56 protein-coding genes (1 of these 56 cut by a window edge) are annotated in these 55,665 nt (G+C 70.8%); 36 read left to right on the top strand and 20 right to left on the bottom strand.

Annotation, left to right across the window (positions count from 1 at the left end):
* The 9 genes from AC07CM_RS13025 to AC07CM_RS12985 all read left to right on the top strand — a co-directional run.
* Nucleotides 1-963, top strand: the 3' portion of a protein-coding gene (locus AC07CM_RS13025) for a CpaF family protein (RefSeq protein ID WP_478876426.1). Its footprint begins 375 nt before the window's first position; the window shows 963 of its 1,338 coding nt (coding positions 376-1,338); the start codon falls outside the window, past its left edge; the stop codon is at nucleotides 961-963.
* Between the two features lie 8 nt (nucleotides 964-971).
* Complete coding sequence (locus AC07CM_RS13020; protein WP_478876425.1) at nucleotides 972-1,916, top strand: type II secretion system F family protein; 945 nt, start codon at nucleotides 972-974, stop codon at nucleotides 1,914-1,916.
* A gap of 13 nt (nucleotides 1,917-1,929) precedes the next feature.
* Entirely contained in the window at nucleotides 1,930-2,817 is an 888-nt protein-coding gene (locus tag AC07CM_RS13015) for a DUF5936 domain-containing protein (protein ID WP_478876424.1), read from the top strand.
* Nucleotides 2,818-2,833: 16 nt separating this feature from the next.
* Nucleotides 2,834-4,213 (top strand): sensor histidine kinase, encoded by a 1,380-nt coding sequence (locus AC07CM_RS13010; protein WP_478876446.1) that lies wholly within the window; start codon nucleotides 2,834-2,836, stop codon nucleotides 4,211-4,213.
* Nucleotides 4,214-4,226: 13 nt separating this feature from the next.
* A complete protein-coding gene (locus AC07CM_RS13005) occupies nucleotides 4,227-4,985 on the top strand; it encodes a response regulator (RefSeq protein WP_478876423.1) in 759 nt (252 codons plus the stop codon).
* A 113-nt stretch (nucleotides 4,986-5,098) separates the two neighbouring features.
* Nucleotides 5,099-5,284 carry a hypothetical protein gene (locus AC07CM_RS13000; protein WP_478876447.1) on the top strand — a complete coding sequence of 62 codons (186 nt, stop codon included), beginning with the start codon at nucleotides 5,099-5,101 and terminating at the stop codon, nucleotides 5,282-5,284.
* Nucleotides 5,281-5,862, top strand: a complete 582-nt coding sequence (locus AC07CM_RS12995) for a pilus assembly protein TadG-related protein (protein ID WP_478876445.1) — start codon at nucleotides 5,281-5,283, stop codon at nucleotides 5,860-5,862. The genes AC07CM_RS13000 and AC07CM_RS12995 overlap by 4 nt, the downstream gene beginning before the upstream one ends.
* A gap of 34 nt (nucleotides 5,863-5,896) precedes the next feature.
* Complete coding sequence (locus tag AC07CM_RS12990) at nucleotides 5,897-6,478, top strand: hypothetical protein (RefSeq protein WP_478876422.1); 582 nt, start codon at nucleotides 5,897-5,899, stop codon at nucleotides 6,476-6,478.
* Nucleotides 6,479-6,485: 7 nt separating this feature from the next.
* Nucleotides 6,486-7,109: an OmpA family protein gene (locus AC07CM_RS12985; protein WP_478876421.1), complete on the top strand. Its 624-nt coding sequence runs from the start codon at nucleotides 6,486-6,488 to the stop codon at nucleotides 7,107-7,109.
* A gap of 5 nt (nucleotides 7,110-7,114) precedes the next feature.
* On the opposite strand, the gene AC07CM_RS12980 is transcribed toward AC07CM_RS12985, so the two are convergent.
* Both AC07CM_RS12980 and AC07CM_RS12975 read right to left on the bottom strand, forming a co-directional pair.
* Nucleotides 7,115-7,528 carry a DUF3224 domain-containing protein gene (locus AC07CM_RS12980; protein ID WP_478876420.1) on the bottom strand — a complete coding sequence of 138 codons (414 nt, stop codon included), beginning with the start codon at nucleotides 7,526-7,528 and terminating at the stop codon, nucleotides 7,115-7,117.
* Between the two features lie 29 nt (nucleotides 7,529-7,557).
* On the bottom strand, nucleotides 7,558-7,929 hold the full coding sequence (locus AC07CM_RS12975; RefSeq protein ID WP_478876444.1) for a DUF192 domain-containing protein: 372 nt from the start codon (nucleotides 7,927-7,929) through the stop codon (nucleotides 7,558-7,560).
* Nucleotides 7,930-8,017: 88 nt separating this feature from the next.
* Between AC07CM_RS12975 and AC07CM_RS12970 the strand changes: the two genes are divergently transcribed.
* Both AC07CM_RS12970 and AC07CM_RS12965 read left to right on the top strand, forming a co-directional pair.
* Nucleotides 8,018-8,887, top strand: a complete 870-nt coding sequence (locus AC07CM_RS12970; RefSeq protein ID WP_478876419.1) for an LLM class flavin-dependent oxidoreductase — start codon at nucleotides 8,018-8,020, stop codon at nucleotides 8,885-8,887.
* A 40-nt stretch (nucleotides 8,888-8,927) separates the two neighbouring features.
* Complete coding sequence (locus tag AC07CM_RS12965; RefSeq protein ID WP_478876418.1) at nucleotides 8,928-9,416, top strand: GNAT family N-acetyltransferase; 489 nt, start codon at nucleotides 8,928-8,930, stop codon at nucleotides 9,414-9,416.
* Here the strand turns inward: AC07CM_RS12965 and AC07CM_RS12960 are convergent.
* Entirely contained in the window at nucleotides 9,406-9,927 is a 522-nt protein-coding gene (locus AC07CM_RS12960; RefSeq protein WP_478876417.1) for a DinB family protein, read from the bottom strand. The genes AC07CM_RS12965 and AC07CM_RS12960 overlap by 11 nt on opposite strands.
* 52 nt (nucleotides 9,928-9,979) lie before the next feature.
* Between AC07CM_RS12960 and AC07CM_RS12955 the strand changes: the two genes are divergently transcribed.
* From AC07CM_RS12955 to AC07CM_RS12935, 5 genes are all read left to right on the top strand, one after another.
* Entirely contained in the window at nucleotides 9,980-10,765 is a 786-nt protein-coding gene (locus AC07CM_RS12955) for a class I SAM-dependent methyltransferase (RefSeq protein WP_478876416.1), read from the top strand.
* A gap of 640 nt (nucleotides 10,766-11,405) precedes the next feature.
* Nucleotides 11,406-12,179: an isoprenyl transferase gene (locus tag AC07CM_RS12950; protein WP_478876415.1), complete on the top strand. Its 774-nt coding sequence runs from the start codon at nucleotides 11,406-11,408 to the stop codon at nucleotides 12,177-12,179.
* A gap of 396 nt (nucleotides 12,180-12,575) precedes the next feature.
* On the top strand, nucleotides 12,576-13,901 hold the full coding sequence (locus AC07CM_RS12945; RefSeq protein WP_478876414.1) for a PhoH family protein: 1,326 nt from the start codon (nucleotides 12,576-12,578) through the stop codon (nucleotides 13,899-13,901).
* 424 nt (nucleotides 13,902-14,325) lie between these two features.
* Entirely contained in the window at nucleotides 14,326-15,018 is a 693-nt protein-coding gene (locus AC07CM_RS12940) for an aggregation-promoting factor C-terminal-like domain-containing protein (RefSeq protein ID WP_478876413.1), read from the top strand.
* A 138-nt stretch (nucleotides 15,019-15,156) separates the two neighbouring features.
* The gene (locus AC07CM_RS12935) at nucleotides 15,157-16,512 is read left to right on the top strand and encodes an AI-2E family transporter (RefSeq protein ID WP_478876412.1); all 1,356 of its coding nucleotides are present in this window, start codon (nucleotides 15,157-15,159) and stop codon (nucleotides 16,510-16,512) included.
* Between the two features lie 27 nt (nucleotides 16,513-16,539).
* Here AC07CM_RS12935 and AC07CM_RS12930 read toward each other — a convergent pair whose 3' ends face one another.
* A complete protein-coding gene (locus tag AC07CM_RS12930; RefSeq protein ID WP_478876411.1) occupies nucleotides 16,540-17,073 on the bottom strand; it encodes an alkyl hydroperoxide reductase in 534 nt (177 codons plus the stop codon).
* Between the two features lie 3 nt (nucleotides 17,074-17,076).
* Nucleotides 17,077-17,631, bottom strand: a complete 555-nt coding sequence (locus AC07CM_RS12925) for a peroxiredoxin (RefSeq protein ID WP_478876410.1) — start codon at nucleotides 17,629-17,631, stop codon at nucleotides 17,077-17,079.
* A gap of 134 nt (nucleotides 17,632-17,765) precedes the next feature.
* Between AC07CM_RS12925 and AC07CM_RS12920 the strand changes: the two genes are divergently transcribed.
* The 4 genes from AC07CM_RS12920 (at nucleotide 17,766) to AC07CM_RS12905 (ending at nucleotide 20,703) form a co-directional block, all read left to right on the top strand.
* The gene (locus AC07CM_RS12920) at nucleotides 17,766-18,755 is read left to right on the top strand and encodes a LysR substrate-binding domain-containing protein (protein ID WP_478876409.1); all 990 of its coding nucleotides are present in this window, start codon (nucleotides 17,766-17,768) and stop codon (nucleotides 18,753-18,755) included.
* Nucleotides 18,756-18,908: 153 nt separating this feature from the next.
* Entirely contained in the window at nucleotides 18,909-19,826 is a 918-nt protein-coding gene (locus tag AC07CM_RS12915) for a MarR family transcriptional regulator (protein WP_478876408.1), read from the top strand.
* Between the two features lie 57 nt (nucleotides 19,827-19,883).
* The gene (locus tag AC07CM_RS12910; protein ID WP_478876407.1) at nucleotides 19,884-20,270 is read left to right on the top strand and encodes a roadblock/LC7 domain-containing protein; all 387 of its coding nucleotides are present in this window, start codon (nucleotides 19,884-19,886) and stop codon (nucleotides 20,268-20,270) included.
* A 4-nt stretch (nucleotides 20,271-20,274) separates the two neighbouring features.
* A complete protein-coding gene (locus AC07CM_RS12905; protein WP_478876406.1) occupies nucleotides 20,275-20,703 on the top strand; it encodes a hypothetical protein in 429 nt (142 codons plus the stop codon).
* A 55-nt stretch (nucleotides 20,704-20,758) separates the two neighbouring features.
* Here AC07CM_RS12905 and AC07CM_RS12900 read toward each other — a convergent pair whose 3' ends face one another.
* The 5 genes from AC07CM_RS12900 to AC07CM_RS12880 form a co-directional block, all read right to left on the bottom strand.
* Nucleotides 20,759-23,110 (bottom strand): ABC transporter permease, encoded by a 2,352-nt coding sequence (locus AC07CM_RS12900; RefSeq protein WP_478876405.1) that lies wholly within the window; start codon nucleotides 23,108-23,110, stop codon nucleotides 20,759-20,761.
* Nucleotides 23,107-23,796 (bottom strand): ABC transporter ATP-binding protein, encoded by a 690-nt coding sequence (locus AC07CM_RS12895; protein WP_478876404.1) that lies wholly within the window; start codon nucleotides 23,794-23,796, stop codon nucleotides 23,107-23,109. Before AC07CM_RS12895 ends, AC07CM_RS12900 begins: the two co-directional genes overlap by 4 nt.
* Nucleotides 23,793-24,317: a PadR family transcriptional regulator gene (locus AC07CM_RS12890; protein ID WP_478876403.1), complete on the bottom strand. Its 525-nt coding sequence runs from the start codon at nucleotides 24,315-24,317 to the stop codon at nucleotides 23,793-23,795. The genes AC07CM_RS12895 and AC07CM_RS12890 overlap by 4 nt, the downstream gene beginning before the upstream one ends.
* Before the next feature lie 93 nt (nucleotides 24,318-24,410).
* Nucleotides 24,411-24,647: a type II toxin-antitoxin system antitoxin gene (locus AC07CM_RS12885; RefSeq protein ID WP_468236549.1), complete on the bottom strand. Its 237-nt coding sequence runs from the start codon at nucleotides 24,645-24,647 to the stop codon at nucleotides 24,411-24,413.
* On the bottom strand, nucleotides 24,644-25,579 hold the full coding sequence (locus AC07CM_RS12880; protein ID WP_478876402.1) for an SPFH domain-containing protein: 936 nt from the start codon (nucleotides 25,577-25,579) through the stop codon (nucleotides 24,644-24,646). The genes AC07CM_RS12885 and AC07CM_RS12880 overlap by 4 nt, the downstream gene beginning before the upstream one ends.
* Nucleotides 25,580-25,806: 227 nt before the next feature.
* Between AC07CM_RS12880 and AC07CM_RS12875 the strand changes: the two genes are divergently transcribed.
* On the top strand, nucleotides 25,807-28,155 hold the full coding sequence (locus tag AC07CM_RS12875; protein WP_478876401.1) for a transglycosylase domain-containing protein: 2,349 nt from the start codon (nucleotides 25,807-25,809) through the stop codon (nucleotides 28,153-28,155).
* A 69-nt stretch (nucleotides 28,156-28,224) separates the two neighbouring features.
* Here AC07CM_RS12875 and AC07CM_RS12870 read toward each other — a convergent pair whose 3' ends face one another.
* From AC07CM_RS12870 to AC07CM_RS12860, 3 genes are all read right to left on the bottom strand, one after another.
* Nucleotides 28,225-30,312: a SpoIIE family protein phosphatase gene (locus AC07CM_RS12870; protein ID WP_478876400.1), complete on the bottom strand. Its 2,088-nt coding sequence runs from the start codon at nucleotides 30,310-30,312 to the stop codon at nucleotides 28,225-28,227.
* Between the two features lie 310 nt (nucleotides 30,313-30,622).
* Nucleotides 30,623-31,312, bottom strand: a complete 690-nt coding sequence (fomD, locus tag AC07CM_RS12865; protein ID WP_478876399.1) for a cytidylyl-2-hydroxypropylphosphonate hydrolase — start codon at nucleotides 31,310-31,312, stop codon at nucleotides 30,623-30,625.
* A 72-nt stretch (nucleotides 31,313-31,384) separates the two neighbouring features.
* Nucleotides 31,385-32,788 carry a class II fumarate hydratase gene (locus tag AC07CM_RS12860; RefSeq protein WP_478876398.1) on the bottom strand — a complete coding sequence of 468 codons (1,404 nt, stop codon included), beginning with the start codon at nucleotides 32,786-32,788 and terminating at the stop codon, nucleotides 31,385-31,387.
* A gap of 149 nt (nucleotides 32,789-32,937) precedes the next feature.
* On the opposite strand from AC07CM_RS12860, the gene AC07CM_RS12855 reads away from it, so the two are divergent.
* A complete protein-coding gene (locus tag AC07CM_RS12855) occupies nucleotides 32,938-33,405 on the top strand; it encodes a peptidase inhibitor family I36 protein (protein ID WP_478876397.1) in 468 nt (155 codons plus the stop codon).
* Nucleotides 33,406-33,533: 128 nt separating this feature from the next.
* Complete coding sequence (locus tag AC07CM_RS12850) at nucleotides 33,534-34,409, top strand: hypothetical protein (protein ID WP_478876396.1); 876 nt, start codon at nucleotides 33,534-33,536, stop codon at nucleotides 34,407-34,409.
* 115 nt (nucleotides 34,410-34,524) lie between these two features.
* Here the strand turns inward: AC07CM_RS12850 and AC07CM_RS12845 are convergent, their stop codons facing one another.
* Nucleotides 34,525-36,195, bottom strand: a complete 1,671-nt coding sequence (locus AC07CM_RS12845; RefSeq protein WP_478876395.1) for a fumarate hydratase — start codon at nucleotides 36,193-36,195, stop codon at nucleotides 34,525-34,527.
* A gap of 178 nt (nucleotides 36,196-36,373) precedes the next feature.
* Here AC07CM_RS12845 and AC07CM_RS12840 point away from each other — a divergent pair, with 178 nt between their 5' ends.
* Both AC07CM_RS12840 and AC07CM_RS12835 read left to right on the top strand, forming a co-directional pair.
* Nucleotides 36,374-37,075, top strand: a complete 702-nt coding sequence (locus tag AC07CM_RS12840; protein ID WP_478876394.1) for a DUF1707 SHOCT-like domain-containing protein — start codon at nucleotides 36,374-36,376, stop codon at nucleotides 37,073-37,075.
* A 174-nt stretch (nucleotides 37,076-37,249) separates the two neighbouring features.
* Nucleotides 37,250-37,624, top strand: coding sequence for a WhiB family transcriptional regulator (locus AC07CM_RS12835; protein WP_478876393.1), 375 nt, complete (start codon nucleotides 37,250-37,252; stop codon nucleotides 37,622-37,624).
* Between the two features lie 153 nt (nucleotides 37,625-37,777).
* Here the strand turns inward: AC07CM_RS12835 and glpX are convergent, their stop codons facing one another.
* The gene (glpX, locus tag AC07CM_RS12830; RefSeq protein WP_478876392.1) at nucleotides 37,778-38,812 is read right to left on the bottom strand and encodes a class II fructose-bisphosphatase; all 1,035 of its coding nucleotides are present in this window, start codon (nucleotides 38,810-38,812) and stop codon (nucleotides 37,778-37,780) included.
* Between the two features lie 128 nt (nucleotides 38,813-38,940).
* On the opposite strand from glpX, the gene AC07CM_RS12825 reads away from it, so the two are divergent.
* On the top strand, nucleotides 38,941-39,465 hold the full coding sequence (locus tag AC07CM_RS12825; RefSeq protein ID WP_478876391.1) for a DUF4245 domain-containing protein: 525 nt from the start codon (nucleotides 38,941-38,943) through the stop codon (nucleotides 39,463-39,465).
* A 70-nt stretch (nucleotides 39,466-39,535) separates the two neighbouring features.
* On the opposite strand, the gene AC07CM_RS12820 is transcribed toward AC07CM_RS12825, so the two are convergent.
* The 3 genes from AC07CM_RS12820 to xseA all read right to left on the bottom strand — a co-directional run bounded on the left by AC07CM_RS12820 (nucleotide 39,536) and on the right by xseA (nucleotide 41,706).
* Nucleotides 39,536-40,126, bottom strand: a complete 591-nt coding sequence (locus AC07CM_RS12820) for a malonic semialdehyde reductase (RefSeq protein WP_478876390.1) — start codon at nucleotides 40,124-40,126, stop codon at nucleotides 39,536-39,538.
* A 136-nt stretch (nucleotides 40,127-40,262) separates the two neighbouring features.
* The gene (locus tag AC07CM_RS12815; protein WP_478876389.1) at nucleotides 40,263-40,487 is read right to left on the bottom strand and encodes an exodeoxyribonuclease VII small subunit; all 225 of its coding nucleotides are present in this window, start codon (nucleotides 40,485-40,487) and stop codon (nucleotides 40,263-40,265) included.
* Between the two features lie 10 nt (nucleotides 40,488-40,497).
* A complete protein-coding gene (gene xseA, locus AC07CM_RS12810) occupies nucleotides 40,498-41,706 on the bottom strand; it encodes an exodeoxyribonuclease VII large subunit (RefSeq protein ID WP_478876388.1) in 1,209 nt (402 codons plus the stop codon).
* A gap of 161 nt (nucleotides 41,707-41,867) precedes the next feature.
* Between xseA and AC07CM_RS12805 the strand changes: the two genes are divergently transcribed.
* Nucleotides 41,868-42,893 carry a 4-hydroxy-3-methylbut-2-enyl diphosphate reductase gene (locus tag AC07CM_RS12805; protein WP_478876387.1) on the top strand — a complete coding sequence of 342 codons (1,026 nt, stop codon included), beginning with the start codon at nucleotides 41,868-41,870 and terminating at the stop codon, nucleotides 42,891-42,893.
* Between the two features lie 65 nt (nucleotides 42,894-42,958).
* Complete coding sequence (gene ppgK / locus AC07CM_RS12800; RefSeq protein WP_478876386.1) at nucleotides 42,959-43,711, top strand: polyphosphate--glucose phosphotransferase; 753 nt, start codon at nucleotides 42,959-42,961, stop codon at nucleotides 43,709-43,711.
* Between the two features lie 11 nt (nucleotides 43,712-43,722).
* Here ppgK and AC07CM_RS12795 read toward each other — a convergent pair whose 3' ends face one another.
* Nucleotides 43,723-44,265, bottom strand: a complete 543-nt coding sequence (locus AC07CM_RS12795; protein ID WP_478876385.1) for a DUF6542 domain-containing protein — start codon at nucleotides 44,263-44,265, stop codon at nucleotides 43,723-43,725.
* A 182-nt stretch (nucleotides 44,266-44,447) separates the two neighbouring features.
* Here AC07CM_RS12795 and ychF point away from each other — a divergent pair, with 182 nt between their 5' ends.
* Both ychF and AC07CM_RS12785 read left to right on the top strand, forming a co-directional pair.
* Nucleotides 44,448-45,536 (top strand): redox-regulated ATPase YchF, encoded by a 1,089-nt coding sequence (ychF, locus tag AC07CM_RS12790; RefSeq protein WP_478876384.1) that lies wholly within the window; start codon nucleotides 44,448-44,450, stop codon nucleotides 45,534-45,536.
* Between the two features lie 458 nt (nucleotides 45,537-45,994).
* Nucleotides 45,995-47,413, top strand: a complete 1,419-nt coding sequence (locus AC07CM_RS12785) for an ATP-binding protein (RefSeq protein WP_478876383.1) — start codon at nucleotides 45,995-45,997, stop codon at nucleotides 47,411-47,413.
* Nucleotides 47,414-47,709: 296 nt separating this feature from the next.
* Here AC07CM_RS12785 and AC07CM_RS12780 read toward each other — a convergent pair whose 3' ends face one another.
* Nucleotides 47,710-48,927 (bottom strand): serpin family protein, encoded by a 1,218-nt coding sequence (locus AC07CM_RS12780; RefSeq protein WP_478876382.1) that lies wholly within the window; start codon nucleotides 48,925-48,927, stop codon nucleotides 47,710-47,712.
* 110 nt (nucleotides 48,928-49,037) lie between these two features.
* Here AC07CM_RS12780 and AC07CM_RS12775 point away from each other — a divergent pair, with 110 nt between their 5' ends.
* The 6 genes from AC07CM_RS12775 to AC07CM_RS12750 all read left to right on the top strand — a co-directional run bounded on the left by AC07CM_RS12775 (nucleotide 49,038) and on the right by AC07CM_RS12750 (nucleotide 55,610).
* Nucleotides 49,038-50,270 (top strand): DUF4190 domain-containing protein, encoded by a 1,233-nt coding sequence (locus AC07CM_RS12775; RefSeq protein ID WP_478876381.1) that lies wholly within the window; start codon nucleotides 49,038-49,040, stop codon nucleotides 50,268-50,270.
* Nucleotides 50,271-50,433: 163 nt separating this feature from the next.
* A complete protein-coding gene (locus AC07CM_RS12770) occupies nucleotides 50,434-51,186 on the top strand; it encodes a GntR family transcriptional regulator (RefSeq protein WP_478876380.1) in 753 nt (250 codons plus the stop codon).
* A 373-nt stretch (nucleotides 51,187-51,559) separates the two neighbouring features.
* Nucleotides 51,560-51,751 (top strand): SPOR domain-containing protein, encoded by a 192-nt coding sequence (locus AC07CM_RS12765; RefSeq protein WP_020942024.1) that lies wholly within the window; start codon nucleotides 51,560-51,562, stop codon nucleotides 51,749-51,751.
* A gap of 31 nt (nucleotides 51,752-51,782) precedes the next feature.
* Nucleotides 51,783-52,211 (top strand): (deoxy)nucleoside triphosphate pyrophosphohydrolase, encoded by a 429-nt coding sequence (locus AC07CM_RS12760; RefSeq protein WP_478876379.1) that lies wholly within the window; start codon nucleotides 51,783-51,785, stop codon nucleotides 52,209-52,211.
* Nucleotides 52,212-52,342: 131 nt separating this feature from the next.
* A complete protein-coding gene (locus AC07CM_RS12755; protein WP_478876378.1) occupies nucleotides 52,343-52,771 on the top strand; it encodes an ATP-binding protein in 429 nt (142 codons plus the stop codon).
* 250 nt (nucleotides 52,772-53,021) lie between these two features.
* A complete protein-coding gene (locus tag AC07CM_RS12750) occupies nucleotides 53,022-55,610 on the top strand; it encodes a SpoIIE family protein phosphatase (protein WP_478876377.1) in 2,589 nt (862 codons plus the stop codon).
* Nucleotides 55,611-55,665: the final 55 nt, after the last annotated feature.

Raw genomic sequence — 55,665 nt, 5'->3', positions numbered from 1 at the left:
GCCGACCAGTTGATGCAGACCATCGAGCGGATCGTCTCCACGGTCAACCGCCGGGTGGACGAGTCCAACCCGATGGTCGACGCCCGCCTGCCCTCCGGCGAGCGGGTCAACGTGATCATCCCGCCGCTGTCGCTGACCGGCCCCACGCTCACCATCCGGCGCTTCCCGCGCTCCTTCACCCTGCAGGAGCTGATCGGCTTCGGCTCCCTCGACGAGCACATGGTGTTCCTGCTGGCGGGGCTGGTGCAGGCGAAGTTCAACATCATCGTCTCCGGGGCCACCGGCACCGGCAAGACGACCCTGCTCAACGCGCTGTCCGGGCTCATCCCCGCGCACGAACGCATCATCACCATCGAGGACTCCGCCGAACTCCAGCTCCAGCAGACCCACGTGGTCCGGCTGGAGTCGCGGCCGCCCAACGTCGAGGGCAAGGGTCAGGTCACCATCCGCGACCTGGTCCGCAACTCGCTGCGCATGCGGCCCGACCGGATCGTCGTCGGCGAGGTCCGTGGCGGCGAGTCCCTCGACATGCTGCAGGCGATGTCCACGGGACACGACGGCTCGCTGGCCACCGTCCACGCCAACAGCGCGGAGGACGCCCTCACCCGCCTGCAGACCCTGGCCTCCATGTCCGACGTCGAGGTGCCCTTCGTGGCCCTGCACGACCAGATCAACAGCGCCGTCGACGTCATCGTCCAGCTCACCCGGTTCGCCGACGGCGCCCGGCGCATCACCGAGATCGCCCTGCTGGACAGCCACGGCGGGGAGCCGTACCGGCTGGCGACCGTCGCCCGGTTCCACGCACGACCCATGACCCCGGACGGCCGCGTGTACGGCACCTTCGAGTACTTCCCGCTCCCGCGACGCACCGCCGACCGTCTGTACATGGCGGGCCAGTCCGCCCCGCAGGCCTTCGGCGTCGCCCACTCCGCGGACCAGCTCGCCACCCGAGAAGCCAGGTAGGCCACCCCATGGAACTCCACACCCTCGTCCGGCTCACCACCGGTGTCGCGCTGCTGACCTGCGTACTGGCCGTCGCCGGTGTGCACGCCTACGCGGCCGGCCGGGCGCAACGGGCCGAGCTGGTCGAGCGGTTGTCGCACACCGGCCAGTTGCCGGCCGCGGGCCGCAGGCGCCGGTTCCGCGACCTCGACCGCCGTCTGCGCCGTACGGCACTGGGCCGCAGGCTGGAGCTGAGACTGGCCGCCACGGGCCTGGACGTCACCCCGGGCGAGTTCTTCGTCTACATGCTCGCCACCGTCGCCGCGCTGTGGCTGATCGGCCAGGCCACCCTGGCCCCCTTCTTCGGCCCGCTCGCGGGACTCCTCGGCGTCTGGGCGGCGGTGCAGTTCCTCAACTGGCAGCGGCAGAAACGCATCGAGCGCTTCATCAACCAACTCCCCGAACTGGCCCGCATCCTGGCCAACGCCACCCAGGCCGGCCTGGCCCTGCGCACCGCGATCGGCATGGCCGCCGAGGAGCTGGAGGCGCCGGCGGGCGAGGAGCTGGCCAAGGTCGCCGACCAGTTGGCGATCGGCCACTCCCTGGACGACGCGCTGGGTGAGCTCGCGGACCGGCTCCCGTCCCGCGAGCTGGTCGTACTCGTCACCACCCTGGTCCTCTCCAACCGGGCGGGCGGCCAGGTGGTCAGCGCGCTCCGCAACCTGACCGAGACCCTGGAGGAACGCAAGGAGACCCGGCGCGAGATCCGCACCCAGCTCTCCCAGGTGACGATGACGTCGTACGCCGTCCCCGTCCTCGGGATCGGTGCCCTGTTCCTGATGAACGGGGTCAAGGACGGCGCCCTGGAGCGCATGACCGGCTCACCGGTCGGCCAGGCCTGCGTGATCATCGCGTTCGCCATGTACGCCGTCGGTTTCGTCCTCATCCGCCGTATGAGCCGGATCGACGTGTGAGGGGGCTGAACGAATGGCATTCCTGCTCGCCCTGCTGATGGGCCTCGGTGTCTGGGGCGTCTTCGCCGGCATCCGGATGTACCGCGCGGACGCGAAGCTCCCCGGTGACCTGGCGGTCGCCCTGGAGGTCGGCGCCACCCGCACCGGTGCGGTGGACTCGGTGATCGACCGCATGGGCATGCGGTACGCCCCCGCGGTGCTGCGGCTGATGGGTCCCCGCATGGTGGCCAGGTACCGCCGCAGGATCGACCTCGCGGGCAACCCCGGCGGTCTGACCATCGACCGCTACGCCGCCCGCCGCGCGGTGTACGGCGCCCTCGGCGGCGTCGGATTCCTGGTCTTCCTGCTCCGCGGCCAGTGGTTCGTGGCGCTGCTGCTCCTGCTGTTCGGGGCGTTCTGGACGGAGGTCGGCATCTGGTCGGCGATCCGCGTCCGCAAGGACGTGATCGAGCGGACCCTGCCGGACTTCCTGGACGTGCTGGCGGTGGTGGTCAGCGCCGGACTCGGCTTCCGCCAGGCGCTGGACCGGGTCGCCTCGCGCTACGAAGGACCCTGGGCCGACGAACTGCGCATCACCCTGCGCCAGATGGACCTCGGCGTGAGCCGCCGCCAGGCCTTCGCCGAACTGCGCCGCCGCAACGACTCCGAGCAGGTGGCGATGTTCGTGACGGCCTTGCAGCAGGGTGAGGAACTGGGCGCCCCGATCGTCGACACGCTCGTCTCCCTGGCCAAGGACATGCGCCGCACGGACGCCCAGAACGCCCGCCGCAAGGCCGCCCGCGCGGTGCCCAAGGCCACGCTGATGATCACCACGTTCATGGTCCCGGCGACGATGCTCCTGCTGGGCGCGGGCCTGCTGCTGGGCTCCGGCGTGGACTTCGGCTCGCTCACGGGGAAGTGAGCGGCGGATGACGACGATGGGCGCGACGGGGCCGGACAGGCGCCTGTCCCTCCGGGAGACGGCGAGGGGGTGGCTCGCGCCCTTCGACCGCCTCCGCCGGACCCGGCCGGCCGCGACGACGGCGGAAGCGACCGAGGGTGTGCTCCCGGCGCCTTCCGAGAAGATCCAGATACGGGCCCTACAGGCGATGTGCCGCCAGGTCTTCGGCTTCCGGCTGGCGATGATCGTCCTGGCCGCTCCCGCCGCCCTGCTCAACGCCGCCCCCGGTCTGGGCGTCCGTCTGGTCGGCGCGGCGGTCGTCGTCACCTTCATGGTGTCCTACGTCCTCTTCCGGGACTGGGAGCGCTTCGGCCCCCTCCTCCTGCGCCACCCCGGCCTCCTCGCGGCCGACACCCTCTTCGGCTCCCTGCTCCTGATCTCGGCGGGCCCGGACACCACCCTCGCCTACGTCAGCGTCTGCACCCCGCTCCTGGCGGGCCTGGTCTACAGCTGGCGGGGCGCGGCCTGCTTCGCCTCCCTGCAGTCCCTGATCCTGCTGCTGGTGCACACCACCCTGAAGCCGGACCGGCAGACGGGCGTGGCCGAATCCCTCCTTCTGCCCGGCCTGTGCGTCGTCGCCGGCGCCATGGGCTCGACCCTGCGCAATCTGATGCTCCGCTTCGGCGCGGCCACCCAGGCCCTGACGGCGGTCCAGGCCCGCCTGGCGGCGACGGAGGCGGTGCACGCGGAACGGGCGCGTCTGGCCCGCGAGATGCACGACTCGGTGGCCAAGACCCTGTACGGCGTCGCCCTCGCCGCCGACGGCCTGGCCGGCACGGCCGCCGCCGGGAACCCCGACCCGGACCGCATCCGGCAACAGGCCGACCTGGTGTCCCGCTCGGCCCGCAGGGCGGCGGCGGAGTCCCGGGAGCTGCTGGAGGACCTGAGGCGGGAGGAGACACCTTCGCGGCCGGCGGACCTCTGGGCCGAACTGACCGCCAGAGCCGACGTCTTCACGGCACGCACCAACGTGCCCGTCGTCTTCCGCCCCCCGGCAGAGGTCGGCCTTCCCCCCGTCCCTCCCGTCCTCGCCCGCCACCTCCTGGCCATCGCCACCGAGGCACTGGAGAACGCCTATCGGCACGCCTGCGCGACCCGGGTTGAGTTGAGCGCGGGAGTCCAGGGCGACCAGCTGCGCCTGACGATCCACGACGACGGCAACGGCCTGCCGCCGGACACCACCCTCGAACGCCTGCGTCACTCCGGTCACTTCGGTCTGCTGGGCATGGTCGAAAGGGCCGCCACGGCAGGGGCCCGCATCCGCATCGGCCGCGGCGAGCGCGACCGGGGCACGGAGGTCAGAGTGGAAGTCCCGCTGCGCGCCCTGCGATCCGACGTCCCAGCCATGGAAACCTGAGAGGAGGCACCCGATGCAGCAATCCCGAGACACCGGCCGGGACTTCCCGGCACCGACCGCCACGGCTCCCATCCGCCTCGTGGTGGCCGACGACAACCCCGTCATCCGCGCGGGCCTCACGGCCCTCCTCTCCGGCCGCGAGGACACCACGGTGGTGGCGGAGGCGGCGGACGGCCGCGAGGCGTACGAGGCGGCACTGCGGCACCGGCCCGACGTCATCCTCCTGGACGTCCGCATGCCGGGGGTCGACGGAATCTCGGCGTTGCCCCACCTGGTGCGGCTGGCCCCCGTCATGATGCTCACCTACAGCCACGAGACGGAGACCGTGCGGGAGGCGTTGCGGCTGGGGGCGGTGGGCTATCTGGTGCACGGGGAGTTCACGACGGAGCAGCTGGTGCGGGCGGTACGGGACGTCCGGGAGGGACGGCCGCATATGACGCCGCGGGCGGCGCAGGCGTTACTCCCCCAGGTGGAGTCGAGTGCATCTGCACACGCCCGGGCCGAACTTCGCGCCGATTTGGGCAAAGTTCCATCCCAAAAGCTTTCGCAATTGCAATCTGATGTGGGACAGTCGTGGCGGTCGCGGTTCCAACTGAGCACCAGGGAGGCGGAGATCATGGACCTCATCGCGTCCGGCATGACCAACCAGCAGATCGCCGCCGCCTGCTTCATCAGCGAGAAGACCGTCAAGAACCACATCAACCGCATCTTCGCCAAGCTCCAGAGCACGAGCAGGTCGCAGGCGGCCGCGAAGTGGTTGGGGGTGGCGTGAGATGGACCGGCGGGGGTGGCGTTGGGCCCGGGAATGGGTCCTGGGGCCCTTTGGGGAGCACCCGGGTTCGCCTTACGTTGCCAGGATCGGAAGTGAAGCCGGAGGGGAGCACCGTGGGCGACCTGATGCTGAGGTTGGTGGTCGCGCTGCAGCGACGTACCAACGACAAGGGGCAGACCGCCGTCGAGTACCTGGGGATCATCGCCGTGGTGGTGGCGATCGTCCTTGCCATTACGGGTACGGATATCGGGCAGACGATTCTCGACAAGATCAAGGAAAAGATCGCCGAGATCACCTGAGCCGTCCTGGCTTCAGTGACGCAGGGCAGGCCTTCCCCATCTACATCACGGTGGTGGCGGGTCTGCTCTTTCTTGCATTCGCCTACCTCGCTGTCGGCCAGGCAGCCGTCAATCGGAGCGGCGCCCAGACGGCAGCCGATGCCGCCGCTCTCGCCGCAGCTCAGGACCGGCGTGATCAACTTGCTGGGAAGTGGGTCGAGGACCTCAAGGACCCGACCAAGTGGCTGGAAATTTTTCATGGCAGGGTGGAGCTTGAACCGTCATGCTGGCGAGCTGATCAACTGGCGGCGCAGAACGACGCGCAAGCGCAGTGCGACTCGCCGGACCCGCTCACCTTCACGGTGAAAGCCCAGACCAAAAAGCCTGTCGGAAAGTCCGTCGTCCCCGGCACGGAGAACATCAAATCCTCGGCGGTTGCCAAGGCCGTGATCGAACCCCTCTGTCAGCCGATTGGGGGTGGGGGCGACGTATTACCGCGACTCACCTGCAGGGACGGCAAGGACTGGGACCTGAGCCCGGATGACCTCACCGATCTTCCTGGTCCCGAAGACCTCTTCGACGTCCACCTGGCCAACTGATGTGCGAACGACGAGTGATGAAGGAAGCGGAGCGATGAGCATTCGGTTCACTGCGCAGGCCCGCAGGGGGATGGCCGCATTGGTCGTTGCGGCTTGCCTGGCCGGCGGTGCAGCTGGCTGTGGCGGTGGTGGTGACGACAGCAAGAAGCCGGAGAAGTCGGCCTCCGCTTCCAAGAGCGGTGGGTCCAAGCCGAGTGCTCAAGAAGGTCAATCCGACCAGCCGTTGGCGGAACTGAAGGGACCGAACGGGCTGCTCCTTCAGATCACCTCCGCCGCGCGTGACTCGGGCGGCTTCGTCACGGTGAACGGCAACCTGAAGAACGACGGCGGGAGTGCTGCGGTCATTCCGTCCAATCTCAGTGGGAACGAGACGGAGATCATCAAGAACGGCAGCTCACTCGGTGGTGCCACGCTGGTCGACTCCAAGGGGAAGAAGCGCTATTACGTCCTACGCGACACGGACGGACGGCCACTCACCACGACAGGTCTGCCGACCCTCAAGGCTGGCGAGTCGTTGCCGGTCTTCATGCAGTTCCCCTCGCCCCCGACCACCACATCCGAAGTCAACTTCCAGCTGCCCGGCTTCCCCACGGCCACCATCAAAATCTCCGGGTGAGGCCGAAGTGACCACCAACCCCCGCCTCACCCTCACCCTCACCGCCGCCGCCCTGCTCGCGGCCACCAACCTCACCCTCGCCCGGGCCGACGACTCCGGACCCAGTGAACCGCCGGGGACGGAACCCTCCGCCAGTGCGCCCGTCAAGGTCGACCCCACCGATCCGGACCTCAAGCTGCCCGAGGGCGCCACTCTCGCGCAGCCCAAGGTGCTGGACATCAAGTCGGTCGTCGAGGACCAGAGCGGGGACGAGCGCCGGGAGGACACCAACGCGGACGTGACGTTCGCGCTGCAGGCCGAGGTGCTGTTCAGCAAGGACAGCGCCAAGCTCGGCGACGAGGCGAAGGCCCGCATCGCGACGATCGCCGAGGAGATCAAGAAGCAGAACGCGACCCAGGTCCGCGTCTTCGGCTTCACCGACAACCTCGGCTCCTCCGCCCACGGCGACGTCCTGTCCAGGCAGCGTGCCAACGCCGTACAGGCCGTCCTCGACCAGGACCTGAACTCCCCGGACATCACCTTCGAGGTACGCGGCTACGGCGAGCAGTACCCGATCGCCGACAACTCCACGGAGGCGGGCCGGAAGAAGAACCGACGGGTCGAGGTCTCCTTCCCGCGCACCGAACAGTGAGCCGCCTACTCACCCACCTCGTAGTCGAACCGGATCCGATGGGTGCCGTCCGCGTCGATCACCAGGCCGCCGGCCCCTCGGATCCCGGCCGGCGCCCCCGTCCCGCTGCCCGGCACGATCACGAAGAACTCGGACTCGCGGCCCTCCCCCAGGGTCGTGGCCGAGTGGGCGAAGTCGAAGGTGCCGGTCCGGTCGTGGAGGGACCCCTCGAAGGACTCCATGGCGACATACGCACCGGTCCCGCTGCCCTGGTCGTACGCGGCGGTGAAGAGCGTCGCCGACGCCCCGCCGATCTCCCCCTCGTACCGCTTCCGCATCGTGGCCACCCCGACGGGCACCGCCGTCTCGACCGCCGGCCCCGGCACTCGCACCGGCGCGGGGGTGAACTCCTCTACCGTGAACGTCCCTGAAGCTCGCATGTCCGGATGCTGGACGGCACCACTGACACTCACCCGGGTTCGACGGTCACCCGCACCCCGGGCCGCACTCCCCATCCCGCCATGACCCCCGCCGCCGCCTCCAGCACATGCCGGGAACGGAGCCGGGGCAGGCCCAGGCGGCCCGGTTCCATCGTGCGTACGGCCAGGACGGTGAGGCCGCGGTCGAGGTAGGCGACATCGATGGGGATGCGCATGCCGAAGGTGTGCACGCTGCTCGCGGGGGAGAGCAGGAGCGCCCCGTCGACCGAGTCACGGCCCAGCAGACCCCTGGTGCGCGCACGGTACGACGTCGCGATCTCCAGCGGAACGGTGACCGTCCCGGTCCCGCCGTCGTCCCGGTGGATCAGCAAGCTCCCGTGACCGTCCCGCCAATGCGCCATACCCACGCCACCTCCGCGGTGACCGTACCAAGGGCACCGCCCGCGTAAAGGAGTTGTCCCGCCCGCTGGGGCCCGTTAGGAAGGTCCCATGACTGGACTCGGCGTCGTATTCCGTCCCCAACTCCCTCCCGAGCGCCTGCGCGCGGTGGCCCGGCTCGCGGACGAGGTCGGGCTGGAGGAGCTGTGGTTGTGGGAGGACTGCTTCCTGGAGGGCGGTGTGTCCACGGCCGCGGCCGCTCTCGCCTGGACGGAGCGGGTGCGGGTCGGGATCGGGCTGCTGCCCGTGGCGCTGCGCAACGTCGCCGTCACCGCCATGGAGGCCGCCTCCCTGGAGCGCATGTTCCCCGGCCGGTCCGTCCTGACCGTGGGACATGGTGTGCAGGACTGGATGGGACAGGTGGGTGCGCGGGCCGCCTCGCCCCTCACCCTCCTCGGTGAGCAACTGGACGCCCTGCGCGCCCTGTTGCGCGGGGAGCGGCTGAAAGTGAGTGGCCGGTACGTCCAGCTGGACGACGTCGGCCTCGACTGGCCCCCTCAGGGGGCGGTCGACGTGTTCGCCGGCGCCACCGGACCCCGTACGCTCCGACTCGCCGGTGCCAAGGCCGACGGGACGCTCCTGACGGCCTCCACCTCACCGGACGGCGTACGGCGGGCCCGCGCGCTCATCGACGAGGGGCGCCGCGAGGCAGGGCGTACCGAGCCGCACAAGGTCGTCGTCTATCTCCTCGCCGCGACGGGGGCCGACGCGGCCGAGCGGCTGCACGCGGAACTCGTCGCCGAGGGGCTGGAGTCGGCGGAGGTCGGCGTCGCGGGGGACGCGGGTGCGGTGGCCGAGGCGGTGCGGCGGCTGGCCGAGGCCGGTGCCGACACCGTCGTGCTGCAGCCGACCGCGGACGAGCCCGACCCGGAGGGCTTCGTGCGCTTCGCGGCCGAGGAGCTCCGGCCCCTGGTGCGGTGACGGCAAGGCGTTGTCAGTGGCGGCTGCCACACTGCACGGCATGACCGACGAGCACCGCGACGTGAGCCTGCGGGGCGTGACCGACGACGACCTCCACGTCCTCCTCGCCCACGAGCACGACCCGGAAGCCGTCCGGCGGTCGAGGTTCACTCCCCGGCCGCGGGACGCCTTCCTCAGACACTGGCGGGAGCGTGTGCTCGGCGACCCCGACTGCCTCGTGCGGACGGTCACCGTCGACGGCGAGGTGGCCGGGAGCGTCGTCTCCTGGACGGAGGACGACCGGCGGTTCGTCGGCTACTGGCTCGGACGGCCGTACTGGGGCCGGGGCGTCGGCACCCGCGCCCTCGGCCTCTTCCTCCGGCTGGAGCGGGTACGCCCCCTGTACGCCGACCCGTTCTCCGGCAACACGGCCTCCGTCCGCCTGCTGGAGAGGCACGGCTTCGTACGCGCCGGCACCGTCCGGCACGGCGAGGACGAACACGTCCTGCTCGTCCTCCACCGTCCCGCCGCCGATCCGGTCAGTCCTTGACCACGTCCGTGACCGGGCGGTGGTCCCCGGTCGCGCCGTCGATCAGTTCGCGCAGGATGTCCATGTGGCCGGCGTGTCGCGCCGTCTCCTCGATCATGTGGACCAGCGTCCAGCGCAGGGACACGGCGTGGTCACGCCACGTCGGCCGGCCCTCGGCGTCCAGCGGCAGCTCGCTGATCGTGTGGTCGGCGGCGGCGCGGGCGCGGCCGTAGAAGGCGATGATCCGGTCGGTGGTCTCGTCGGGGGCGACGCGCATGTCCTCGTCCTGGTACGGGTCGAACCACAGGGGCTCGCCCTCGCGCCCGAACGTCTCCACGAACCAGCCGTACTCGACCGAGGCCAGATGCTTGACCAGGCCGAGCAGGGTGGTCCCGGTCGGTGTCATCGGCCGGCGCAACTGCTCGTCGTCGAGTCCGTCCAGCTTCCAGAGCACCGCGTCCCGGTGCCGGTCCAGGCTCGTCCGCAGTATGTCCATCTCGCCGGCGGTGCAGCCGGCAGCAGAGGTCGTCATGGGCGCGGAAATTAGCAGGCCCCACCGACAACGCGCTGCGATCATGGCGTTCATGGCAGAGAACCGTTCCTTTGATGACCTCGTGGCCGAAGGGGCCGCCGTGCCGACCGAGGGATGGGACTTCTCCTGGTTCGAGGGGCGGGCCACCGAGGCGCGGCCCTCCTGGGGGTACGCGCGGTCGGCGGGGGAGCGGCTGGCCCGGGCCGAGGCCGCGCTCGACATCCAGACCGGGGGCGGAGAGGTGCTCGACTTCGCCCTGGGCCGGGCCGAGCCGGACCGTCCGCCGCTGGTCGCGGCCACGGAGGGCTGGCCGCCGAACGTGGCCAGGGCCAGCGCGCTGCTGCGGCCGCGAGGTGTGGTGGTCGTCGCCGCGCCGGACGACGCGCCGCTGCCGTTCGCCGACGAGGCCTTCGACCTGGTCCTCAGCCGGCATCCCGTACGGCCGTACTGGGAGGAGGTCGCACGGGTGCTGCGGCCCGGCGGTACGTACTTCGCCCAGCATGTCGGGCCCGCCAGTGTGTTCGAGCTGGTCGAGTTCTTCCTCGGGCCCCAGCCCGCGGCCGTGCGCGCGGGCCGTGATCCCGAGCGGGAGCGGGCCGGGGCGGAGGCGGCGGGTCTCGAGGTCGTGGACCTGCGGGCGGAGCGGCTGCGGATGGAGTTCCACGACGTCGCCGCCGTCGTGCACTTCCTGCGCAAGGTGGTCTGGATGGTGCCGGGCTTCACGGTCCAGGCGTACGAACCGCGGCTGCGCGCCCTGCACGAGCGGATCGAGAAGGAGGGCCCCTTCGTCGCGCACAGCGCCCGGCATCTCTTCGATGTCCGGAAGCCGACCGGCTGACGAACCGGGAGGACGGGGCAAAAGCCACGCGGTTCACCCGTGGTTTCCCCAGGGTTTCCACATCGTTATCGGCGACGGTTCACAGCCGTCTCACTGGTCACGTAAGTTCAGACCAAGGTAATTCGCGCCAGCAAAGCTGTGCGGGCGGCACCGCGCAGTGGAGGGGGCTGCGCGGTGCCGCGACGCCGAGGGAACCCGGAGCGGAATCGTCAAGTCACCGTTCGCTACCGGGTCGCCCGCCCGGAGGGATCCCGAGACAACTCGCCGAGTCGTCCCCAGATGGCCCAAACCCGCTCGATCCCTTCGTTTGTGACCGTACCTCCCGAGAATCCGCTGTGAATCGGCCATGCGTCGGCCCTGAACGCAGCGTTCCGCGCACACCGCGGTGTCGCCGGGCAACTCCGGAGAGTAGTTGTGCCACGCCGATGCACGCATCCGCCCTTACGAAGGGTTATGGTGGAAACCCCCCCTCGGGCCGGTCCGTCTCCCCCCCACGGACCGGCCCGTTTTACGTGGGGGAACCTTGCAGTACCGGCCAGGCGTCCCCGGCTCAGGGGCGGGCCCTGCCCAAGCCGACAGCACGGGTAGGCTCGACGCCCGCGGCCACCGAACCATCGCCCAACCCCCGGAGGGCATCCTCGTGAACCTGCGCGACAAGCTGCGCGGCCTGCTCGTCAGGCTCTACGCACGCCGGGTGGAGGGCCACCTGGACCACGCTCAGGTGCCCAAGCACATCGGCGTCATCATGGACGGCAACCGCCGCTGGGCGAAGGCCGCCGGCTCCACGACGGTCCACGGCCACCGCGCCGGCGCCGACAAGATCGGGGAGTTCCTCGGCTGGTGCGCCGAGACCGACGTCGAGGTCGTCACCCTGTGGCTGCTGTCCACCGACAACTTCGACCGCCCGCAGGAGGAGCTCGGCCCCCTGCTCGGCATCATCGAGGACGTCGTGCGCACCCTCGCCGCCGAAGGCCGCTGGCGGGTGCACCACGTGGGCACCCTCGACCTGCTGCCGGCCGGGATGCAGCGCACCCTCAAGGAGGCCGAGGAGACCACCGCCCACGTCGAGGGGATAGTGGTCAACGTGGCCATCGGCTACGGCGGCCGGCAGGAGATCGCCGACGCCGTGCGCTCCATGCTCCTGGACGCCCGGGACAGGGGCGTGTCGATGGAGGACCTCGCCGAGTCCGTCGACATCGACATGATCGGCCGTCACCTCTACACGGGCGCCCAGCCCGACCCGGACCTGGTCATCCGCACCAGCGGCGAGCAGCGGCTGTCCGGATTCATGCTCTGGCAGACGGCCCACTCCGAGTACTACTTCTGTGATGTCTTCTGGCCGGCCTTCCGCAAGGTCGACTTCCTGCGCGCGCTGCGCGACTACGCCGCCCGCCACCGGCGTTACGGCGGCTGAGACGTACCGAAGACGCACCGAGGACATACCGAAACGCCCCGTCGGCCACCCGTGTCGCGGGGCGTTCCGTATACCCCGGTTGGGGTGGAAGTAACAAGGAGTTCACCGGCGCGCTGTTGGCTGCTTCTGCATGGCGGCGCATGTTCGAGGGCATAAGCCAAGCAGGTCGACACCCGAACCACGGGCGTCGGATCTCAGCGGGCGGCTCGGGGCCGTCCGCCCGGGAGGCCCTTTGCACCAGCCCGACCGTGCGGTCACAGCACGGAAGCAGCCGCGGAGGTCCGGTGTCCGGCCCGCCCTGCGCGGGGGCCGGGCGCCGGTGACAATGCTCCCGCCCTCCCGGCCCGGCTTCCATCTCGTCGCTCCCCGACCTCATCCGAGGGGGTACGTCCTTCCGTGGTGACCAGCACAAAGCGCCACAAGCCAGACCGGCGCACCTATGTTCTCGACACCAGCGTCCTGCTGGCCGACCCGAACGCCCTGACCCGCTTCGACGAGCACGAGGTCGTGCTCCCCATCGTCGTGGTCACGGAACTGGAGGCCAAGCGGCACCATCCGGAACTCGGCTACTTCGCCCGCCAGGCCCTGCGCCTGCTGGACGACTACCGGGTGAAGAACGGTCGCCTCGACGCCCCCATCCCGATCGGGGAGCTGGGCGGGACCGTCCGTGTCGAGCTCAACCACTCGGACCCCAGCGTGCTGCCCACCGGCTACCGCCTGGGGGACAACGACTCACGCATCCTCGCGGTGGCCCGCAACCTGCAGGCCGAGGGGTACGACGTCACCGTCGTCTCGAAGGACCTGCCGCTTCGGATCAAGGCCTCGTCCGTCGGCCTGCTGGCCGAGGAGTACCGCGCCGAACTCGCCATCACGGAGAACTCCGGCTGGACCGGAATGTCCGAACTGACGCTCTCCGGCGAGCAGGTGGACATCCTCTTCGAGGAAGGACACGTGTACGTCCCGGAGGCCTCCGACTTCCCCGTGCACACCGGCCTGACCATCCAGTCCGAGCGCGGCAAGGCGCTCGGCCGGATCACCGCCGAGGGCAACGTCCGCCTGGTGCGCGGCGACCGGGAGGCGTTCGGCATCAAGGGCCGCAGCGCCGAGCAGCGCATCGCGCTCGACCTGCTGCTCGACCCGGACGTCGGCATCGTCTCGATGGGCGGCCGGGCCGGCACCGGAAAGTCGGCGCTCGCGCTGTGCGCGGGTCTGGAGGCGGTCCTGGAGCGCCGTCAGCACCAGAAGGTGATGGTCTTCCGGCCGCTGTACGCGGTGGGCGGGCAGGAGCTGGGCTATCTGCCGGGCAGCGAGGCCGAGAAGATGAGCCCCTGGGCGCAGGCCGTCTTCGACACGCTCTCCGCGGTCACCAGCCGCGAGGTCATCGAGGAGGTCACCGCGCGCGGCATGCTGGAGGTTCTGCCCCTGACCCACATCCGGGGCCGCTCCCTGCACGACGCGTTCGTCATCGTCGACGAGGCCCAGTCGCTGGAACGGAACGTCCTGCTGACCGTTCTGTCCCGAATCGGCGCCAATTCACGGGTCGTTCTCACTCATGACGTGGCACAGCGGGACAATCTGCGCGTGGGGCGCTACGACGGTGTGGTCGCCGTCGTGGAGAAGCTGAAGGGACACCCCCTCTTCGCGCACGTCACCCTGACGCGTTCCGAGAGGTCCCAGATTGCGGCGCTTGTGACCGAAATGCTGGAGGACGGCCACATCTGACGTGCGACTGATGCGCATCTGACGGGATGCCAACGCCTGTTGGCGCCGTCCGGCAAAGGCCAGAAGCCTAGCCGGGCGGCGCCTTCGCGTGTGGCGGTTTCCTGAAATCCCCTGGGTCAAACGAGGTGTGAGCTTTCACACGCAACACGGAATTGCCACCCGGTGTCGGGTTACGGCAGAGTCTCACTCCTGTCAGGCCCCGCATACGACACACCTGTACCCCCAGCGGTACGGCACCACTGAAGCACCACCTTCAACTCCATAGCGTCGTCGTATGCCGCCCGAAGCACCACGCGGCGCTCCCCTCGCGGGAGTTGCCCACCGGGCCCGCGCCTCCCGTGACCCCGCAGTTGGGAGGCCAGTGCCAGGGGCACGATTGCGTCCGCCAGGGTCACCGAAGCGGGCGATGCTGGAAGGAAACCGTGTGAGCCGGATTTCGGTCCGGGGATTCGCAGTGGCCTCGGCCACCGCGGTCACCGCCGTCGGAAGCGTCGTCGGAGTTGCCTCGGGCAGCGTCGCGCAGAACAACGACGCCGAGCCGACGGCTGCCGACACCACGCTCCTCGCGGACATACCCGCGGGTCAGCAGGCCCAGGTGCAGACCGCGTCCCTGACGCAGCAGGCCGACGCTCAGGCCATCGCCGCGGACGCGAGCGCCAAGAAGGACGCCGAGGCACTCGCCCGCAAGGCCGCGGCCGAGACCGCCGTCGCCAAGAAGGCGGCCGCCGAGAAGGCGGAGAAGGAAGCCAAGGCCCGTGCGGAGGCGCAGAAGACGGCCACCCGGTCGACCCGCGACTCCTCCAGCTTCCCCGTACAGAGCAACTACAGCGTCGCGCAGATCCAGGCGATGGCGCGCCAGATGGTCGCGAGCGGCCAGTTCCAGTGCTTCAGCAACATCGTGGACCACGAGTCCAGCTGGAACTACCACGCGACCAACGCCTCCTCCGGTGCCTACGGTCTCTTCCAGGCCCTGCCCGCCGGCAAGTACGCGTCCGCCGGCGCCGACTGGCAGACAAACCCGGCCACCCAGATCAAGTGGGGCCTCAACTACATGAACAGCCGGTACGGCAGCCCCTGTGAGGCGTGGTCGTTCTGGCAGGCCAACCACTGGTATTAGGCCGCCCCGGTTCGCTCAACTTCGCGCAGCCCCTCCCCGTCCCAAGGGGAGGGGCTTTCGCCCTGTACGGTCGTACGCGAACGACTCCACGGGGGAGTGGTGGCCGACGCCCGGGGACGCGGGGGAAGAGGACGGATCATGTCGCGAGTGCCAGGGTGGCTCGGCCGGCTCGGGGCCGGGCTGACCGAGATGAGCGAGCGGCTGGACGAGCGCCGGGCGGAGGTCGATCAGGACACCGTCGGCGAACCGGCCACCGCCGACCGGGCCGCCGAGCCCGTGGTGCCCGCTCCCCGCTCGGCCGTACCGTCCGGTCCCCGACCCGACCCCGCCCAGGCCGTGCCCTGGGGTGTGCGGGTCGCCGCCGAGGCCGGCTGGCGGCTGCTGGTCCTCGCCGGCACCGTGTGGGTCCTGATGCGGGTCATCAGCGCCGTACAGCTGGTGGTGTTCGCCTTCGTCATCGCCCTGCTGGTGACCGCGCTGCTCCAGCCGACGGTCGCCCGGCTCACCCGGCGCGGGGTGCCACGCGGTCCGGCCACCGCGATGACCGCCATCCTCGGCTTCGTCGTCATCGGTCTGATGGGCTGGTTCGTGACCTGGCAGGTCATGGAGAACATCGACACGCTCTCCAACCAGATCCAGAACGGCATCGACGATCTGCGCAACTGGCTGCTGAAGAGCCCGTTCCACGTCACCGACAAACAGATCAACCAGATCGCCAAGAACCTGCGCGAGGCGATCGGCGCCAACACCGACCAGATCACGTCGGCGGGTCTGGAGGGCGTCCAGGTCATCGTCGAGGCCCTGACCGGCATTCTGCTGGTGTTCTTCTCGACGCTGTTCCTGCTCTACGACGGCGAGCGCATCTGGCAGTGGTTCCTGAAGCTGGTGCCCGCCGCCGCCCGCCCGGGCGTGGCCGGTGCCGGCCCGCGCGCCTGGCGCACCCTGACGGCCTACGTCCGCGGCACGGTCCTGGTCGCCCTCATAGACGCCATCTTCATCGGCATCGGCATCTACTTCCTCGACGTGCCGATGGCCGTCCCGCTGGCCGTCTTCATCTTCCTGTTCTCCTTCATCCCCCTGGTCGGCGCGGTCGCCTCCGGCGCCCTGGCGGTGATCGTGGCGCTGGTGACGCAGGGCGTCTTCACGGCCGTCATGACCCTTGTCGTGGTCCTCGCCGTCCAGCAGATCGAGGGCCACGTCCTGCAGCCGTTCATCCTCGGCCGCGCGGTCCGCGTGCACCCCCTGGCCGTCGTCCTCACGGTGGCGGCCGGAGGCATGGTGGCGGGCATCGGCGGCGCGGTGGTGGCCGTACCGCTGGTGGCGGTGACCAACACGGTGGTGGGTTATCTGCGGCAGTACTCCTTGGAGCGGGCCGTACCCGAACCAGCCCGTCCGGCGTTCGAGGACGGGGCCGTTCGGGCCGACGGGGGGCCCGGGGGCGCGACCCCCGGCGACGGCGCGCAACATACGGAAGACCCCGCCCACGAAGTGTGAGCGGGGTCCCGGGGAACCACGGCCGAACTACTCGGAGAGCACCGCTTCCGCGTCCAGCGTGACACCGACCGCCTGGACCACGGAGGCGATCTTGAACGCCTCCTGGACCACCTCACGGTCGACGCCGGCCTTGCGCAGCACCTGCTCGTGCGAGTCCAGGCACAGGCCGCAGCCGTTGATCGCGGAGACCGCGAACGACCAGAGCTCGAAGTCGACCTTCTCGACACCGGGGTTGCCGATGACGTTCATCCGCAGACCCGCGCGCAGGGTGCCGTACTCGTGGTCGGACAACAGGTGCCGGGTGCGGTAGAAGACGTTGTTCATCGCCATCACCGCGGCGGCGGCCTTGGCGGCGGTGTACGCCTCGGGCGACAGGTTCGCCTTGGCCTCCGGCTCCAGCTCGCGCAGCACGATCGGGGAACGGGAGGCGATGGCGGTCGCCAGCACCGTGCCCCACAACTGCTGCGCCGGCAGGTCGGAGTTGCCGATGACCGAGCCCAGGTTGAGCTTCAGGTCCTTGGCGTAGTCCGGTACACGGGACTTCAGGGAGTCGAGCGACATGCGTCACTCACCAGCCAGCAGCGCGACCGGGTCCAGCGTCTCGTCGCCCTTGGACCAGTTGCACGGGCACAGCTCGTCGGTCTGCAGGGCGTCCAGGACCCGCAGGACCTCCTTGGGGTTACGGCCGACGGAGCCGGCGGTCACCATGGAGAACTGGATCTCGTTGTTCTGGTCGACGATGAACACGGCACGCTTGGCGAAGCCGTCCTCGCCCTCGATGCCCAGGTCGCGCATCAGCTCGTGCTTGGAGTCGGCCATCATCGGGAAGGGCAGGTCGCGCAGGTCGTCGTGGTCCTTGCGCCAGGCGTGGTGGACGAACTCGGAGTCACCGGAGAAGCCGAGGATCTGCGCGTCGCGGTCGGCGAACTCGTCGTTCAGCTTGCCGAACGCGGCGATCTCGGTCGGGCACACGAAGGTGAAGTCCTTGGGCCAGGCGAAAACGATCTTCCACTTGCCCTCGTAGGTCTTGTGGTTGATCGTGTCGAACTCCTTGCCCTTCTCCAGCGAGACGCAGGCGGCCAGTTCGAACTCGGGGAACTTGTCACCGACAGTGAGCACGTGCTCTCCTTGCAGCGAGGAAACACCCCTTTTGAGGGCGTTTCCCTTGGGGTTGGACGTTTTCGATGTTGGCACAGGGTGCATTGATTAGTGAAATAGCTACACTCGGTCTTGTTGATCGGAGGCGGCTATCAGTGACCATCAGTAATGGCAAGCGGAGACAGCCGAGCCTCGCGCAGCTGCGAGCCTTCGCCGCCGTCGCCGAGCATCTGCACTTCCGGGACGCGGCGGCCGCCATCGGGATGAGCCAGCCCGCCCTGTCCGGCGCGGTCTCCGCGCTCGAGGAGACCCTGGGCGTGACCCTCCTCGAGCGTACGACGCGCAAGGTGCTGCTCTCTCCCGCCGGCGAGCGCCTGGCCGTACGGGCGAAGGCGGTGCTGGACGAGGTCGGGGCACTGCTGGAGGAGGCCGAGGCCGTGCGGGCGCCCTTCACCGGCGTGCTGCGGCTCGGGGTGATCCCGACCGTCGCGCCGTATCTGCTGCCCACCGTGCTGCGGCTGGTCCACGAGCGGTACCCGCACCTCGACCTGCAGGTGCACGAGGAGCAGACCGCGAACCTCATCGACGGCCTGAACTCCGGCCGTCTCGACCTGTTGCTGCTGGCCGTCCCGCTCGGGGTCTCGGGCGTCACCGAACTCCCGCTCTTCGACGAGGACTTCGTGCTCGTCACGCCGCCGGACCACTGGCTCGGCGACCGCGAGGGCATCCCGCGCGAGGCCCTGAAGGAGCTCAACCTTCTGCTCCTCGACGAAGGTCACTGCCTGCGCGACCAGGCCCTGGACATCTGCCGGGAGGCCGGGCGGGAGGACGCCCCGGTCACCACCACGGCCGCCGGACTCTCCACGCTGGTCCAGCTGGTGGCGGGCGGCCTCGGCTGCACCCTGCTGCCGCGCACCGCCCTCAGGCTCGAGACCACCCGCGGCAGCCGGCTGCTCACCGGCTACTTCGCCGAGCCCGCCCCGAGCCGCCGCATCGCCCTCGCCATGCGCACCGGCGCGGCCCGCGGCGCGGAGTACGGGGAACTGGCGGGCGCGCTGCGCGAGGCCATGCGTCCGCTGCCGGTGCGGGTCCTCGGCGGCGACGGCCGAGAACCGGAGACCCGACTGCCGGGAACGGTCAAATGAGTTCTCGGCAAAGTGAGATGAACGGCATCAAGCACCAAGTTCCGTCAGCTCGGGACAGGTCGGAAAGACCCGGCTGAAATATGCCTCCGAACTGATACACATGCCCCCTCAGTGCGACGCATCAGGCGTCTGTGCGAAATGCCGAGGGGTGTGATGTCGGACGTTCGGGATGCCCTGGGCCGCGTCGGCCACGACCGGCTGGCGCACGCACTCACGGCCTGCTGGCCCGCGCGGTACACCGGGGAGCTGCGGGTGTCCGGCCGCCCCGGCGGCTCGTTCCACCTGAGGGACGGGCTGGTGGTGGCGGCAGAGAGCCCCGGCGCGCCGGGCCCGGAGGCGCTGCTGCTGCGCACCGACCGCATCGACGCCGAGCGGTGGGCCGAGCTGGTGCGGGAGTCCGGCGGCGCTCGCTGGCCGGCCGCGGCGCTGGTCGCCCACGGCTACGCGGGAGCCGCCCAGCTCAGGGTGGTGTGCGCGATGGCGCTCCAGGACGCAGCCTTCGCCATGGCCGCGGGCCGGGTGGACGGCTGCGAACGCTTCGCCGGGACCGAGCCGCACGCACCGGTCCCCGTCGGCGAGGCCCCCGCCCGGCTGGTGCAGGACGCGGGCCGCAAGCTCGCCGCCCTCGCCACACTGCCGTACCCGGTGAGCCCGGAGCGGGAACGCCCGCTGCCCGCCGCGCCCACGGGCCGCCCGCTCACCGCGCTGCAGCAGGACCTGCTCACCCACGCCGACGGCCGCCGAACAGCCCGTGACCTGGCCTTCCGTGTCGGCCGTGGCGTCTACACGGTCACCGTGGAGGTCGCCCGGATGCTCGCCGAGGGGTTCCTGGAATGCGCCACCGAGCCCGCAGCGATCCCGGTCCGGCTGGCGCCGGAGGTACGGGCCGTACGCCACCGCGAGCCGCCGCCCGGGCCGCCCCCCGCGCCCGCAGTCCCGCCGCGCCCCGAGCCCACCGTCCTGCCGCGCCGTGAGCCCGGCGCCAGCGGCATCACCGAAGCCCTCGCCCCGCCCAGGCACGGAGCGAGCTGGAAGGGGTTCTTCCGGCTGCGGCACGGAACCGCCGAGTGAGGCGGACGGACCGCCGCAACGGCCGAACCCGACATGAGAAAGAGGGAGTTCCACCAGATGAATCGCGAAGCGCTGGCGCTGGAGATGCGCGGGCTGCGGGAACAGGTGACCGGCATCACCGACACCGCCGTCGCGGCCGCCGACGGGCTGCTCATCGCGGCCGACACCGCCGACTCGATCGACCCGGAGGGGCTCGCCGCCCTCGCCGCGGCCGGTCTCGGTCTCGCCCGCCGCACCACCCAGGCCACCTCGCGCGGAGTGCTGCGGCAGACGGTGGCGTACGGCAGCCACGGCTGTGCCGCTTTCTACGCCGTGGGCGACACGGCGTTGATGGTCGTGCTCGGCGACGAGGGCCTCGACCTGGAGAGCCTGCACCGGGCGACCCAGCCGGCCCTCGACCGCATCGGCTCGATCCTGACCGAGAAGACCTCCGAGGGAGTGTGAAGGGATGGCGACGAAGCGTATGACCCCCGGTTTCTCCGACCAGGTGATGAGCCTGGTCAAATCGCTCCGTTCGAACGCACCCGACTGCGTCGCGGCCGGCGTGGTCGACATGTCGACCGGAATGCTGCTGTCGTACGAGACCGTGGACAACCATCCGCCCGAGGTCCTGGACCTGCTGGCGGGAGCGACGCTCGACCTGTTTCAGGGGCGCACGGTGGTGATGATCGAGGACATCTTCAAGGAGCGCCGCGGCACCAGCGGCGACAACCACTTCTTCCAGGAGATCCTCGTCAACAGCGAGAACCTCACCCACCTGTTCCTGCGGATGAACGAGCAGCAGGACGTCGTCGCGGTCGTCGTCTGCCGCAAGTCGGTGAACGTCGGCATGCTGCTGGCCCAGTCGCGCAGGGTGGTGCGCGAACACAGCCTGTGAGGGCACCGGACATGGGCCCCTCCTGGCGGGGAGGGGCCCATGGAGCGGTGTCGCGCTACTCGGTGCGCAGGCCGTCCGGGCGCATCAGGCGCAGCAGCGGGGGCAGGCTGAGCAGGGTGACCGCCAGGACGACCGCCGCGCCGATCCCGGTCATCGTCAGCATGCTCGGCCAGTCGACGCCCACCGTCGCGCCCACCATCTTCAGCAGCACCGCGCCCAGCGTCAGTCCCACGGCAGAGGCGAGCAGCAGGCCGAGCGCGATCGGGATGGTCGTCTGCCACAGCACCGACAGGCTCAGGGTGCGCCGCCGGGTGCCGAACGCGACCAGCGCAGACAGCAGCTTCCTGCGCTCGCGCAGCTGCTCCAGCTGGGAGACCAGCAGGCTCGCGCCGATCAGCGCCAGCACACAGGTGGCACCGACGAGCAGCCCGGTCCGGATGGAGGTGAACTTCGTGGACTGCTCGGTGGACGCCCACACGATCGTGTCCGCCATCGGGTCGATCCGGGCCGCCGTGTTGCGGACGTACTCGTGCACGTCCGGCAGCGACTCGTCCAGCGACAGGTACACCTCACCGCTGATCAGCCGGGTCATCCGGTCGGGCACGGCGGCGGGTGTCATCAGGAAGCCGCTGTCCGTGGTCCCGTTCGGGCCCTTGGTCGAGCTGACCCGCTTCAGGCCGCCGGGGACGGGCCAGATGAAGTCACGGCCCTTGTAGAAGCCGTTGCCCGTGTCGAAGTAGAGCTTGCGGCCCGGCCGGGAGAGCTTCGCCGCGTCGGCGTCCATCTCCTTGTCGCCGCCCCTCGCCACGAAGACGTCCCCGTCGTGGCAGGACGTCAGCCGAGCCACCTCGCGCAGCGCGGCGCAGTCGCCGACGGTCACGCTCGTGGAGGACTTGGGCCCCTCCTCGGTGTTCCAGCTCCGGTCGCCCACCTGGAGGCCGCCCAGCGCGGTGGCCTTCCGTACGCCCTTGGTGGCGGAGAACTTGTCGGCGACCGAGAGGAACGCGCCGCCCCGCGACATCTGCACCTGCATCTGCGTCCGTTCGACGTTCTGGCCGGTGACCTTGGTGTAGTCGCCCTGGACGCCCGCGAACAGCATCTGCAGGGCGATGGCGCCGGCCACCGCGACCGCGATGCCGTTCACCATGCGGGCTGCCGAACCGCTGCTCAACTGAAGCCGCCGTACCGCCAGTTGCCAGGCGACACTGCCCGAGCCGAGCCGGGCCACGACCGCCTCGACGACCCACGGCAGCAGCGCGGTCACGCCGACGAGCAGCAGCAGGACGCCGCCGATCACCAGGTACTGGTTGAAGGCGCCGTTCGACCGGCCCTGGCCGATCATCGGGGCGAGCATCGCCAGTCCGCCCAGTGGCAGCAGCAGCCGCCACCACAGCCGGCGCCGCGCGGGCCGGGCCGTGCGGACCACGCCCAGCGGTTCGATGACCACCCCGCGCAGCGCGAACAGGGTGACCAGCACCGCCGCCGCCGGGACGGTGACGGCGACCAGCGAGGCCAGCGCGGGGGTGGGGTCGAGATAGCTGGGGAACACGCTGATGCCCAGGATCTCCACGGAGCCCGCGAGCTGACGGCCGAGCAGGAAGAAGACCGTGCCGAAGACCAGCCCGAGCAGGGAGCCCGCGAGCGCCTCGCCCGCCGCGATCCGCCGGGTCATCCGGCTGTCGGAACCGACCAGGCGCAGTGCGGCCAGCCTGCGGTCGCGCCGCTCGCCGCCGAACCGCACCGCCGTGGCGATGAACACGGCGACCGGCATCAGCAGCACCACGAACACGACCAGCACCAGCAGGATCAGCACGGGGTCCGTCTTGTCGGGCGGCCCCGCCTGCGGACTGCCGAACTCGGTGATCCGGGCCGTCTGCCAGCCGTTGATGCGCGGTGCCAGGTTCTTCGCGCCGGCGTAGTAGGCGAGTTCGTGCGAGCCGATGAGCCCGGGCTCGCCGATGGTCCCGACCACCCGGTACGGCAGCCGCTCGCGCAGCAGCCTGCCCTCACCGGAGTCGAGCAGCCGCTGCAGCGCGGGGGAGACCACCATGTCGCCCGGCGCCGGATACCTGGACAGGCCCGGTGCGAGCGGCGCGCGCGGCCCCTCGGGCTCCACCAGGCGGCCGCGGATGTCGGAGCCGCGGTAGTTCGAGTTGGCGTCCGAGATCACCAGGGTGTTGGCGGCCTTCGGCTTGTGCTTCTGGTCGTAGGTGTAGTCCAGGCGGGCGTCGTCGCGCTGGTGCCGTACCGCCAGGGCGTTCGGGACGGCGGTCGTCAGCAGCAGCAGCGCGACGCCGAGGCCGACGCCGACCGCCGTGAGCAGCATCCGGACCCAGCCCTCGCGCCCGCCGGTGAAGGCGAACCGAACCCCCAGACCCAGGTCTCTGGACCACTGCCGCACCTTCATATGGCCCGCTCCATGTCCCGGGACCTGCCGTCGCGTACGACGATCTCGCGGTCGGAGTAGGCCGCCACCCGGGCCTCGTGCGTGACGAGGACGACGGCCGCGTTGGTGGAGCGGGCCGCGTCGGTGAGCAGTTCCATCACGCGTTCGCCGTTGAGGGAGTCCAGCGCGCCGGTCGGCTCGTCCGCGAACAGCACCCGGGGCCCCGTGACCAGCGACCGCGCCACCGCGACCCGCTGCCCCTGGCCGCCGGAGACCTCGCCGGGCCGCTTGTCCCTGAGGTCGTCGACCTCGAGGCGCTCCATCCAGCCCAGCGCCGCCTTCTCGGCCTGCCGGCGGGAGGTGCCGTTCAGCCGCAGCGGAAGCGCCACGTTCTCCACGCAGGTCAGCTCCGGTACGAGCTGCCCGAACTGGAAGACGAAACCGAACTCGCTGCGCCTGAGCGCGCTGCGCTCGGTGTCGCTCATGGTGGCCAGCTCGCGCCCGGCATAGGTGATCGAGCCGGAGTCGGGCGGCACGATGCCGGCGAGACAGTGCAGCAGCGTCGACTTGCCGGACCCGGAGGGGCCCATCACGGCGACGACCTCGCCGGGGTGGATGGAGAACCCGGCGCCGTCGAGCGCGAGTGTGGGGCCGTAGGCCTTGCGCAGGTTCTCGGCGGCGAGCAGGGAGCCGGGAGGAGGAGTCATCGGGCCACCGCCTCGCGGAGCTTGTCGAGCCGTGCGGCGGTCAGCTCCAGCCAGCGCAGGTCGGCCTCCAGGTGGAACAGGGCGTGGTCGCAGATCAGCTGGTCCGCGAGGTCGCCCTTGCGCTTGCGGTCGGTCAGGATCCGCATGCTGCGCAGGTGCTCGGCGCGCTGGACGTCGAGGACGTCGGCCGCGTTCCGGTGGGTCAGCAGCGCCAGGACGACCTTGGTGTACAGGGTCGACTGGAGGTACTCCTCCGGCTTCTCCGGGGAGGCGAGCCACCGCTCCACGTCGGTGACGCCGGCGTCCGTGATGGCGTACCGCTTGCGCTCGGGGCCGCCGCCCGCCTCGATCCCGTCGACTTCCACGAGCCCGTTCTTCAGCAGGCGGGACATCGTCGAGTAGACCTGGCCGTAGTGCAGCGGCCGGTCGTGACCGAACTTCTCGTCAAAGGCCCGCTTCAGGTCGTAGCCGTGTCGGGGGCCGGACTCCAGGAGCCCTAGGAGGGTGTGACCGATGGACATGGCAGCACTCTACACACGGTGTATACGCAGCGTGTATACGCGCCGTGTGTAGATCATGGCGGGCTGTAGGGCCGTGCAGGTGGAGGGCGATTGTCACGGTTCCGATACAGGCGGCCTGCCCCTGCGGGGCAGGGGGCCGGTGTCCTTCGGCAGGCGTCCGGCGTCCGCCAGCGCCTTGCGCAGCAGGAACTCGATCTGCGCGTTGGCCGACCGCAGCTCGTCCCCGGCCCACCGGGCGAGCGCCTCGTACACCGACGGGTCCAGCCGCAGCAGCACCTGCTTGCGCTGCTGCGGCCGGCGCCGCGGGGTCTCCTCCGGTGAGTCCGTCACTGGTAGAGGGTCCCCGTGTTGAGTACCGGCTGCGGGGCCCGGTCCCCGCACAGCACCACCATCAGGTTGGACACCATCGCCGCCTTCCGCTCCTCGTCCAGCTCCACGATGTCCCGCTCCGCGATCCGGGCGAGCGCCGCCTCCACCATGCCGACCGCCCCGTCCACGATCTGCCGCCGGGCCGCGACGACCGCGCCGGCCTGCTGGCGCTGGAGCATCGCCGAGGCGATCTCGGGAGCGTACGCGAGATGCGTGAAGCGCGACTCGATGATCCGCACCCCGGCCGCCTCCACGCGCGCCTGCAGCTCGACGGCCAGCTTCTCGGTGATCTCCTCGGCGTTCCCGCGCAGCGAGAGACCGTCCTCGTCGTGGGCGTCGTACGGGTACTCGATGGCGATGTGCCGTACGGCCGTCTCGGTCTGCGTGGCGACGAACTCGGCGTAGTCGTCCACCTCGAACACCGCCTGGGCGGTGTCCTGGACCTTCCAGACCACGACCGCGGCCAGCTCGATCGGGTTGCCGTAGGCGTCGTTGACCTTCAGTACGGCGGTCTCGTGGTTGCGCACCCGGGTGGAGATACGGGTCCGCGAGGTGAAGGGGTTCACCCAGCGCAGGCCGTCCTGCCGGATCGTGCCCCGGTACCGGCCGAAGAGCTGGACGACCCGCGCCTCGCCGGGCGCGACCGTGTTCAGCCCTCGCATCGCGATGACGGCGGCGAGGAGGACGAGGACACCGCCGACGACGAGCCCGCCCTTGGCGCCGGAGGCCTCGACCGCCGAGGCGGCGGCGAGCAGGGCGGCGGCGGCGCCGAGCCCGAGCAGGCCCAGGAGCAGGGCGAGCCCGCCGCCGATGCTGTGCGCCGGGAGCTCCGTCACCCGTGGGGCGGGCATCTCGGGTATGTCGGCGGTCGCAGACGCGTCGTGTGCGGACATGGTGGGTCCCCCTGTTCTCGGAGCTTCCTGGGAAGCCTAGCTTGGTTCTAGCTAAGTGATATCACTTTTTTCTGTCAAGCAACCCTCCGGGGATCCCAGCCGTCGGTTCCCTTGGAGCGGGTGCTGATTGTCACGTCCGTAAAAGAGCGGATCGGGCGTCCTTTGTCATATAGACGGGTGTTAGCTTTCGGAGCTGACCCCGAGACGGAATCGGAGCGTAGGGACCCATGGGACGAGCGGAAGAGAGACGAGCGCGACAGCGCGGTGGCCACCGCGCGGCGCCCAGGCGCCGCTCCACGTCCGCGGCCGGCACCCCGTCCGTGGCGGGCACCAAGCCCGCCAAGGGCCGAATACGCAGGCTGTTCACCTGGAAGAAGATCCTGGGCACGTTCTTCGGCTTCTGCCTGCTGTGCATCGGCGGCTTCATCGCCCTGTACCTGGCGGTCGACATTCCCGTCGGCAACGCGGCGGCCCAGCGCCAGAGCAACGTCTACAAGTACAGCGACGGCCGCATCCTGGCCCGCGACGGCAAGGTCAACCGCGAGATCGTGGACCTCGCCAAGGTGCCCCGGAAGGTCCAGCTGACCTTCGTGGCCGCCGAGAACAAGTCCTTCTACACCGATCCCGGCGTGGACCTCAAGGGCACCGCGCGCGGCCTGGTCAACACCCTCTCCGGCAAGGGCAAGCAGGGTGGTTCGACGATCACCCAGCAGTACGTCAAGAACTTCTACCTGAACCAGGACCAGACCGTCACGCGCAAGCTGAAGGAACTGGTCATCTCGCTGAAGGTGGAGCGCGAGAAGACCAAGGACGACATCCTCGCCGGCTACATCAACACCAGCTACTACGGCCGCGGCGCCTACGGCATCCAGGCCGCCGCGCAGGCCTACTACCGGGTCGACGCCCAGGACCTCAAAGTGGAGCAGGGCGCGTACCTGGCCGCCCTGCTCCAGGCGCCGAGCCAGTACGACTGGGCGGTCGCGAGCGACACCGGCAAGCGGCTGGTCAAGGCGCGGTGGAACTACGTCCTGGACAACATGGTGGACGAGGGGTGGCTGCCCAAGGCCAAGCGTGACGCCCTGCAGTTCCCGGTGCCCAAGGACCCCAAGGGCGCCCCGGGCATGGAGGGCCAGAAGGGCTATCTCGTCTCGCTCGCCAACGCCCAGCTGGAACAGCGGCTGATGGACGAGGAGGGCCTGTCCAAGTCCGACGCGGAGGCCAAGGTCGAGAACCAGGGCTGGACCATCACCCTGAACGTCGACCGGAAGAAGCAGGCCGCGCTGGAGAAGGCCGTCAAGAGCCAGCTGACCGGCAAGCTGGAGCCGAAGAAGCGCAACGTCGACCGCGACGTCCAGGCCGGCGCCGTGTCCGTCGACCCCAAGACCGGCAAGATCGTCGCCCTGTACGGCGGCCAGGACTACTTCAGCCACTACATCAACAACGCCACGCGCCGGGACTACCAGCCGGCCTCGACGTTCAAACCGCTGATCCTCGCCTCCGCGCTGGAGCAGAACGCCACCACGCAGGACGGCAAGCCGATCAACGCCGGCACCGTCTACGACGGCACCAGCCGCCGCCCGGTCCTGGACCACGGCAGCAAGGTCGGCTTCGCCCCGCCGAACGAGGACAACACCGACTACGGCAAGATCACCGTCCAGCAGGCGATGAACAAGTCCGTCAACTCCGTCTTCGCGCAGATGGGTGTCGACGTGGGCATGGACAAGGTCATGAGCACGGCCAAGCAGCTCGGCATGGACACCGAGGGCATGCAGGCGGTGCCCGCGCAGACCCTGGGCTCCATGGGCGCCAGCCCGCTCGAGATGGCCGGCATCTACGCCACGTTCGACAACCACGGCAACAAGGTGACGCCCAGCATCCTGAAGTCGGCGGAGAAGAAGGACCGTACGGTCCGGATACCCAGCCCGATCGGCTCCTCGGTGATCAGCCGCACGGCCGCCGACACCGTGACCTCCGTGCTGACCGGAGTGGTCGACGACGGTACGGCCCAGATCTCCGTGGCCAACAACCCGCTGCGCAACGGCCAGCAGGTGGCGGGCAAGACGGGTACGTCCGACTGCAACCGCTCGGCCTGGTTCACCGGTTACACGCCGGACCTGGTCACCTCCGTCGGTCTGTTCGGCGAGGCGGCCAAGGCCGGGGGCACGGGCTGCGACGGCGAGCCGATCAAGAAGTACGCCCATGTCTCGCTCAAGGGCGCGATGGGCGGCGGCCGGGTCAACGGTGGTGGCCCGCCGGCGCAGATCTGGGCGGCCTACACCTTCGGTGTCACGGAGAAGGCCAAGTTCGACCTGAACACCACCCAGGGCGCGGCCGTCCAGCCGACGGACACCCCGACGTTCAGCCAGACCCCGTCCCGGACGCCGTCGAACACGCCGAGCAGTGAGCCGCCGACCTCGACGACCCCGTCGCAGACGCCGTCGCAGACCCCGACCCAGACCCCGACCCAGACACCCACCCAGACCCCGCCCACGGGGACCCCGACCACCGGGGCCCCGACGGGCGGCGTCTCGGAGGATCCGCTCGATCCCGCCGGCAGCGGGAACTTCGGCCAGTAGGCCGCACGCGAGAAAGGGCGCCCGGGGAGTCCCCGGGCGCCCTTTCTCGCGTCGTACCGGTGGTGTCGCTCAGCCCCGGTTCAGCTCGAACCAGACCACCTTGCCCGTGCTCAGCCGGGTCGCGCCCCACCGCCGGGCCAGCCTGTTGACCAGGTACAGCCCGCGGCCGCCCTCGTCCGTGGCCCGGGCCTGGCGCAGCCGCGGCAGCTGCGGCACGTCGTCGCCGACCTCGCAGCGCAGCACGTCCGTGCGCAGCAGACGCAGCGTGACCGGCCGGGAGGCGTACCGCACGGCGTTCGTGACCACCTCGCTGACCAGCAGCTCCACCGAGTCCGTCAGCTCCTCCAGGCCCCAGCGGGCCAGGGCGCGCCGGGCCAGCCGGCGGGCCTGGCCGGGGGCCGCGTCCTCCGGCTCCAGGGTCCAGTACGCCACATCGCTCGGCGCGATCCCGTGGAAGCGGGCCGCGAGGAGCGCGATGTCGTCGTCCCGGTCGCCCGGGCCGAGCATGTCCAGCACCTCGTCGCACAGCGCCTCGAGCGGCGGTGGATGGTCGGGACCGGTCAACTGGGCGGTCGCCGCCAGCCGTTCGCGCAGCTGCTCTATGCCGGTCCACACGTCCCGCAGCCGGGACTCCACCAGGCCGTCGGTGTACAGCAGCAGCGTGGCCCCGGCGGGTGCGTCCAGCTCGACCGCCTCGAAGTCGACCCCGCCGACGCCGATCGGCGCGCCCGGCGGCACCCGCAGCACCTCCGCCCGGCCGCCCAGGTGCAGCAGAACGGGCGGCGGATGGCCCGCGTTGGCGATCGTGATGCGGTGCGTGACCGGGTCGTACACGGCGTACAGGCAGGTCGCCATGCGGTCGGTGCCCAGGCGCTGTGCCTGCTCGTCCAGGTGGTGCAGCACCTCCTGCGGGGGCAGGTCGAGCCCGGCCAGCGTCTGGGCCGTCGTGCGCAGCTGACCCATGATCGCCGCCGACGTCATGGAGTGCCCCATGACGTCACCGACCACCAGCGCCACCCGGCTGCCGGGCAGCGGGATCGCGTCGTACCAGTCGCCGCCGACCCGCGCGGTCTCCGCCGCCGGCAGATAGCGCGAGGCGAGCCGCACGCCCGTCGGCCGGGGCAGGGTCTCCGGCAGCATGGTGCGCTGCAGCTCGTCGGCGATGTAGGCCTCCCGGCCGTACAGCACCGCCTTGTCGATGCCGAGCGCGCTGTGCGTGGCGAGCTGGGCGGCCACCAGCAGGTCGTCCGCCTCGAACGCGAGCCGCTCCGGACGGCGCAGGAACAGCGCCGCGCCGATCACCCGGCGCCGCCCGCGCAGCGGCGCGAGGATCGCGTGCTGCCCGCCGGGTACGACCGCCTCGCCGCCCTCGCCGAGCAGCTCGGGCAGCGCGGACCGGGCGGCGGGCGCGTCGGCGAACACCGGTCGCACCCCGCGCAGCACCTCGTTCAGGGCGCCGCCGGGACGCACCTCGCACAGCTCGGTGGTCAGCGACGACAGCTCCGACAGCGCCGAGGCCTCCGGCTCCGGTTCCGGGAACGGCGGGAGCAGCAGGCCCTCGGTGTCCCGTTCGTCCGGTATCCGGTCGGTCCGGCGCAGCCGCAGCACCACGGGGCCGGTGGGCCGCTCGTCACCGACCGGCAGCGGGTCGCGCAGATAGACCAGGATCGCGTCCGAGAAGGTCGGCACGGTGGCCCGGCACAGCCCCATCACGATCTCGTCCAGGTCGATGCCGCGGGCGATCCGCCGGGTCGCCGCGCCCACGAACCTGAGCCGGTCCCCGTCGCGCCGCATCGGCATCGGCCGGCCCGGCGGCAGCCCCCGCCCGGTACGGCGTTCCTGACCGCCCGGTGCCCGGTCCTGCTCGGTGGCCGGCTGCGCAGGAATGGCCTCCGGCGCGGGACGCGGCCGGTGCGTGCCGGTCTCGGCAGCAGCGGGCTGGGAGTGCTCGGGGCCGTTGACGGGGGGCTCCTTCCGCTTGTTCCCCTTGCCGCAGGGCGTGGTGGTCCCCGGACCGGAGGGCGTGTCCGCGCGGGCCGCCTGTGCCGGTAAGGCCGGGTTGCCGAGCGGCGTCGGGGTACGCAGGAGCGCCCCGCGGGTCTCCGCGGGGTCGACGCCCGGCTGCGGGCGCTCGTAGGAGGTGGGCTGCTCCGTCACGCGTGTCGAATCCGTCCGTCCGGGGCTGCGCGCCGGGCGCGCAGATGGTCCCGCCGAAATGCCGATACCCGGAATACGTGTCCCAGGAACGGAATTACGGCGTGGTCAGAGGTTGTTCCTGTGCCACTCGCGAACCCGCACGGGCCAGGGCCCTCGGCCCTGGTGGTGTTGCCCTGGTACCCCTCGCTCACGTCCTGCCGCCCCTCGGTGACGTATGGTCAGGCCCGGCGCATGCCCCGGGAGTTGTTGCTTCTGAGCGCCCTTGCGGAGGACGATCCTACGTTTGTTGCCCGGGGGCGCATCAAGGGTCTCATGAGGACACGTGCGCGGGCGTACGGTCCCAGCCCTCGGGGAGTGACGGTACCGCCCAGGACGGGTCCGGGCGCCAGTGCTGCCAGCCCTCCGAGAACGGAGGGCCCCACGCGCCGATCGCCTCCACCGCGTCCTGCCCCGCCGCCCGCACCCGCTCGGCCGTCCGCTCGTCCATCAGCCCGTCCCGCTGGGCCTGCGCGAACTCGTCCTCGTCCCGCCAGTGCCAACTGCGGTCCGGGTGCACCGAGATGTCCAGGAAGTAGTCCTCGGAGTCCACACCACCCACCCAACGGGACAACGGCTGCTCGAGGTTGACGTACCAGTTCTTGAACCGCCAGTCCGGCTCCCAGAACAGCCACACCGACCAGGGCCGGCCGGGCCGGGCGAGCTTCAGCACACCCGTGCCGAACCACCGGTCCCGCTGCACCGTGCGCGGCTTGGTGTAGCGGGTCTCCAGGGGCTCCAGGTGGAGGGGCCTGCCATCGGTCAGCACCGGCTTCACGCACTCGGTGCCGGGCGCCAGCCACACCGCGAGCAGGTCCTCGTCGTCCCGGACGACGGTGACGGGCCGCGCGATGTGGAAGCGATCACCGGCGTTCTCCCGGTACCGCCACAGGATCGGGGTCCCGGGGGTCCAGTACGTCGCAGGTCCCGCCGCCACTCGTCTCACCGCTCCGTCGTCCGCCATGCACAGATATTAGGTGCCGTAGGCATACGACGCTGCGGCGCGCGTCACGGTTCGGCGCGGGGGAGCCAGTTGTCACGGGCGCGTCATCCGCAGGACATCCAGCGCCTCGTCCAGCTGCTCCAGGGTGAGGTCGCCGCGCTCCACGTAACCGCCGTCCAGGACCACCTCGCGGATCGTCCTCCGCTCGGCCAGGGACCTCTTGGCGACCTTCGCGGCCTCCTCATAGCCGATGTACCTGTTCAGCGGGGTCACCACGGAGGGTGAGGACTCGGCGTACTCGCGGGCCCGTTCGCGGTCGGCGACGACGCCGTCGACCGTGCGGTCGGCCAGCAGCCGCGACACGTTGGCGAGCAGCCGGACCGACTCCAGCACGTTCTTGGCGATGACCGGGAGCATCACGTTCAGCTCGAAGTTCCCGGAGGCGCCGGCGGTGGTGATCGTCGCGTCGTTGCCGATCACCTGGGCGGCGACCATGAGCACGGCCTCGGGGATCACCGGGTTGACCTTGCCCGGCATGATGGAGGACCCCGGCTGCAGGTCGGGCAGCCGGATCTCGGCGAGCCCGGTGCGCGGCCCGGACGCCATCCACCGCAGATCGTTGGCGATCTTCGTCAGGCCCACCGCGATGGTCCTCAGCTGGCCGCTGGCCTCCACGATCCCGTCCCGGGCGCCCTGTGCCTCGAAGTGGTCCCGGGCCTCGGTGAGCGGCAGCCCGGTGGCCCGCGCGACCTCCTTGATCACGGCTGCGGAGAATCCGTGCGGTGTGTTGATCCCGGTCCCTACGGCCGTTCCGCCCAGCGGCAGCTCGGCCAGCCGGGGCAGCGAGGCGCGCAGCCGCTCGACGCCGTGGCGCATCTGGGCCGCGTACCCGCCGAACTCCTGCCCCAGCGTCACCGGCGTCGCGTCCATCAGATGCGTCCGCCCGGACTTCACCACGTCCGCGAACTCCTCGGACTTGCGGGAGAGGGAGTCGGCGAGGTGCTCCAGCGCCGGGATCAGGTCGTGGGTGACGGCGGCGGTGGCGGCGATGTGGATGGACGACGGGAAGACGTCGTTGGAGGACTGCGAGGCGTTGACGTGGTCGTTGGGGTGCACGTCCCGGCCGAGCCGCTCGCTCGCGAGGGTGGCGACGACCTCGTTGGTGTTCATGTTGGACGAGGTCCCGGACCCGGTCTGGAACACGTCCACGGGGAAGTGCTCGTCCCACGTGCCCGCGGCGACCTCCGCCGCCGCCTCCTGGATCGCCTCCGCGACGTCCTTGTCCAGCACCCCCAGTTCGGCGTTCACCTTCGCGGCGGCCGCCTTGATCCGGGCCAGGGCCTCGATGTGGGCCCGCTCCAGCCGCTGCCCGGACACGGGAAAGTTCTCGACGGCACGCTGCGTCTGCGCCCGCCACTTGGCATGGGCTGGGACACGTACCTCGCCCATGGAGTCGTGCTCGATGCGGTACCCGGCTCCGGCCTGCTCATCTGTCATCTGCGACACCTCCGTGGAGGACAGCATCGCCGAGGTCACGGGTGTTCCCGAGGGAGGCGGGATGCGCGAGTCGGGTGCCTGGAGGCGATATTGACGCCGAGTCACCTCGATGGCTAGTTTGTGATCTTGTAAGTAAAGATTGTGTGTACATGACATTCTTGGAGATCAGGGTGAAGACGAAGAGAGCCATCGTCACCGGCGCCGCACTCGCGGCGGCCTTCCTGGCGACGGCGCAGGGTGCCGCGTTCGCCGACACGCACAACTCGTCGGACACGAAGGGCAGCACCGGCCGGTGCGCCTCGAGCCACGTGTGCCTCTACTACCACTCGGGCGAGACCGGCGCGAAGCTGAGCGTCGCCTACGACTCCAACAACGCCCAGGTGACGGCCGCGCTGCCGAACCTCGGCAACTACTACTTCGACTCCTCCGGCGCCGGCGCGGGCCAGACCGTGAAGAACAACGCCGCGTCGGCCGAGATCCAGGGCATGTGGTGCTCCATGTGGGTCTACTACAACAGCAACTACGGCGGCAACGTCGACAACCTGGTCGGCAACTCCTACGGCCAGCTCTGGTACACGTACAACGAGGACGCCTCCCTGAAGGCGGGCTGTCCGTAACCGTGTCCCGGCCCCGACCGCCTCGCGCGGTCGGGGCCGAAGGCTTTGCAGCGCGGCCCGCGGTTCGCCGAGACCGTCGGGCGACCGAGAATCGATGGATCATGCGAAACGTCAGGAACGGCCTCACCATGGCATGCGCCGCAGTCACCCTGCTGGCGCTTTCTTCTTGTGCCGCCTCGGGGGGTGAATCCGGCCATGATCCCCGAAATCCGGCGCCCGCGGAGCACGCGCAGCGGCCGTCGCCCGACGAGGGCACGCGGCCACGCGCCGGGGCCGACGGCAATCCGCTCCCGCTGCCCGTGCAGAAGTACCTGCTGACGCCGGGCGAAATCTCCGGAGTCAGGTCCGCGACCATCGTCCTGGTGAACAAGTGCCTGGGGCAGCGAGACGTTCCGTTGCTCAAGCAGCCGGTGAACACGGGGAGCCACGAGGGCAATCCCGACCCCTACGAGGTCGGGCGGCGCTACGGGCCGATCGTCAGGGCCGACGTCATGACCTACGGCTACCACCTGCCTCCCGGCTGGGTCGGCGGTACCCCGCCGCCGAAGGCCTCGGCCCGGCAGCAGGCCGCCATGGACGGACCGACGGGCTGCCTCGCCGTCTCCCAGGCGGAGCTAACCGGCAACCACTCGCTGGACTCGCCGGTCGCACGCCGGATCAGCAGCAAGAGCTTCGTGGAGTCCATGAAGACCCCCGAGGTGAAGGCGGTCACCGCGGACTGGTCGGCCTGCATGGCCAAGAAGGGCTATGCGTTCACGGCCCCCCTGCAGGCGCTGTCGAAGGCCGATCTCACGCCGCCGAAGCCGAGCGCGAAGGAACTGCGCACCGCGGCCGCCGACTATGCCTGCAAGGTGTCCACCCATCTGATCTCGACGTGGCAGCGGGTCGAGACCGGGATGCAGGACAAGGAGATCGCCAAGCACCGGGCGGCCCTGCAGAAGGCGAACGCGCAGCGGACCAGGATCCTGGCGAAGGCGGACAAGATCATCGCTCAGGGGGGATGAGTCCCGCTTCTGGCTGCTCGTGAACGTCGGCGGCGGAGGCGAAGGGGCGTAGCCCCTGGGCGGGACGGGGCAGGGGCGGCGGGGGCGAGAAACGTCCCCGGCCGCCCCCGCGCTGCTACGCCAGCCCCGGCCCACGCACCGGAATGCTCGTGAACGTCGGCGCCGGGGCGGGATCCTGGAAGAAGTCGTTGCCCTTGTCGTCGACGACGATGAACGCCGGGAAGTCCTCGACCTCGATCTTCCAGACGGCCTCCATGCCCAGCTCCTCGTACTCCAGGACCTCGACCTTCTTGATGCAGTCCTGGGCGAGGCGGGCGGCCGGCCCGCCGATGGAGCCGAGGTAGAAGCCGCCGTGCGCGTCGCACGCGTCGGTGACCTGCTTCGACCGGTTGCCCTTCGCCAGCATCACCTTGGAGCCGCCCGCCGCCTGGAACTGCTCCACGTAGGAGTCCATGCGGCCGGCCGTCGTCGGGCCGAAGGAGCCGGAGGCGTAGCCCTCGGGGGTCTTCGCCGGGCCCGCGTAGTACACCGGGTGGTCCTTCAGGTACTGCGGCATCTCCTCGCCCGCGTCCAGCCGCTCCTTGATCTTGGCGTGCGCGATGTCACGGGCGACGACCAGCGGGCCGGTCAGCGACAGCCGGGTCTTGACCGGGTACTTCGTCAGCTCGGCGAGGATCGTGTCCATCGGCTGGTTGAGGTCGATCTTCACGACGTCGCCGTCCGACTCGAGGTGCTCGTCGGTCGTCTCCGGCAGGAAGCGGGCCGGGTCGGTCTCCAGCTGCTCGAGGAAGACACCCTCGGCGGTGATCTTCGCGACGGCCTGGCGGTCGGCGGAGCAGGAGACGGCGATGGCGACCGGGCAGGAGGCGCCGTGGCGGGGCAGGCGGACCACGCGGACGTCGTGGCAGAAGTACTTGCCGCCGAACTGGGCGCCGATGCCGATCTTCTGGGTCAGTTCGAAGACCTTCTCCTCCAGCTCCTTGTCCCGGAAGCCGTGGCCGAGCGGGGAGCCCTCGGCCGGCAGCTCGTCCAGGTAGTGCGCGGAGGCGTACTTCGCGGTCTTCAGCGCGTACTCGGCGCTCGTGCCGCCGACGACGATCGCCAGGTGGTACGGCGGGCAGGCGGCCGTACCGAGCGAACGGATCTTCTCCTCCAGGAACTTCATCATGGAGGCCTCGTTCAGGACCGCCTTCGTCTCCTGGTACAGGAAGGACTTGTTGGCCGAGCCGCCGCCCTTCGCCATGATCAGGAACTTGTAGGCGCCGCCGTCGGTCGCGTACAGCTCGATCTGGGCCGGCAGGTTGGAGCCGGTGTTCTTCTCCTCCCACATGGTGAGCGGAGCCATCTGCGAGTAGCGCAGGTTGAGCTTGGTGTAGGCGTCGTAGATGCCGTGCGAGAGGTGCTTCTCGTCCTCGCCCTCGGTGAGGACGTTCTGGCCGCGCTTGCCCATCACGATCGCCGTGCCGGTGTCCTGGCACATGGGGAGCACGCCGGCCGCCGCGATGTTCGCGTTCTTCAGCAGGTCGAGCGCGACGAACTTGTCGTTGCTCGACGCCTCCGGGTCGTCGATGATCCGGCGCAGCTGGGCCAGGTGGGCCGGGCGCAGGTAGTGCTGGATGTCGTGGATGGCCTCCTCGGCCAGCTTGCGCAGCGCCTCCGGCTCCACCTTGAGGAACGTCCGCCCGTCCGGGCCCTCGACGCTGGAGACGCCCTCGGACGTCACCAGCCGGTAGGGGGTGGTGTCCTCTCCCTGGGGGAGCAGATCGGTGTACGCGAACTCAGGCATCTCAGCCCATTCCTCACTCTGACGGACGGCCGCCCGCCGACGCTGGCGGGCCTCACCAGCGTAGAACCTGCCGCCGACACGAAACCTGTGAGGTAAGGCTCAGTTCCCGTACGGGGGTCGACACACGGGTTGTCCACACCCCTAGTCGCGATCTATCGCGTTTCGGTACGCTGCTGCCGTGGACCTTCAGAAGCATGCTCCAGCCCAGGACACGGCCCCGCGTCTCGCCGAGTTGCGCGCCTCGGACGCCGACCGCGACCGCGTCGCCGACATCCTCCGCGAGGCCCTGGCCGAGGGCCGGCTGACCGCCGACGAGCACGCCGAGCGGGTGGAGGGGGTGCTGCACGCCAAGACGGTCGGCGAGCTGGAGGTCTTCATCCGCGACCTCCCGGTCGCCCACCAGCGGCCCGCGGCCCCCGCCTACACCCCCGTGCCGCCCCGCCCCGCGCCCGGGGCCGTCCCGGCCGAGGCCGACGCGAACGTGGTGGCCGTCTTCAGCGCCGCCGCTCGCAAGGGCCGCTGGCGCGCGGGGCGCAGGCTGCACGCCTACGCGATCTTCGGCAGCGTCGAGATCGACCTCAGCGAGGCGATCTTCGAGTACCAGCAGGTCGTGATCAAGGCCGTCTCGGTCTTCGGCGACGTCCAGATCCGCGTCCCGGAGAACATCTCGCTGCGCGGCACCGGCGGTGGCGTGCTGGGCAACTTCGAGGTGGACACCCTGGACTCGGTCGAGTCCGACGCGCCCGTGGTCTACGTCGACGGATGGGCCGTACTGGGCAACGTCGAGGCGCGGCCCAGACATGGCAAGCGCGTGGCGGACATCCTCGACCGTGTCCAGGACAAGGTCGACAGGAAGCTGCGCAAACACCTCGGCCGTTGACGGTCGCGAATCCGCCGGTGGTCACAAGGGCGCCGGCCGGTGGCGGCGGGCGCGTGGGGGCGTGAACAAGCCGCCGCGCGCCTGCGGTTGGGAACGCAGTGCATAGGCGCGCGCACAGCGGGTAGGCCTTGCTGCATCGTCGCTCACTCGCGAAGCCGTCGTCAGGAGTAGACCGTGCTGCAACCGCCGCATTCGTCCCTGCAGGTAGCTGCCGTTCCGGCCCAGCGGGTGCCAGCGCGCGACAGGGACCAAGACGCGCCCTGGCACACCGAAGCGGTGTGCCGGCGTGATGAGGCCGGCCTGTTCTTCGCCCCGTCCAAGGAGCCGACGGCCGCCCGCCTGTCCCGTGAGGAGGCGGCCAAACGCGTCTGTGCGCGCTGCCCCGTCATGGTCGAGTGCCGCGAACACGCCCTGCTCCAGCCGGAGCCGTACGGCGTCTGGGGCGGCCTGACGGCGGCGGAGCGCCGAGTGGTCCTGGCCAGGCGCCGCCGGCGGGACCTGGAGCTGAAGAAGGCGGCACGGGCGACGACGAACCGCATAGCCGGCTAGGGCCTCTCTTTCGGATCTTGCCGGGGACGCGGGGTACGCAAGGCGCCGCCGCTCCGAGCCGACCCGATCCGAAGGAAAGGCCCTGGGTGCACACCGACGGGAAGCGCCCTCTCCGCACAGAGGGTGCTTCCCGCTCGCTTGCCTGCCCGGGTGCTACTTGGCCCGGTCGAAGTCGATCGCGCTGTAGGCCCGCAGCTTGCTCAGCCGGTGCTCGGAGTCGATCCGCCGCACCGTCCCGGACTTCGACCGCATCACGATCGAGTCGGTGGTGGCGGTCTCGGACCGGTACCGGACCCCGCGCAGCAGCTCGCCGTCCGTGATGCCGGTGGCGACGAAGAAGACGTTCTCCCCGGTGACCAGGTCCTCCGTGGTCAGCACCCGGTCCAGGTCGTGCCCGGCGTCGACGGCCCGCGCACGCTCCTCCTCGTCCTTCGGCCACAGCTTGCCCTGGATGGTGCCGCCCAGGCACTTGACCGCACAGGCCGAGATGATGCCCTCGGGGGTGCCGCCGATGCCGAGCAGCAGATCGATGCCCGTGCCCTCGCGCAGCGCCAGGATCGAGCCGGCGACGTCGCCGTCGGTGATCAGCTTGATGCGCGCGCCGGTCTCCCGGATCTCCTTGATGATGCCCTCGTGCCGGGGGCGGTCCAGGATGACGACCGTGACGTCCTCGGGCGTGGAGCGCTTGGCCTTGGCGACCCGGCGGATGTTCACCGACACGGGCGCGTTGATGTCCACGAAGTCAGCGGCCTCGGGGCCGGTGACCAGCTTGTCCATGTAGAAGACGGCGGACGGGTCGAACATCGCGCCACGCTCCGTGGCGGCCAGGACGGCGATGGCGTTGGGCATGCCCTTGGCCGTCAGCGTGGTGCCGTCGATCGGGTCGACGGCGATGTCGACCTCGGCCCCGGTGCCGTCGCCCACTCGCTCCCCGTTGAAGAGCATCGGGGCCTCGTCCTTCTCACCTTCGCCGATGACGACGACGCCGTTCATCGACACGGTGGAGACGAGGGTCCGCATGGCGCGCACCGCGGCGCCGTCGGCGCCGTTCTTGTCACCGCGGCCGACCCAGCGGCCCGCGGCCATGGCCGCGGCTTCGGTCACCCTGACGAGCTCGAGGGCGAGGTTGCGGTCGGGGGCCTCGGAGGGAACGTCCAGTTCGGACGGGAGGTGATGATGCTCGGTCATCGGAGCGCACCTTTCTGATACGACGACGGCCGGATGAGGGTATTGCCTCCTGACTCTATCGTTAGGCAGACAAAATGAGCAGGGGACCCCACGGATGAGCGCTCCGGGCACCTGCGACGATAGAGGGCGTGGCAGGTTCGAACGGCAAGCAGAAGACGGTCCGGGACATGATTCTTTCCCTGGGCCTCATCGGGTTGGCGGCGGGGTTCATCTATCTCCTCGTCCCGCACGACGATCACGCTCCCGACATCAAGCGGGTCGACTACCAGGTCGAGCTGCTGACGGCACGCCGTGCGGCGAGCTACCCGGTGGCCGCCCCGGAGGGCCTGCCGAAGGCATGGAAGGCGACCTCGGTGCGCTACCAGGGTGAGAACTCCGACCGCTGGCACCTCGGCTTCCAGGATCCCGAGGGGCAGTACGTGCAGGTCGAGCAGTCCACTCAGAAGCGCGCCGACTTCATCGACCAGGCCAGCCAGGGTGCCTCGGCGACCAAGCGGACCGAGCGGATCGGCGACCGCACCTGGACCCGCTACACCGGCGGCCGCTACGACGCCCTGGTCCTCGAGGGCACCCGGGGCTCCACGACCGTGGTGGCGGGCACGGCCTCCTTCGACCAGCTGACGAAGATGGCGGCGGCGCTGAGGCTGCGGTGAGCGCCCGCGCGGGCGTACGACGAAGGGCCCCCGGCAGTGCCGGGGGCCCTTCGTCGTACGCGGGGGTGGCTCAGACGGTCGTGACGACGTCCTCGTAGGCCAGGCGCGGGGAGCGCGGGTACCAGGCGTCCGGACCCGGCCGGCCGATGTTGACGACCATCAGCGGGGTGTGGTCGTCGTCCAGGAACTCCTTGCGGACGCCCTCGAAGTCGAGGCCGGTCATCGGGCCCGCGGCCAGGCCGGCGGCGCGGACGCCGACGATGAAGTACGCGGCCTGCAGGGCGGCGTTCATCGCGGCGGAGCCCTCACGGGACGGGCGCTCGGCGAAGAAGACGTCCTTGGCCTGCGGGAAGGCCGGGAAGAGCGTGGGCAGCTCCTCGTGGAACTCGTTGTCCGCGGCGAGGATCGCGACCAGCGGGGCGGTGGCGGTCTTCGCCCGGTTGCCCTCGGCCATGTGCTGCACCAGGCGCTCGCGGGCCTCGGGGGAGCGGACCAGGGTGATGCGCAGCGGGGTCTGGTTGAAGGCGGTGGGGCCGTACTTGACCAGGTCGTAGATCGCCTGGACCTGCTCGTCGGTCACCGGCTCGTCGGTGAAGGTGTTCGCGGTGCGGGCCTCGCGGAACAGCAGGTCCTGGGCGGCGGGGTCAAGAACGAGAGACATGCGTGACTTCCTCGGATGCGCGTCCGGTCCGGGGCCGGACCAGCTGACGGCACCGACCCTACGACAGGGAAGTTCAAACTTCAACAAAAGGCGGGGTGTGGTGATCCGCTTCACGGCATGCGCGTGCGCCTCCTGCCTACTCGGAGTCCTCCTCGGCCTCCTCCTCGGCGAGGGCCGCGTCCAGCCGCGCCCGCGCGCCCTCCAGCCACCGCCGGCACACCTTCGCCAGCTCCTCGCCGCGCTCCCACAGCGCCAGGGACTCCTCCAGCGTCGTACCGCCCGCCTCCAGCCGACGTACGACCTCGATCAGCTCGTCCCGGGCCTGCTCGTACGAGAGCGCCTCATCCACCTTGCCGGTCATCCCACCAACCCTAGACATCGACTCGAACCGTCAACTCGCCCTCGGCGACCCGCGCGCGCAGCGTCTCGCCCTCCGCCACCTCGGCCGGGTCCCGCACCACGTGGCCGTCGGTCTTCTGCAGCACCGCGTATCCGCGCTTGAGGGTCGCGGCGGGGGAGAGGGCCACCACGCGCGCGTGCGTGTGGGTCAGCTCCGAGTCCGCGCGGTCCAGCAGATGGCCGAGGGTGCGCCGGCCGCGGTCGAGCAGGGCGGCCACGTGATCGGCGCGCTCGTCGACCATCCGGTGCGGATCCTCCATCGACGGCCGGGCCAGCGCGTGCGCGAGACCGCGCTCCTCCCGCTCCACGGACGCGTGCGCGCAGCGCCGGGCCCGGTCCCGCAGCATCCGCACCCGCTCGAACTCCTCGCCCACGTCCGGCACGACCTTCTTGGCCGCGTCGGTCGGCGTGGAGGCGCGCAGGTCGGCGACGTGGTCCAGCAGCGGGTTGTCCGGCTCGTGCCCGATGGCGGAGACGACCGGCGTACGGCACTCCGCGACGGCACGGACGAGCTGCTCGTCGGAGAAGGGCAGCAGGTCCTCCACGCTGCCGCCGCCCCGAGCGACGATGATGACGTCCACGTCCTCGATCGCGTCCAGCTCCTTCACGGCCTGGACGACCTGCGGCACGGCGTGCACGCCCTGCACCGGGACGTTGCGCACCTCGAAGCGGACGGCCGGCCAGCGGTGACGGGCGTTCTCCAGCACGTCCCGCTCCGCGGCGGAGGCGCGGCCGCAGACCAGCCCGATCAGCTGGGGCAGGAAGGGCAGCGCCTTCTTGCGCTCCGGCGCGAACAGGCCCTCGGCCGCGAGCGCCTTCTTCAGCTGCTCCAGCCTGGCCAGCAGCTCGCCGACGCCGACCGGCCTTATCTCGGCGGCCCGGAGCGACAGCTGGCCTCTGGGCGCGTACCACTCGGGCTTCGCCAGTACGACGACCCGGGCGCCCTCGCCGACGACATCGGCGACGGAGTCGAACACCTGCCGGTAGCAGGTCACGCCGACGGAGATGTCGTGCGAGGGGTCCCGCAGAGTCAGGAACACGACCCCGGCACCCGGCCGCCGCGACAACTGCGTGATCTGCCCCTCGACCCACACCGCGCCGAGTCGGTCGATCCAGCCCCCGATCAGCCGGGAGACCTCGCCGACGGGGAGGGGGGCTTCGGGGGTGGTTTTCGCAGCCATGGGCTCGAGCGTAACGGGGGCTACCGACAGTGGAGCGCCGTCGGCTCCGTGCTGCCGCCGACGCCGCGGCCGGCCGCGAGGTCCGGCTGCTCGAGAGACCGCACGGGTTTCCCGGAACCGCGGCGGTACGCGATCCCGGCGCCCCCGAACGCACCCTTACGATGGGTGCCATGACCGCTTCGCCTGGCCGCCGTGTCCTGCTCGCCGCCCCCCGGGGCTACTGCGCCGGTGTGGACCGCGCCGTGATCGCCGTCGAGAAGGCCCTGGAGCAGTACGGGGCCCCGATCTACGTCCGGCACGAGATCGTCCACAACAAGTACGTCGTGCAGACCCTGGAGAGGAAGGGCGCCGTCTTCGTCGAGCGGACGGAGGAGGTGCCGCCGGGCAACATCGTGATGTTCTCGGCGCACGGCGTCGCGCCGGTCGTGCACGAGGAGGCCCGGCAGGGCCGGCTCGCCACCATCGACGCCACCTGCCCGCTGGTCACCAAGGTCCACAAGGAAGCCGTCAGGTACGCCAACGAGGACTACGACATCCTCCTGATCGGCCACGAGGGCCACGAGGAGGTCATCGGCACCTCCGGCGAGGCCCCCGACCACATCCAGCTGGTCGACGGACCCGAGGACGTCGCCGAGGTCGAGGTCCGCGACCCGTCGAAGGTCGTCTGGCTGTCCCAGACCACCCTCTCCGTGGACGAGACCATGGAGACCGTCGACGCCCTGAAGACGAAGTTCCCGGGGCTCGTCTCCCCGCCCAGCGACGACATCTGCTACGCCACCCAGAACCGCCAGCTCGCCGTGAAGCAGATGGGCGCCGAGGCCGAGCTGGTCATCGTGGTCGGCTCGCGCAACTCCTCCAACTCCAAGCGGCTGGTCGAGGTCGCCAAGCTCGCCGGCTCCCGCGAGGCCTACCTCGTGGACTTCGCGAGCGAGATCGACGAGGCCTGGCTGGAGGGCGTCACCACGGTCGGCGTCACCTCCGGTGCCTCCGTCCCGGAGGTCCTGGTGGAGCAGGTGCTGGAGTGGCTCGCCGAGCGCGGCTACGGCGACGTCGAGATCGTCAAGGCGGCCGAGGAGTCCATCACCTTCTCGCTGCCCAAGGAACTCCGTCGTGACCTGCGGGACGAGGCCGCGACCCTGGTCGCCGAGCGCGGCGGGTCGGGCGCCTCGGACAGCGCCGCGGAGTGAGGGGCCGGGCGTACGGGGGGCCGAACACCCGAGTGACTGTCAGTCGTCCGTCGTAACGTGGAGCCATGCAGATCTTCGGCGTGGACATCGGTGGGTCCGGGATCAAGGGTGCTCCCGTGGACCTGGACAAGGGCGACCTGGCCCAGGAGCGCTGCAAGGTGCTCACCCCGCACCCGGCGACGCCCGAGGGCGTGGCCGACGGCGTGAAGCAGGTCGTCGACCACTTCGGCTGGACGGGCCCGGTGGGCCTGACCTTCCCCGGAGTGGTCACCGGTGGTGCCACGGTGCGTACGGCGGCCAACGTCGACCGGAGCTGGATCGACACGGACGCCCGCGCCCTGTTCGGCGGCCGGCTGGGCGGCCTGCCGGTGACCGTGGTCAACGACGCGGACGCGGCGGGCGTCGCCGAGATGCAGTTCGGCGCCGGGCGGGGCCGCCGGGGCACGGTCGTCCTGCTCACCTTCGGCACCGGCATCGGCAGCGCCGTCTTCGTCGACGGCGTCCTGGTCCCCAACACCGAACTGGGCCACCTCGAGCTGGGCGGTCACGACGCGGAGAAGCGGGCTTCCAGCAAGGCCAAGGAGGACCACGAGCTGACCTGGGAGCACTGGGCCCGCCGCGTCCAGAAGTACCTCGCGCACGTCGAGATGCTCTTCTCGCCCGAGCTGTTCATCATCGGCGGCGGGGTCAGCCGCAAGGCCGACAAGTTCCTGCACTTCGTCCAGGGGGTCAGAGCCGAGATCGTGCCGGCCCAGCTGCAGAACAACGCGGGGATCGTCGGAGCGGCGATGCGGGCGGCGCAGGCCCGGGAGGGATAGCGGAGCCCGGCTCAGCCGTGGCGGCGGGCCCGCACCCACAGCACCCGGCGTACGAGCACGGTCACCCCCGCGACCAGCGTCCCCCCGTAGAGCCAGCCCGCCTGTGTGGCGAGCCCGGTGACCAGTCCCATCAGCCGTCCGAGCGGACCGCCCTTGCCGTCGGCGACGGGGAAGAGGCCCACCGCGAAGGCGATGGGGACGACGACGGGCGCGGTGAGCAGGTCGCCGCCGCGCACCCACAGGGCGGTGAGCAGGCACACCGGCAGGAACAGCACGCCGTACAAGGTCAGGGACGCCCCGAACAGCAACTGGTCCAGGAAGCCGAGCAGGAACATCGCGGCCGCGCAGAACAGCCCCCCGCCGAGCCCGGTGAGCCGGGGGCCCGGCACCTCGGCCGGCGCCACCGGCCGGGTGCTCCGTACCCGCCCCGCGGCCCGCTCCGCCTCCCGCGCGGACCTGCGCTCGCCCGCCGGCCGTCGTGCCCGCGGCAGCGGCGCGGACGGTGTGCCGCGCCGCCGTGCGTCGTTCGGGGGTCGCCTTCTGCGTTGCTCCATTGGGCCAACTTAGGTCTGTTTATGTGTCGAATCGGCCCTCAGACACGCCGACGAACAGAGCTTGGCCGGGGGTGCGACGCTCCCGCGAGCTCGCCGCCGCGGACGCCGTAGACTGGTGGATCGGCCAGCGTCTCTGGCCCCCTGGCAGCCCCTGGCCCCTCTCATCTACGGGAAGTCGCAACGTGTCGCTCACGATCGGAATCGTCGGCCTGCCGAATGTCGGCAAGTCGACCCTGTTCAACGCCCTGACCAAGAACGACGTGCTGGCGGCCAACTACCCGTTCGCCACGATCGAGCCGAACGTCGGCGTGGTCGGCGTCCCCGACGGGCGCCTGGCCAAGCTGGCCTCGATCTTCAGCTCCGAGCGCATTCTTCCGGCCACGGTCGACTTCGTGGACATCGCCGGCATCGTGCGCGGCGCCTCCGAGGGCGAGGGCCTGGGCAACAAGTTCCTCGCGAACATCCGTGAGTCGGACGCGATCTGCCAGGTCATCCGCGCCTTCAAGGACGAGAACGTCGTGCACGTCGACGGCAAGGTCTCGCCGAAGGACGACATCGAGACGATCAACACCGAGCTGATCCTCGCCGACCTCCAGACCATCGAGAAGGTCCTGCCGCGCCTCCAGAAGGAGTCCCGGATCAAGAAGGACATCGCTCCCAAGGTCAAGGCCGTCGAGGAGGCGAAGGAGATCCTGGAGAAGGGCGACACGCTCTTCGCCCACGGGATCGTCCAGGGCACCGAGCGCAACGAGCTGCTGCACGACCTGCACCTGCTCACCACCAAGCCGTTCCTCTACGTCTTCAACGTCGACGAGGACGAACTGGTCGACGAGGAGTTCAAGAACGAGCAGCGCGCCCTGGTCGCCCCGGCCGAGGCGATCTTCCTCAACGCCAAGCTGGAGGCCGACCTCGCCGAGCTGGACGAGGAGGAGGCCCTGGAGCTGCTGGAGTCCGTCGGCCAGCACGAGCCGGGCCTGGCCACCCTTGCCCGCGTCGGCTTCAACACCCTCGGCCTGCAGACCTACCTGACGGCCGGCCCCAAGGAGTCCCGCGCCTGGACCATCAAGAGGGGCGCCACGGCCCCCGAGGCGGCCGGTGTGATCCACACCGACTTCCAGAAGGGCTTCATCAAGGCCGAGGTCATCTCCTTCGAGGACCTGGTGGAGACGGGCTCGGTCACCGAGGCCCGCGCCAAGGGCAAGGCCCGTATGGAGGGCAAGGAGTACGTGATGAAGGACGGGGACGTGGTGGAGTTCCGCTTCAATGTGTAGCGGGTGAAATACCACCACGTCCGGTCTGGATAAACGTGCAGATCAGAAGGGGTCCGACTCCTCGGGGTCGGGCCCCTGGTCTCTTCCCGTGCCGGGATGGTGCTGGGACGATGTGAAGCGCCCGTGCTGGGTCGTGCACCGTGAGGTGCTTGGCGAGAGGGAGTGGGTGGGGCGAGCGCCCCGTCTTCGCGTCCGCCCGGCGTCGTCTCTCAGCCGAGGAGGGGCAGGTCCCGGGCCTGAAGTGGCCACGTGCCCGCCGACGCTGGAAGCCTGCCCTCCCGTTGCGGCGGGAGCAATCGGCGCGACCGCGGTCCAGGACCATTCCGTGCGCTTCTCCGCCCCGGCGAGGACATCCTGGTGGCCGCACTCGTGGCCGTGAGCGACAGCTGGCGAAGGTGCTCCACTAACATCTATGTTACTAACATCGACATTAGTGTCATGTGTGGGGGTCGACAGGCATGGTGGAGTTTGTAGGCCGTCGGCAGGAACTGGCGACGCTGGAGCGAGAGCTGCAGAAGGTGGCGGCAGGGGTTGGCGGAGAGCGGCCCGGCCGGTGCGTGATGTTGCGGGGGCGGCGCCGGGTGGGCAAGTCGCGACTGGTCGAGCGGTTTGCGGAGCGCTCCGGAGTCCCGTTCTTGTTCTACGCGGCGACCGGCGCGTCCCCTGGGAGCGATCTGGCACGGCTGGCCCGGGACGCCCAGGCATCGACGCTGCCGCTGGCGCGGCTGGTGGCCGCCGCACGGCCGGAGAGCTGGGATGCCGCGTTCGATGTGCTGGCCGCGGCGCTACCCGCCGACCGGGCGAGCGTGCTGGTCATCGACGAGGTGCCGTACCTGATGGATGTCGATGGTGCCTTTGAGGGGATGCTGCAACGGGCGTGGGACCGGGTGCTGGAGACCAAGCCAGTGCTGCTGGTCCTCATCGGCTCCGATCTGTCGATGATGGAGGCTCTGAACAGCTACGGGCGACCCTTCCATCAGCGTGGCCGGGAGATGGTGCTCGGGCCGCTGAACCCCGCAGAGGTGGGAAGGATGCTCGGGTTGGAACCAGCGGAAGCCTTCGACGCCGCGCTGGTCACCGGCGGGCTGCCGCTGATCTGCGCGGAGTGGCCGCACGGCGCGGGGCTGTGGGACTTCCTGGGCGAGGCCCTGACTGACCCCGTCTCGGCCCTGCTGGTGTCGGCCGAGCGCTCGTTGGCCGCCGAATTCCCCCCGCAGGCTCAGGCGCGTACGGTGCTGGCGGCCATCGGCAGTGGCGAGCGGACCTTCACCAACATCGCGCGTGCGGCCGGCGGGATCGGGGCCACGCCGCTGCAGCGAGCGCTGGAGCTGCTTACCGACAAGCGGATCGTCGCCGCGGAGCTGCCCGTATCGCTGCGTCCGTCGAAGGACCGCCGCTACCGGGTGACAGATCCCTACCTGCGGTTTTGGCTGCACCTGCTGGGCCCGTCCATGGAGGAGATCGAGCGAGGGCGGGGCGATCTGACCTTGGCGCGGATCCGGGAGAGCTGGAGCAGCTGGCGCGGCCGGGCGATCGAGCCGCTCATCCGCGAGGCGCTCGCCCGGATACTGCCCGACGACCGGCTCCCCGCGGCCCCCGCGGTGGGCGGCTACTGGACCCGCACCAACGACGTCGAGATCGACATCGTCGGGGCGGACCGCGCCCCCATTGCCAAGGAGCTGCTCTTCGTCGGCTCCATCAAGTGGCTGGAGCAATCTCCCTTCGACCGGCACGACCTGGCGTCCCTTCACCGGCACCGCGCCGCGCTCACCGACGAACCCGTTCCAGTCGTGGCGGTCTCGCGCAGCGGAGCCGACTGTCCGGGGCTCGATGCCGACTACGGCCCGGGCGATTTGCTGACCGCTTGGGCGCTTTGAGCGGCGGATCTGCCGCCCTGGAGTTCCGCTTCGACGTCCGAGCGAGCAGTCCGGAAGGGGTCGGGTTCCGCGGAGCCCGACCCCTTCGCCGTACCGTTCACCTTCCACCCGGACCTGGAACTGGTCGTCGATCCCCGCCTATTGACCCATGACCGGATCTACTTCAACGCGGCCCGGCTGGACCTGTCGATCGTCCTGTCCGTGCCCGCGTACGTCGCCCTGACCCGCCCCCGCTGACCCTTCCGCTCCCGCGTGAGTGCCCCTTGGCCGGCGTCCTCGGACAGGGCGCGGCGTCGCTAACGCGTCCTGAGGGGATACGGCGCTGGATCCGTCACCCAGCCCGCCACCAGCACCAGCCGGGACTCGCGGTCGACGGCGAGGAAGCCGAAGGGGCGGTCGAAGGACACCCGCACGACCGTGGTCTCGTGGCGGTACTGCGGGACACCGGCGCCGTACCCCGGCATGACCGCCGTCACCGCCGCCGCCCGGAAGCCGAGCGCGCCGAACCGGGCGAGGGCGGACTGGCGGGCTGCCTGGACGGCCAGTGGCATGGTGCTGACGCCCGGGAAGTGGCCCTGCCCGGCGTCCCGGGCGGTGGTGAGCCCGAACAGGGCGTGCAGCGCCAGCAGATCGTGGTCGGCGCGCACCTCGTACGCCACCGTCCGCACGTCCAGTGTGAGCGGCTCCGGCGCGACGGCCGGCTCTCGCTCCACGTGCAGGCCGGGCCCGGCGTGCCCGAACGGGAGCCGGCCGCCCCCGGTGACCGGGAGCGCGCGCTCCACCACCCCGACCCCGGCCGTCAGCACCTGGCCCGGCGTCATCCGCTCCTCGCCGAGCACCAGGTGCACGTCGATGCCGTTGTCGCCGGGCACCGTCAGCGCGGTCACGAAGCCGTCCGGCGTGCTCGTCACGCCGACCCGGTCCGGCCGGACGCTCCGGCGGCGCAGTCCGAGCAGTGAACGGCCCTGCCAGGGACCGGCCTCCGGGCGCAGCACCGTCTCGGTGAACGGCTGCCGCCAGTCCGTGCGCAGCGCGAGTGCACTGGCCAGCACCATCCGCGCCTCGCGCGTCAGCGTCACCGGCATCCGCTCCACGAGCCCGCCGGTCCGCCCGGCCGCCCAGGCGTCCAGCCGTTCCTGCGCGGTGACGAGGTCCGCACCGAACACCCCGTGCGTCCGGGCCGGCAGCCCGGCCCGCCACTCCTCGCGCAGGCGGAGGGAGTCGTGCGTCCACAGCCCGAGGGCCGCGTCAAGACCGGACACCGACTCCAGCGCGGTGAGCAACTCCCGTGCGGCGGCGCCCGCCTGATCCGCCGGCACGCCGAGCGCCTCCGCCAGCTCCGCCCGCGCGGCCCCCGTCGCCCCGTCCGCCAGGAGGGCCAGCAGCGGCCAGACCCCGGCCGCCGAGAGGACCGTGGCTCCGGAAGCCCCAGCCGCCCACCGTGCGGTGAGCCCGTTCACCGCCCGCACGGTGGTGCTCCCCGTCCGGCTTTCCACCCGGGCTCCCGCCCTCATTCCGCCCCCACTCGTGCCCCGCTTACCATGCGCCCAGTCGTACGTCAGTCCAGCCGCCGGTCCCTCGCCGGTCCTGTGCTGCCGCCGCCCGACCCAGGAGCACGGTACCGGTGTCCATACCCCCGCCCCCCGGCCCCCACCAGCCACAAGGGCCGTATCAGCCACCCCAGCCGCACCCCCAGGGGCCGTACGGACCGCCGGGGTATCCGCAGGTCCCCCAGGTCTCCTATGGGCCGTACCAGCCGTGGACGCAGGGCTACAGCCCCCACAACCGGCCGGCGCCCGTCAACGGTCTCGCCATCGTCTCCCTGGTGTTCGGCGTGCTGTGCTGCCTGCCGGGCGTGGGCGTGGTGCTCGGGCTCGTGGCGCTGCGGCAGATCCGCCGGCGGGGCGAGCGCGGCACGGGGCTGGCGGTCGGCGGCGCGGTGCTGTCCGGGATCGGGCTGGCGCTGTGGGCGCTGATGCTGGCCACGGGCGGCGCCTCGGACTTCTGGGAGGGCGTCAAGGAGGGCGCGCGCGGCGGCGCGAGCATCTCGCTGGTCAAGGGCGAGTGCTTCGACGCGCCCGGCGGGCGGCTGAGCGGGGAGACGTACGACGTCGACAAGGTCCCCTGCTCGGGCGAGCACGACGGCGAGGTGTTCGCCTCGTTCCGGCTGAAGGACGGGCCCTACCCCGGCGACGACTCGGTCACCGGCACCGCCGACGAGCGCTGTTACGGCCTCCAGGACGGCTACGCGATGGACGGCTGGGCCGTGCCGGGCGACGTCGACGTGTACTACCTCACGCCCACCGAGGACAGTTGGTCGACCGGGGACCGGGAAGTCACCTGCGTGTTCGGCAACGCGACCGAGGGCGGCGACCTCACCGGCTCGCTGCGCAACGACGAGACCGTCCTCGACGCCGACCAGGTCGCCTATCTGAAGGCCGCTCACGTCCTCAACGCGGCTCTCGCCACCGCCCCGGACTCGGAGTACGTCGAGGACGACCTGCCGGGCCACAAGGCGTGGGCGGGCCGGATGACGGCCGCGCTGGCCGAGCAGGCCGGGATGCTGCGCGGCCACACCTGGCCCGCCGCCGCCCGCCGGCCGGTCGCGGCCCTGACGGCCGACCTGGACAAGGCACGCGCCGAGTGGGCGAAGGCCGCCAAGGCGAAGGACGCGGACGCCTTCTACCGGCACTACGACGCCGGCCTCGGGCTGCTCGACCCGAAGGAGGCGGTCCCCGTGCGCACCGTCCTGGACCTGGAGACCACCCCGCCCGCCGACGACGGCGGTGACAGCGGTGACGGCGGTGTCGGCGGCTCGGGCGACACCGGCGGCAGCGGAGACGGCATGGCGGTGTGATCGAGCGGAGGTGTGACCGCGGCTATAGCGGGGAGAAAGTGCCTGGGTAAAGCCCTCAGCGACCACATGTCATCACATCGAGTGATTCTCTGGCCTTCGCTTGCACGGCACAACCCACGGTTGCCAGGCTGTTGCTGTCTGTACAACCTGATGGGAGCGGCCAGTGACTTTCGGTGAGCAGCCGGCCTACCTGCGTGTCGCGGGTGATCTCCGCAAGAAGATCGTCGACGGTTCACTTCCGCCCCATACCCGGCTGCCCTCACAGGCCCGCATCCGCGAGGAGTACGGCGTCTCGGACACGGTCGCGCTGGAGGCCCGCAAGGTGCTGATGGCCGAGGGGCTGGTCGAGGGCCGCTCCGGGTCGGGGACGTACGTGCGCGAGCGGCAGGTGCCCCGGAGCGTGGCCCGCTCCGGGTTCCGTCCGTCCGGCGGTGCCACGCCCTTCCGGCAGGAACAGGCCGACGCCGCGGTGCGCGGTACCTGGGAGTCCAGCAGCCGGCAGGCCGAGGCCGGCGCCGCCGTCGCCGAGCGGCTCGCCATCAGCCCCGGCGACCGGGTCATGCGCACCAAGTACCTGTTCCGGGAGGCCGGGGAGCCGATGATGCTCTCCACCTCCTGGGAGCCGCTCGCCGTCACCGGCCGCAGCCCCGTGATGCTGCCCGAGGAGGGCCCGCTCGGCGGCATGGGCGTCGTCGAACGCATGCGGGCCATCGACGTCATCGTGGACAACGTCACCGAGGAGGTCGGCGCCCGCCCGGGTCTCGCCGAGGAACTGCAGGTCCTGGGCGGTGTCCCCGGACATGTGGTGATCGTCGTCCAGCGCACCTACTACGCCTCCGGCCGCCCGGTGGAGACCGCCGACGTCGTGATCCCGGCCGACCGCTACCGCGTCGCGTACCACCTCCCCGTGAAGTAGCGCACACCCCGGCACGCCCCTCGCGCCGGCATCCAGGCGCGGCGACCCGGGCCCCCACCTCCTGTGGTCCGTTGCAATCCGGCCGTTTTCCCAGGTGGTCCAGGGTCCGCCCGGTATGCCCCCGACCCACGACATCGGCACGCCGGACGGCGCGTTCGACACCGTGCGCCCCCTGCGTTCTGGCTGGTTGCGTACCTCTTTGTGAAAAGGCGTATTCGCTCCGTGAAGGTAGGGCGTACGCTCGGGCATATGCGGATCGGGGTTTCCTCAGGCGGGGCACGGCGGGGGCCCAGGACGGGCTGGGATTCCACCCGCACGAGCGCGGCCGGGTGTGGGGGAGGGTGGGGCAATGCGAGAAGGAACGGTGGGGGCGATGAGTGAGGGCACGGTCTCCCTGCCCTGGATCGTGATACGGCAGGACGACAACGGCAATCGCTACCGCGTGGGACGGTACGCGACCCGGGCCGAGGCCCAGAAGATAGCCGACAGCCTCGACGACCGCGGCCACAAGCAGCTCTACTGGGTCGAGCGCATCGGCCAGAACGGCGACGGCGCCCACAACTGACCCTTGGCGCGCCTCCCGTAGGCTCCGGCCCATGACCGAACGGATCGTGGTGGTGGGAGCCGCTCTGCTCGACGCCGGCCGGCTGCTCGCCGCCCGCCGCAGCGCGCCCCCCGAGCTGGCCGGGCGCTGGGAGCTGCCCGGCGGCAAGGTCGAGACCGGTGAGCGGCCGGAGGACGCCCTGGTGCGCGAACTGCGCGAGGAACTCGGCGTCGACGCCGAACCGGTCGAGCGGGTGCCGGGGGAGTGGCCCCTGAGATCCCCCTATGTCCTGCGGGTGTGGACCGCGCGCCTGCGCCCCGGCTCCGCCGCCCCGCGGCCCCTCCAGGACCACGACGAACTGCGCTGGCTGACTCCGGCCGAGGTCTGGGACGTGAACTGGCTGGACCAGGACGTGGCGGCGGTGCGGGAGATCGGTTCGCTGCCCCTGTTCCCGGCCGGGCCGGGCGACGGAAGGGCGTAACCCGCGGCCCGGCGCTCGCGCCGGTGCGCGCGGCGGCCCGTACGCCGTTCGTGCCACAGTGCACCGTCCCGCGCGGTAATGCCCTCTGGATACCGGGTATGTCCCCATTAACCCCATGAAACCGGACATGGGTGGGCTCGCTGGCCTGGGAAGTGATCGGCGTGATCGACACCGAAGGCGACTGCGCCGAATGGACCTTTCCCGCGGAACCGGGCGCCGTGCGCAACGCCCGTGCCGCGGTCCGCGGCCAGTTGCAGGGCTGGGACCTCGACTGCCTCGCCGACCTAGCCGCGCTGCTGGTCAGCGAGTTGGTGACGAACTCCCTGCGACACGCCACCGGCCCCATCGGCGTACGGCTGGTACGCGCCGCCGGGCTCGAGGGCGCGCTGCGGGTCGAGGTCTCCGACCCGCTCCCGGACCCGCCGCGCGAGCGCGTCGCCCACGACGAGGACGAGAACGGCCGCGGTCTGCAGCTGGTCGCGGGCTCGTCGCTGCGCTGGGGCACCCGGCCCGGTGGCACCGGAAAGACCGTCTGGTTCGAGCTCGCGGTGCCCGGGTGAATCCGGTGTACACCCCGGCGTACGCCGTCCACCGCGCGATCCGGGTCGGTGACGAGGGCGAGAGTGCGTGATTCGAGGGCGTGTTCCCTGGTTAGAAGACTGGAAGTGTTCTCGCAGTCCGGTCCGAAAAACACCTGGACCGAGCTGTGATCGTGAACACCGTGTCGTGCGGCGCCGTAGTGCTGGATACTGCGGGCAGCCGCCCCCGGTGACCGGTGCCGGGCGCGGTGAGCTGGAGGGGACGGTTCGCGTGAGCGAGATACCAGCGAAGGCCACGGAGTCCGAGGACCCGTCGGACGGCGCCAGGGGCCGGGCCGCGGAGGCTGCCGCGGCACCCGGCGCCACCGTGTGGCAGAGCAGCCCGCCCGGCTCCATGTACGACTACATCAAGGTCGCGTCCTTCTCCATCAGTCCAGGGGGCCTGGTCGACCAGTGGAGCCTGCGCGCCGAGCAACTCTTCGGCGTCCCCGCCGAACGCGCCGTCGGCATGGACCCCATCGAGGCCTTCGTCGACCCCGATCTGCGCGAGCGGGGCCAGCACAAGATGGCCGAGATCCTCGACGGGCGGGAGTGGACCGGGGTCGTGCCCTTCCGGATCCCGGACGATCTGGACGGGCGGCGCGGCGAGGAGGGGCTCGCCGAGGTCTACGTCATGCCCACCCGGACCGCCGAGGGCGACAAGGCCGCCGTCTGCATCGTCGTGGACGTCCGCACCCTGCGCAGCATCGAGACCGACCTCGCCGCCTCGCAGGCCATTTTCGGTCAATCCCCGTTCGGCTTCCTGCTGATCGACGGCGACCTCCGAGTGCGCCGTGCCAACATGCGCTTCGCCTCCATCTTCGGCGGAACCCCGGACGACCACCGGGGCAAGGGAGTTCACGACTATCTGCCGCGCGGTGAGGCAGAGCGGGTTTCGGCCACCCTGCGACGGGTGCTGGAGAGCGGCGACTCCATCACCGACATGCATGTCACGGGCTTCGTCCCGGGCTCCGAGGAGCGCCGGCACTGGTCCGTCAACCTCTACCGCGTGCACAGCGGCAGCGGCCGGCCCATCGGCATCGCCTGGCTCGGCACCGACATCACCGCCCGCCGCGCCGCAGCCCGCGAGGCGGCGGCCGCCCGCCGCAACCTCGCCCTGCTCAACGAGGCCGGCGCCCGCATAGGGAACTCCCTGGACCTGGAGACCACGGCACGCGAACTCCTCGACGTGGTCGTCCCGGGCTTCTGCGACCTCGCCACCGTCGACCTCTACCAGGGCCTGCTCGCCGGCGACGAGACCCCGCCCGGTCTCGCCGACGGCAGCGCGGAACTGCGCCGGGTCGCCTTCGCGAGCGCCGTCTCGGACGCGCCCTTCATCGGCTCGGGGGAGTCCGTCGCGGTCGGCGCGGTGCACCACTTCCCCTTCAACTCGCCCTGCGCGGACGCCCTGCGCACCGCCCGGCCGCAGCACGTACCCGCCGAGGACGGCGGCCTCGTGCAGTCCACGCTGGCCGTGCCGATGGTCGCCCACGACACCGTCGTGGGGCTGGCCCAGTTCTCCCGCACCAAGGGCAGCGAGCCGTTCGGCGACCGCGACCGGGACCTCGCGGTCGAACTGGCCGCACGTGCCGCCGTATGCATCGACAACGCCCGCCTGTACCGCCGTGAACACGAACGCGCCCTGATACTGCAACGGTCCCTGCTCCCGCCCGGCGACCCCGAGGCCTCCGGTCTGGACATCGCCTGCCGCTATCTGCCGGGCAACGCGGCCACCGAGGTCGGCGGCGACTGGTTCGACGTCATAGAACTCCCCGGTCACCGCACGGCGTTGGTGGTGGGAGACGTCATGGGCCGGGGGCTGCGCGCCGCGGTGGCGATGGGCGAACTCCGTACGGCGGTCCGCACGCTGGCGCTGCTCGACCTCGAACCGGCGGAGGTGCTCTCCGCGCTGGACGAGATCGCCCGCGGCCTCGGCACCCCCGGTGGCGTCCAGCAGGCCACCCGCGCGGCCCGCCAGCCGCGCGACGCCGACCTCTCCGAGGTCTACCTCGCGACCTGCGTGTACGCCGTCTACGACTCCGTCACCAGACGCTGCACGTTCGCCAACGCCGGCCACCTGCCCCCGGTGCTGGTGGAACCCGGCGAGGCGGCCCTGATGCTCGACGTCCCGCCGGGAATGCCGCTGGGCGTGGGCGGCGAGCCCTTCGAGGAGGTCGAGGTCGAACTCCCGGAGGGCGCCCTGCTCGCCCTCTACACGGACGGCCTGGTCGAGTCCCGCGACCACCCTCTGGACGAGGGTCTCCAGGCCTTCGTGGGCGCGCTCACGGACCCCTCCCGTCCCCTGGAGGACGTCTGCGACCACGTCCTCAACACCCTCGACACCCACCACGGCGAGGACGACATCGCCCTGCTGATGGCCCGGGTCCAGGGCCTGCCCGAGGACTCCGTCGGCGACTGGACGCTGCCGCGCGAGCCGCGCAGTGTGGGGCGGGCGCGCGAGTACGCCCGGGCACAGCTGCTCGACTGGGACCTGGAGCCCCTGGTCGACACGACGGAGCTGCTGGTCAGCGAGCTGGTCACCAACGCGCTGCGGTACGGCGAGGGCGAGATAAGGCTGAGACTGCTGCTGGACCGCACCCTGGTCTGCGAGGTCTGGGACTCCGGCCTCGTCCAGCCGCGGCGCCGGCGCGCCCGCGACACGGACGAGGGCGGCCGGGGCCTTCAGCTGGTCGGCCTGCTCAGCGCGGCCTGGGGCTCCCGCCGCACCCCGCGCGGCAAGACGGTCTGGTTCGAACTCCCGCTGCCCGGAGGCGAACACGGCCTGACGGACCCGGCAGAGGCCCTGCTCAGCCTCTTCTGACAGAGCCGGGCCACTGGAGTCGTCGGCGGCCGCGCCTCTGGTCTGCCGACGTCCG

The sequence above is a fragment of the Streptomyces sp. NPDC044061 genome, assembly GCF_056434305.1.
Note: the sequence above shows the minus strand (reverse complement) of the source record. Positions and strands in the feature narration are given on the sequence as shown.

Coding starts and splice junctions, on each gene's coding strand:
- AC07CM_RS12910 (WP_478876407.1), top strand. CDS start 19,884: ATGAATCGCGAAGCGCTGGCGCTGGAGATGCGCGGGCTGCGGGAACAG.
- AC07CM_RS12760 (WP_478876379.1), top strand. CDS start 51,783: ATGACCGAACGGATCGTGGTGGTGGGAGCCGCTCTGCTCGACGCCGGC.
- AC07CM_RS12805 (WP_478876387.1), top strand. CDS start 41,868: ATGGGTGCCATGACCGCTTCGCCTGGCCGCCGTGTCCTGCTCGCCGCC.
- AC07CM_RS12820 (WP_478876390.1), bottom strand. CDS start 40,126: ATGTCTCTCGTTCTTGACCCCGCCGCCCAGGACCTGCTGTTCCGCGAG.
- AC07CM_RS12935 (WP_478876412.1), top strand. CDS start 15,157: ATGTCGCGAGTGCCAGGGTGGCTCGGCCGGCTCGGGGCCGGGCTGACC.
- AC07CM_RS12765 (WP_020942024.1), top strand. CDS start 51,560: ATGAGTGAGGGCACGGTCTCCCTGCCCTGGATCGTGATACGGCAGGAC.
- AC07CM_RS12955 (WP_478876416.1), top strand. CDS start 9,980: ATGGCAGAGAACCGTTCCTTTGATGACCTCGTGGCCGAAGGGGCCGCC.
- AC07CM_RS12845 (WP_478876395.1), bottom strand. CDS start 36,195: ATGCCTGAGTTCGCGTACACCGATCTGCTCCCCCAGGGAGAGGACACC.
- xseA (WP_478876388.1), bottom strand. CDS start 41,706: ATGGCTGCGAAAACCACCCCCGAAGCCCCCCTCCCCGTCGGCGAGGTC.
- AC07CM_RS12795 (WP_478876385.1), bottom strand. CDS start 44,265: ATGGAGCAACGCAGAAGGCGACCCCCGAACGACGCACGGCGGCGCGGC.
- AC07CM_RS12900 (WP_478876405.1), bottom strand. CDS start 23,110: ATGAAGGTGCGGCAGTGGTCCAGAGACCTGGGTCTGGGGGTTCGGTTC.
- AC07CM_RS12915 (WP_478876408.1), top strand. CDS start 18,909: ATGTCGGACGTTCGGGATGCCCTGGGCCGCGTCGGCCACGACCGGCTG.
- AC07CM_RS13010 (WP_478876446.1), top strand. CDS start 2,834: ATGGGCGCGACGGGGCCGGACAGGCGCCTGTCCCTCCGGGAGACGGCG.
- glpX (WP_478876392.1), bottom strand. CDS start 38,812: ATGACCGAGCATCATCACCTCCCGTCCGAACTGGACGTTCCCTCCGAG.
- AC07CM_RS12850 (WP_478876396.1), top strand. CDS start 33,534: ATGGCATGCGCCGCAGTCACCCTGCTGGCGCTTTCTTCTTGTGCCGCC.
- AC07CM_RS12860 (WP_478876398.1), bottom strand. CDS start 32,788: ATGACAGATGAGCAGGCCGGAGCCGGGTACCGCATCGAGCACGACTCC.
- AC07CM_RS12965 (WP_478876418.1), top strand. CDS start 8,928: ATGACCGACGAGCACCGCGACGTGAGCCTGCGGGGCGTGACCGACGAC.
- AC07CM_RS13020 (WP_478876425.1), top strand. CDS start 972: ATGGAACTCCACACCCTCGTCCGGCTCACCACCGGTGTCGCGCTGCTG.
- AC07CM_RS12895 (WP_478876404.1), bottom strand. CDS start 23,796: ATGACTCCTCCTCCCGGCTCCCTGCTCGCCGCCGAGAACCTGCGCAAG.
- AC07CM_RS12880 (WP_478876402.1), bottom strand. CDS start 25,579: ATGTCCGCACACGACGCGTCTGCGACCGCCGACATACCCGAGATGCCC.
- AC07CM_RS12785 (WP_478876383.1), top strand. CDS start 45,995: ATGGTGGAGTTTGTAGGCCGTCGGCAGGAACTGGCGACGCTGGAGCGA.
- AC07CM_RS12930 (WP_478876411.1), bottom strand. CDS start 17,073: ATGTCGCTCGACTCCCTGAAGTCCCGTGTACCGGACTACGCCAAGGAC.
- AC07CM_RS12890 (WP_478876403.1), bottom strand. CDS start 24,317: ATGTCCATCGGTCACACCCTCCTAGGGCTCCTGGAGTCCGGCCCCCGA.
- AC07CM_RS12905 (WP_478876406.1), top strand. CDS start 20,275: ATGGCGACGAAGCGTATGACCCCCGGTTTCTCCGACCAGGTGATGAGC.
- fomD (WP_478876399.1), bottom strand. CDS start 31,312: ATGGCGGACGACGGAGCGGTGAGACGAGTGGCGGCGGGACCTGCGACG.
- AC07CM_RS12855 (WP_478876397.1), top strand. CDS start 32,938: ATGACATTCTTGGAGATCAGGGTGAAGACGAAGAGAGCCATCGTCACC.
- AC07CM_RS12875 (WP_478876401.1), top strand. CDS start 25,807: ATGGGACGAGCGGAAGAGAGACGAGCGCGACAGCGCGGTGGCCACCGC.
- AC07CM_RS13015 (WP_478876424.1), top strand. CDS start 1,930: ATGGCATTCCTGCTCGCCCTGCTGATGGGCCTCGGTGTCTGGGGCGTC.
- AC07CM_RS12815 (WP_478876389.1), bottom strand. CDS start 40,487: ATGACCGGCAAGGTGGATGAGGCGCTCTCGTACGAGCAGGCCCGGGAC.
- AC07CM_RS13005 (WP_478876423.1), top strand. CDS start 4,227: ATGCAGCAATCCCGAGACACCGGCCGGGACTTCCCGGCACCGACCGCC.
- ppgK (WP_478876386.1), top strand. CDS start 42,959: ATGCAGATCTTCGGCGTGGACATCGGTGGGTCCGGGATCAAGGGTGCT.
- AC07CM_RS12970 (WP_478876419.1), top strand. CDS start 8,018: ATGACTGGACTCGGCGTCGTATTCCGTCCCCAACTCCCTCCCGAGCGC.
- AC07CM_RS12960 (WP_478876417.1), bottom strand. CDS start 9,927: ATGACGACCTCTGCTGCCGGCTGCACCGCCGGCGAGATGGACATACTG.
- AC07CM_RS12780 (WP_478876382.1), bottom strand. CDS start 48,927: ATGAGGGCGGGAGCCCGGGTGGAAAGCCGGACGGGGAGCACCACCGTG.
- AC07CM_RS12990 (WP_478876422.1), top strand. CDS start 5,897: ATGAGCATTCGGTTCACTGCGCAGGCCCGCAGGGGGATGGCCGCATTG.
- AC07CM_RS12975 (WP_478876444.1), bottom strand. CDS start 7,929: ATGGCGCATTGGCGGGACGGTCACGGGAGCTTGCTGATCCACCGGGAC.
- AC07CM_RS12980 (WP_478876420.1), bottom strand. CDS start 7,528: ATGCGAGCTTCAGGGACGTTCACGGTAGAGGAGTTCACCCCCGCGCCG.